The following is a 57,290-nucleotide window of genomic DNA, read 5'->3' on the forward strand; positions in this document are numbered from 1 at the left end:
CGGGCCTGTCAGACTGCGCGGTATGCGCGTCTACCTGGGATCCGATCACGCCGGCTTCGAGCTGAAGGTGCACCTCGCCAACCACCTGGCCAAGCAGGGGTACGAGGTGGTCGACGTCGGCCCGCACGTCTTCGACCCGGACGACGACTACCCGGCCTTCTGCCTGCACACCGGCACGCGCGTGGTCGACGACCCGGGCAGCCTCGGGGTCGTCATCGGCGGGTCCGGCAACGGCGAGCAGATCGCCGCCAACAAGATCGCCGGCGTCCGGGCGGCGCTCGCCTGGAACATCGACACCGCCCAGCTGGCCCGCGAGCACAACGACGCGAACATCATCGCGGTCGGTGCCCGGCAGCACACCCTGGACGAGGCCACCGCCCTGGTCGAGACGTTCCTCAGCACGGCCTTCTCCGGCAATCCGCGGCACGCCCGCCGGATCGCCCAGGTCGCCGACTACGAGCGGAGCCGGGAGCTTCCCGACCTGCCCGCCTGACGCATCGCCGACGGGGGTGGCCGCCGGGTCGCGCTCGTCACCGCCCGGCGCGGGGCAGTTCCTCGCGGGGCACCCAGTTGCGGCGGACGATCACCACGCGGGCCTCGGCCTCGGCCAGGTCCTCGTCGCTCGGCCGGGCGGCGTCCCGCGCCCGCAGCGCGGCGGTCACGCTCACCTGCGAGGAACCCGAGCCGACCAGGCCGCGCAGCCCCCGCTCGCCCTCCTCGCCGGTCGGGCCGGGCCGCCGGCCCCGGGGGTCCGACTCCGGCTCGGCGCGTCGGGCGCCGCGCGGCGCCCGGGAGCCGTCGTCCGGATCCGGCCCGGGGCGTGGGGCGCCGCGCTGCGGTCGGGGGTCGCCGTCGTGCACCCCGGCCGTGCTCGCGCTCGCGCCCTCGGCGTCCGGCGTCCCGCCGTCGCCGTGGTGCCGCAGCCGCCGCCGGCGCCGCTCCGCATCACCCATCACCCGACCGTACCGGGCGCAGCGCCGCGAGCGGCAGGTGCCGGGGAGTCAGAAGACCTCCATGGGCGCCGGGGCGCGGTGCCAGCCGAGCGCCGGGGCCGTCGCCGCCGCGGTCCCCGGTACCAGTTCCCGCACCCGGCCGGCGGCGGTGAGCGCGACCAGGCCGGCCCCGCCCAGGTAGAGCTCGCCGAGGGCGCGCACGTCGCAGGCCAGCCCGGCCGGCGCCGAGGTCGCCGTGCACTCCGCCCCGGAGGGGCCACCGACCAGCCGCCACCGGCCGCTGTTCTCCGGCAGCAGGTCGTCGGTGACCTCGACCACCACGTCGACGTCGGTGGCGTACCGGCGGGCGGCCAGCGCGGCCGGCACGTCCACGACGCGGACCCACAGGGCGTCGGCGAGCCGGGCACCGAGCTGCCGCGGCTCGTCCACCAGCCGGAACAGTGGCTCGTCCACGGCGGCGATCGAGAAGGACACCCGGCGGGTCAGGTCGATCGAGAGCAGCAGCCGCCACAGCGCCAGGTACGCCTCCGGCCGGGCGGCCACCACCTCGCCGACCCGGACCTCGGCGCGCGGCCCGGTGTCGGCCCACTCCTCCTTCGTCCGGTAGAGCGCGTACCCGTCGACGCCGTCCGGCCCCTCGTGCAGCAGCACCCGGCGTTCGGTGGCGCCGCCCCGCAGCCCCTTCACGTCGGCGAGCACGTACGCCCACCAGCTCTCGTCCCGCTGTGACCAGCCGGGCCGGTCGGCGCGTACCCGCTCGTACAGCCGGGCCAGCTCGGCCCGGTGCGGCGCCGGGCGGTCCAGGCGGAGGGTGCCCTCGGCGGGCGTGGGGTCCGGCAGGCGCAGCCCGGAGGTGTCGCCGGCCAGGACGAGCCGCTGCGCGGCCAGGCCGTAGCCGAACCGGGGATAGATCCGGCCCTCGCTGGCCCAGAGGACGGCGAGCGGCTCCCGGCCGGCGTCGTGGATCTCCCGGAGCTGCCGGCGCATCAGCCCGGTGAGCAGTCCGCGCCGGCGGTGGGTCGGCGCGACCGACACCATGGTCACGTGCGCGGCCGGCGCACTGGCCCCGGGCACGGCCAGCTCGCGGGTGAACGCGCCGGCGTGTGCGACGGCGGTCCCGCCGTCCCGGACCAGCAGCGACCGGTCCGGCTCGAAGACCCCGCGCTCGACCGCCAGCAGCTCAGGGTCGACATCGCCGTGGAAGGCCAGCGTCAGCAGTGCGGAGATCTCGTCGAAGTCCTCGGCCCGGGGGACCAGCGCGTCGGTCATCCGGTGTGTCTAACCCATCACCGTCGTGGTCGGCACCCTATTTGCCGGCTCGCTACCCTCGGAACCGTGGCCGGCGTCGGTCGAGGGGGAGGACACGAGATGGCGGACCAGACACAGCCGTGGGCCGAGCGGACGGTCGAGGTGCCGCCGCAGCCCGCCGTGGTGCCCCCGCAGCGGGACGCGTTCCGGCGCGGGGTGGCGGCGGTCGGCCAGTCCCGTACGCCCCGGACCGAGCCGTTCCCCGCCGTCGACCCGAGCGAGTGGACCGGCGAGCCGGCCCCCCGCCGGCCGGTGAGCTGGCACGTCGCCCAGCTCCGCAAGGGCGGGGAGTGGAGCGCGGCCGGCGCGCTGTTCGCCTTCGTCTGCTGGGGGATCTGGGCGATCTCCGGCCGGGGCGACCTGACCGCCCCGCTGCTCACCTTCGTGCTCAGCCTGCTCACCGCCGCCGGCCTGTTCGCCCTGGCCCGCCTGCTCGGCCGGCTGGTGCTGGAGCGGCAGCTCGGCCGGGTGCGGCGCAGCGCCCGCGGTGCGCACCTGGTGACCGCCCTCTTCCTGGTCGGCGTGGGGGTCGCCTACCTTCAGCAGACCGAGTGGGTGGTCTCCGCCTGGAACTGGGTGACCGGCAACTGACGGCCGTGGCGGCGGGCGGGGCGGCTTTCCGCCGCCCGCCCGCGCGCCCGGTCGCGGAACGCCGCGCCGCCGGTCGTCACTCCACCAGGACGGCGCTCGCATTACCCGGTCGGGCGGGGTTCATCCGTCGCCCGGTCGGTTGAGGGTCACTGACCCTCGGCGTCGGCCTTCGGGGAGGCGACCCGCGCCGCCGGGTCCTCGACGCCCGGCTCGCCGCCGCCCGGGGCCACCATTCCGTCGTAGTTGTAGACGGTGCTGCCGTCGTGCTGCTTTGTGGTGCGGATGTAGCGGTGGAACATGCCGTCGATCTCGATCTCCAACAGGGCCTGGTCACCCGCGTCCTGGCTGCTGCCGTCCCGGGGACCGCCCACCAGGTACGCCTTCGTGTTCGTCTCCATGTGCCAGCCGTACCCCTGGCGGACCGGGCGGAAACGGTGACCTCCACCGGCGGAGCCGGGCCGCTCACCGAGCCGGGGCGGGCTTCCGGCGCACCCGATGCGGTGGGCCGTTGCGCCGGCCCGGGGCCGGGGCCAGCATGACGGGATGGGCGCGTATCGATCAGCGTACGAGCGGAGCATCGCCGACCCGGCCGGCTTCTGGCGGGAGGCCGCGGCGGACATCGACTGGCACCGGGCGCCGGAGCGGATCCTCGACGACAGCGGCGCGCCGCTCTACCGATGGTTCCCCGACGGCGTGCTGAACACCTGCCACAACGCGCTGGACCGGCATGTGGCCGCCGGCCGGGGCGACCAGCCCGCGGTGATCCACGACAGCCCGGTCACCGGCATGGTCCGCACCCTCACCTATGCCGAGCTGCTCGCCGAGACCGCCCGGTTCGCCGGTGCGCTGCGCCGGCTCGGGGTCGGCCGGGGCGATCGGGTGCTGCTCTACCTGGCCATGGTGCCGGAGGCGGTGATCGCCATGCTGGCCTGCGCCCGGATCGGCGCGGTGCACTCGGTGGTCTTCGGCGGCTTCGCCGCGCACGAGCTGGCCGTCCGCATCGACGACGCCCGGCCGGCCGTGGTGGTGGCCACCTCCTGCGGCATCGAGGTCGACCGGGTGGTGCCCTACCACCCGATCCTCGCCGCCGCGCTGGACGAGGCGACCCACGCCCCGGCGCACTGCGTGATCGTGCAGCGCCCCCAGGAGCCCGCTCCGCTGCTCCCCGGCCGCGACCTGACCTGGGACGAGGTGATGGCCGACGCCGAGCCGGTGGAATGCGTGCCGGTCGCCGCCACCGACCCGCTCTACGTCCTCTACACCTCCGGCACCACCGGCCGGCCCAAGGGCGTGGTGCGGGACAACGGCGGGCACGCCGTGGCGCTGCGCTGGTCGATGCGGAACGTCTACGGCATCGAGCCGGGCGACGTCTTCTGGGCCGCCTCCGACGTGGGCTGGGTGGTCGGCCACTCCTACATCGTGTACGCGCCGCTGCTCACCGGCGCGACCACCGTGCTCTACGAGGGCAAGCCCGTCGGCACCCCGGACGCCGGGGCGTTCTGGCGGGTGGTCGCCCAGCACCGGGTGGCCGCCCTGTTCACCGCGCCCACCGCCATCCGGGCGATCCGCCGGCAGGACCCCGACGGCGCGCTCCTGGCCGGGCACGACCTGAGCAGCCTGCGCACCCTCTTCCTGGCCGGTGAGCGGCTCGACCCGGACACCTGGGCGTGGGCGGGGGAGCGGCTCGGCGTGCCCGTGGTGGACAACTGGTGGCAGACCGAGACCGGCTGGCCGGTGGCGGCCAACCCGCGCGGCCTGGAGCCGCTGCCGATCAAGCCGGGCTCCCCGTCGGTGCCCGTCCCCGGGTACGACGTGCGGGTGGTCGACGGCGGCGGCCGCGAGGTGCCGCCGGGCACCGACGGCTCCATCGTGATCCGGCTGCCCCTGCCGCCCGGCTGCCTGCCCACGCTGTGGGGCGACGACGAGCGCTACGTCCGCTCCTACCTGGCCGCCTTCCCGGGCTACTACCTGACCGGCGACGGCGGCCGGTTCGACTCCGACGGCTACCTGTACGTGATGGGCCGCACCGACGACGTGATCAACGTGGCCGGGCACCGGCTCTCCACCGGGGCGATGGAGGAGGTGCTCGCGGCGCACCCGGCGGTCGCCGAGTGCGCGGTGATCGGCGTGGCCGACCCGCTCAAGGGGCAGGTGCCCAGCGGCTACGTGGTGCTCAAGGCCGGCGCCGGGGCGGACCCGGACGCGCTCGCCGGTGAGCTGGTCGCCCTCGTCCGGCAGCGGATCGGGCCGGTGGCCGCGTTCCGCCGGGTGACCGTGGTGCCGGCACTGCCCAAGACCCGCTCCGGCAAGATCCTCCGCCGGACGATGCGCGGGCTGGTCGAGGGGCGGGACGAGCCGGTGCCGCCGACCATCGAGGACCCGGCGGCGCTGGCGGTCTTCCGCGACCTCGGCGCTACTCCTTGACGAAGGGGTGGAGCACGAAGTCCTTCTCGGAGCCGCAGGCGATGACCTGGGTGTTCCATGAGCAGGAGTCGCCCCGGACGTCCTTCAGCTCGCCGAGCTGGACCAGTTTGCCCGACTCGACGCCCACGCCGGCCACACTGCGGTCGTCCACCGAGCTGCCCAGCGCGTCGGCGAAGAGCAGCAGGTTGCCGGCGTCCACCCGCATGGCCACCCCTTCCTCGTCGTCGAGCACCCGCATCCCGTCCGCCGCGAAGAGCGTCACCGCCGGCTCCGGGTAGATCCGCCGGGCCAGCACCCGCTCGCCCACCGGCACCAGCTCGGTCATCCCCGGCGCCGCCCATCGCTTGACGCCCTGGCCCTCCCGCGCGGCGACCACCACGGCGGTCTGGTCCTCGGAACCGGTCACCTCCAGCAGGCAGGCGCGGTGCTCCCCGCAGGGCGCCAGCGCCTTGGCCCGCCGGTCGTCGTCCTCGGCGGTGTAGAGCACGCTCGGCTGCGCCTGCTTCCCCAGGTCGTACGCGAGCAGCCGCCCGTCGTCGCCCGCCACGTAGAGCCGGTCCTCGTGGGCGGCGACCAGGTCGTCCGGCTCGGCCACCGCCTTCCAGCGGCGGACCTCACCGCCGGAGCTGAGGTCGATCAGCCGGACCGACTTGTCCGCGCTCACCTGCACGAGCTGCTCGACCGGGCCCTGCTGAGGGTCGCGGGGCGAGCCGTCGCCGTACCCGGGGCCGGACACCGCCTCGTCGGTGGTCACCGGGTGCACACTGTTGCGGCTGTTGCCGTACTGGTCGGTCAGGTCTTTCAGCGACCACTTCTCGTCGCCGTTGCCCAGCTTGAGTCCGACCAGTCGCTTCCGCTCGCGGTCGGTGACCGCCACCACGTCCTTGCCGACGAACACCTCGTCGTCCCCGTGCACGGTGTGCCGCCAGCTCGGCTTGCCGGACCCGCCGTCGAGCACCTCCAGCTCGCGCGGGGTGCTGCTGCCCGACGCGTCCGCGAGCAGCGCCACCGCGCCGGGCAGCGCGAACACGCCGGCCCACTGGTCGGCGGTCGTGGCGCTCTCCTTGCGCCACAGCACCGTGCCGGTGCCCGCCTCGACGGCCACCACCGCCAGCCGGTCGTCCTCGCGCGGATAGGCCAGGTAGGCCCGGTCACCGGCGACCGCCGTGAACATCTCGACCGGGCGCTCGGCGGCACCCGCGACCCGGATGCCCTTGCCGAACGCCTGGAAGTCCAGCTCCGGGTGGCGGTCCCGGGTGAGGTAGAGGACGGTCGCGGCCACCACCCCGGCCAGGGCGGCCACCGCCCCGACCGAGATCCACAGGGCCCGCCGCCGCCGGCCCCCGCCGCGCGGCGCGGCCGGCGGTCCGCTCTGCGGTACGCCGGGCCAGCCCGGCCACGCGACCGGCTGGTGCGGAATTCCGGGAGCCTGCGGGGGTACGCCGGCCGCCGGCGAACCGTGCTGCGGCAGGCCGGGTGTGGGCGTACCCGGGGCGGGTGAGTGCGGGGCCACGGCCGTGCCGTTCGGTCCGGCGGCGAGCCGCGTGCCGTTCGGTCCGGCGGCGACGGTCGTGCCGTCCGGGGCCGGCGCGGCGCCGGCCGGGAGGACGGGCGTCTCCGGGTCGGCGGCGGACGGCATCCCGGCGGGCAGCGTGCCGGCCGGGCCCAGACCGGGCAGCGTGCCGGCCGGGCCGGCGTCCGGTGTCGCCGCGACCGGCGGACCGGCGGGGGTCCGGGTCGCGCCGACCGGGGCCAGTGGCAGCGGCGACGCGGTCGAGGGGTTCCGCCGCAGCGGCAGGTCGGTCAGCGCGCCCTCGGCCACCGGCAGCTCCGGCTGCTCCAGCACGGTCGGCGCGATGCCCAGCTCGGCGTGGAGCAGCCGCGCCACCAGCGGGATCCGGGACGAGCCGCCCACCAGGAACAACCCGGCGAGCCGCTCCGGGGTCAGCCCGGCCGCGGCGATCACCCGCCGGGTCTCGGCGACCGCCCGCCGCAGCAGCGGGGTGGCCACGCCCTCCAGCTCCGCGCGGGTCAGGGACACGGCGGCCGGGACCCCCGGCACCGCCACCGGCGCCGCCGTGGCGCGGGACAGCATCTCCTTCGCGCCCCGGACGTGCTCGACGAACTGCAGCCGCTCCCGCCACTGCGTGGTGTCGGCCGGCTCGCGGAGCCGCGCCCACTGCGCGGGATGCGTGGCGGCGACGCGCTCGCCGACCAGCGCGACCAGGGCGGCGTCGAGGTCCAGCCCGCCCAGGTCGTCGAGGCCGCCGCAGGAGATGACCGTGAAGCCGGAGTCACCCCACGGGTCCGCGCCTTCGTTGCGGACCACGGCGACGTCCAGGGTTCCGCCGCCGAAGTCGAAGACGGCCACCGACTCGCCGACCGGAACCGGCCGGCGCAGCACCTCCGTGTAGTAGCGCGCCGCCGCGACCGGCTCGCGCAGCAGCCGGGTGCCGGGCGGGGTGGGGCCGGAGAGGGTGTGCTCGGCCGCCGACGGCCAGCCGGCCAGGGCGAGCGCCTCGGCGAGCACGTGCCGCCGGCCGGCGTCCCAGGTGGCCGGGCAGGTGACCACGGCGGGCGGCAGGAACCCGAGCGCGCCCACGGCGGCCTCACCCACCGCGCGCAGCACCGCGCCGAGCAGTTCGGCCGGCGGGTGCCGGCGGTCGCCGAGCGGCACCTCGACCTCGTCGACGCGGCGCTTCGGGTTCGGCTCGTACCGGTCGGGGTCGGCGTGGGCCAGCCGCAGCGCGTCCCGCCCGACGTGCAGGCGCCCGTCGGTGTCGGCGTACACACCGGACGGCAGGATCGGTTCGCCCTCCACCAGCAACGGCCGGGTACGCCCGTCCGGCCAGCGCAGCACGGCCACGGTGTTCGAGGTGCCGAGGTCCACGCCGAGGGCGAAACCGTCCCGCTGGCCTGACATCCGTCGCTACCTCCACCCGACGAGGGGATGTCCGGCCCCGCATCGTACGCAGCCCCCGCCGCCCGTCGATCCCCGGCGCGGCCGGAAGCGGCGGCGCCGGCTTCCAGCCGGTGGCTACGGACGAAGCCCGACGTCGCCGTGCACCGGTCACCCGCCCGGGGACGGTGACGGGGCCGCCGGAGCGGTAGGGTCCGGCGCCGGGCCGGAGGGATCGGCCGCGGCACCGCGGAGATTTCTCCGGGGCCGTGTCGATCCGCGGGCCGCCCGTTCGACGTGTCGGTGCGAGGGTCGAGAGGCGGCCCCGCCGGATGAGGAGAACGCGATGCCGAAGTACATGCTGATCATGCGGGGCACCGACGAGACGAACGCGGCCATGATGGCGTCGATCGACGAGGCGATGGCCGCGACCCACCGGTTCATCGAGGAGATGATCAAGGCCGGGGTCCTCCTGGCGGCCGAGGGGCTGGACGATCCGAGCCGGGGTGTCGTGGTCGACTTCAGCGGCGAGACCCCGGTGGTCACCGACGGGCCGTACGGGGAGACCAAGGAACTGTTCGGGGGCTACTTCCTGCTCGACGTCGCCTCGAAGCAGGAGGCGATCGAGTGGGCCAAGCGGGTCCCGGCGGTCGCCGGGTCCAAGATCGAGGTCCGCCGGGTGGCCGGGAGCGACGAGGTCCCGCAGGGCAACGAGCGGAGCGTCGAGGAACGGGCCGGGCGCGAGAGCCGGATCTGATGGGTACGGCCGACGTCGAGGCCGTCTGGCGGATCGAGTCGGCGCGGATCGTCGCCGCGCTGACCCGGTTCACCGGCGACTTCGGGCTGGCCGAGGACGCGGCCCAGGAGGCGGTGGCCGAGGCGCTGGTGTCGTGGCCGGTCGCCGCTCCGGCCAATCCGGCCGGCTGGTTGATGGCGACGGCCCGGCGGCGGGCGATCGACGCGATCCGTCGCCGGACCGCCCTCCAGGACCGGTACGCCCTGCTGGCGGCCGACCCCGCTGTCGACGAGGGGTTCGATCCCGACCGGATCGACGACGACGTGCTGGCGCTGATGTTCGTCAGTTGCCACCCGGTGCTCTCCCCGGAGGCCCGGGTGGCGCTGACGCTGCGCGTGGTCGGCGGCCTGTCCAGCGAGGAGATCGCCCGCGCGTTCCTCGTACCCGTGCCGACCGTGCAGGCACGCATCACCCGAGGCAAGAAGACGATCGCGGCGGCCGGGGTGCCGTTCGAGCTCCCGGCGGCCGGCGAGCGCCGGGAACGGCTGGGCGATGTCCTCAGCGTCCTCTACGTGATCTTCACGGAGGGGTCGACGGCAACGTCCGGTGACCGGCTGCTGCGCCCCGACGTCGCGTACGAGGCGATCCGGCTGGCCCGCACGCTGGCCGCGCTGCAGCCGGACGAGCCGGAGGTGCACGGCCTGCTCGCGTTGTGCGAGCTGACGGCCGCCCGCTTCCCGGCCCGGACCGGCCCGGACGGCTCGCCGATCCTGCTCGCCGACCAGGACCGCCGCCGGTGGGACTTCTCGGCGATCCGCCGCGGGCTCGCCGCGCTCGCCAGGGCCTCGGCCCGCGGCCTCGGCCCCTACGGCCTGCAGGCCGCGATCGCCGCCACCCACGCGGCGGCGCCCTCCGTCGAGGCGACCGACTGGGACCGGATCGTGGTGCTCTACGAGGCGCTCGGCCGGGTCGCGCCCTCGCCGGTGGTCGAGCTCAACCGGGCCGTCGCCGTGGCCATGGCCTCGGGTCCGGCGCAGGCCCTGGCCATCGTGGACGAGCTGATCGCCGCGGACCGGCTCCCCGGTTCGCACCTGGTCCCGACCGTACGCGGCGAGCTGCTGGCCCGGCTGGGACGGCGACCGGAGGCGCGCGCCGAGCTGGAGCTGGCGGCCCGGCTCTGCGCCAACGAGCGCGAACGCTCGGTGGTGCTGCGCAAGGCGGCCGCGCTGGGCTGACGTCTCCAGCTCGGCCGGCCGGGATGCGGGACGTGCCGAGTTCGACCAGGCCCCATACGCCCTCAGCGGACCATGCGGTCCGCCTGGGCCTTCGTGGGTGGAGCGGGCGACGGGAATCGAACCCGCACCGTCAGTTTGGAAGACTGAAGCTCTGCCATTGAGCTACGCCCGCGACCGCCCCGCTCTCGCGGGACGCGCCCGACAGCCTACCGAATCCCGGAACCGGACGCGCGGCCCCGTACCGGGTGCCGCGGCGAACCACCGGCGACGCGCCCCCGGTGACCGTCCGGCGGGCCCGGACGGCATAGACTCTTCGTCGCCACGGGGTGTGGCGCAGCTTGGTAGCGCACTCGCTTTGGGAGCGAGGGGCCGTGGGTTCAAATCCCGCCACCCCGACTGTCGTTCGCGACCGGGTCGTCCGGGAACCGCCGATTTTTCCGAGCGGTACCCGGGCGCTGCCGATGCCGCAGGCCGGCTCGCCTACACTCGATGCGCGCAAACACGCCCAGACTCAACTGAGATCCGTCAAGGAGTACGCCTGTGAAGAGCACCGTCGAGACTCTGAGCCCGACGCGCGTGCGGCTCGCCATCGAGGTGCCGTTCGTCGAGCTCGAGCCGAGCCTCAGGAAGGCGTACCGGGAGATCGGCCAGCAGGTCCAGGTTCCCGGCTTCCGCCGGGGCAAGGTTCCCTCCGCCGTGATCGACCAGCGGGTGGGCCGGGGCACCGTCCTCAACGAGGCGGTGCAGGAGGCCATCCCGCAGAACATCCTGGCCGCGGTCCGGGAGCACGACCTGAAGACGCTCGGCCGTCCGGAGGTCGAGATCACCGAGTTCAACGACGGTGACTCGCTGAACTTCACCGCCGAGGTGGACGTCCGCCCGGAGATCACGCTGCCGGACCCGGCCACCATCGAGGTGACCGTCGACGAGGTCCAGATCGCCGACAGCGAGATCGACGAGCAGGTCAACAGCCTGCGGGAGCGGTTCGCCACGCTGAAGACCGTCGAGCGCGCCGCCCAGGAGGGCGACTACGTCCAGATCGACCTGAACGCGACCGTCGACGGCGAGGACGTGCCGGGCGGGCAGGCGAGCAACATCTCGCACGAGGTCGGCAGCAAGCAGCTCCTGCCGGGCCTGGACGAGGCGCTGGTCGGCCTCGCCGCCGGCGACAGCACCACCTTCTCCACCCAGCTGGTGGGCGGCGACTACGCCGGCCGGGACGCCGACGTGGCGGTGACCGTCCGCACGGTCAAGGAGAAGGAGCTGCCCGAGCTCGACGACGACTTCGCCCAGCTGGCCAGCGAGTTCGACACCATCGAGGAGCTGCGGAACGACCTCCGTGAGCGGGTCAGCCGCGGCAAGCAGGTCGAGCAGATCTACGCCGCCCGGGACAAGGCCCTCGAGCAGATGGTCGCGACCGCCGAGGTGCCGGCGCCGGAGGGCGTCGTCAAGGAGGAGGTCGAGAGCCGCAAGGCCGCGATGGTCGACCAGCTCGAGCGCATCGGCGCCTCCCTCGAGGAGTACCTGGCCGCGGAGGAGAAGACCGAGGAGCAGATCGACGCCGAGCTGACCGAGGCCGCGACCGAGGGCGTCAAGATCCAGCTCCTGCTGGACACCCTGGCCGACGCCGAGGACGTCCAGGTCTCCGACGACGAGTTCGGTCACGAGATCGTCCACCGCGCCCAGCGTGCCGGGATGGCCCCGCAGCAGTACTACGACCAGCTGGTCCGCTCCGGCGCCGCGCAGGCCGTCTTCGGCGACGTCCGCCGGGGCAAGGCGCTCGCCGCGGTGATGGAGAAGATCAAGATCAAGGACTCGGCGGGCAACGAGGTCACCCTCGACGCGCTGCGCGCCCAGAACGAGGCCGAGCACGACCACCAGCACTGATCGTCGGTTTCGGCCGCCGTCCCGCGCTGTGCGCCGGGCGGCGGCCGAAACCCTTTTCCGGGTACGCCCTGCGGGTGACTGCGCTGAGAGCGAACAGTGCCCCGACCGGGAGTACGCCCTCCGGCTGAGCGGTTAGTGTCGGGTAGGACGGTACGGAGAGCGAAGGGCTGCCATGACCGACATGCACATCCCCAAGAAGTCGCTCCGGGCGATCGAGGCCCGTGGTGGCGACTCCATTGGCAACCTCGACGACTCGGTCTACAACCGGTTGCTCAAGGAGCGGATCATCTTCCTGGGCAGCGAGGTGACCGACCAGGTCGCCAACCGCATCTGCGCGCAGCTCCTGCTGCTCGCCGCGGAGGACCCGGACCGCGACATCAACCTCTGGATCAACTCGCCGGGTGGCTCGGTCTACTCCGGCATGGCGATCTACGACACCATGCAGTTCATCGACAACGACGTGTCGACCGTGGCCATGGGCATGGCCGCGTCGATGGGCCAGCTCCTGCTCTGCGCGGGCACGAAGGGCAAGCGTTACGCCCTGCCGCACGCGCGGATCATGATGCACCAGCCGTCCGGTGGCCTCGGCGGCACCGCGTCGGACATCGCGATCCAGGCCGAGCAGATGCTCTACACGAAGCGGATGTTCCAGGAGCGGGTCGCCCACCACACCGGCCAGAGCCAGGCGCAGATCGAGGCGGATTCGGACCGGGACCGCTGGTTCACCGCCCAGGAGGCCATGGACTACGGCTTCATCGACAAGGTGATCATCGGGGCCGCGCAGGTTCCGGATGGCGCCGGGACCCTGAGCTGAGGAGCTGACGATGACCGACCTGAGCCTGCCGCCCCAGTTCGCGGCCGTGCACAACCGCTACGTGCTGCCGTCGTTCGTCGAGCGCACGTCGTACGGGATGAAGGAGTCCAACCCGTACAACAAGCTCTTCGAGGACCGGATCATCTTCCTCGGCGTCCAGGTGGACGACGCGTCGGCCAACGACGTGATGGCCCAGCTGCTGACGCTGGAGGGCACCGACCCGGACCGCGACATCATCATGTACATCAACTCGCCGGGTGGCTCGTTCACCGCGATGACGGCGATCTACGACACCATGCAGTACGTCCGCCCGGACATCCAGACCGTCTGCCTGGGCCAGGCGGCCAGCGCGGCGGCGGTGCTGCTTTCTGCGGGCACCCCGGGCAAGCGGATGGCGCTGCCCAACTCCCGGATCATCATCCACCAGCCGGCCACCGAGGGCGGCTACGGCCAGGGGTCGGACATCGAGATCCAGGCCCGGGAGATCCTGCGGATGCGGACGCAGCTGGAGGACATGCTGTCCCGGCACTGCAACCGCCCCATCGAGCAGGTTCGCAAGGACATCGACCGTGACAAGATCATGACGGCCGAGGAGTCCAAGGAGTACGGGCTGGTCGACACCATCCTGACCAGCCGCAAGAAGGGTCTGCTGGCGTCTCACGCCGCGGGCTGAGCAGTGTGCGGTCGGAGGTCGGCCGGGGCATCGTTCCTGGCCGACCTCTGACACACCCGTTTTGGGGGTCGGAGAAACCTCCGGCAGCGGGTAACGTCGGGTCTGTGCCGCTTCGTTGGGTCGGACCGGCGAGGTGGGACGACAGGACGGACGGGCGCGCGGCGCCCGCAGGTCAGGGGCCGGCGCACCGGCCGACGAGTGCAGGGAGAACGTAGGTGGCACGGATCGGTGACGGCGGCGACCTACTGAAGTGCTCCTTCTGTGGCAAGTCGCAGAAGCAGGTCAAGAAGCTCATTGCGGGCCCCGGGGTCTACATCTGCGACGAGTGCATCGATCTCTGCAACGAGATCATCGAAGAGGAGCTGGCCGAGTCCGGCGAGGTGAAGTGGGAAGAGCTTCCCAAGCCGATGGAGATCTGCCAGTTCCTCGACAACTACGTCGTCGGTCAGGAGCAGGCCAAGAAGGCGCTCGCCGTCGCGGTCTACAACCACTACAAGCGGATCCAGGCCGAGGCGGCCGGCGCCCCGGGTTCGGGCAGTGACGGCGTCGAGTTGGCCAAGTCCAACATCCTGCTGCTCGGCCCGACCGGGTGTGGCAAGACCCACCTGGCGCAGACCCTGGCCCGGATGCTGAACGTCCCGTTCGCGATCGCGGACGCGACGGCGCTCACCGAGGCGGGCTACGTCGGCGAGGACGTGGAGAACATCCTCCTCAAGCTGATCCAGGCCGCCGACTACGACATCAAGCGTGCCGAGACCGGGATCATCTACATCGACGAGGTCGACAAGATCGCCCGGAAGTCGGAGAACCCGTCGATCACCCGGGACGTCTCCGGTGAGGGCGTGCAGCAGGCGCTGCTGAAGATGCTGGAGGGCACGGTGGCCAACGTGCCGCCGCAGGGCGGGCGCAAGCACCCGCACCAGGAGTTCATCCAGATCGACACCACCAACGTGCTGTTCATCTGCGGTGGCGCCTTCGCCGGCCTCGACCAGATCATCGAGGCCCGCACGGGCTCCGGCGGCACCGGCTTCGGCGCCCGGCTCCGGTCGGTCTCCGAGCGGTCGACCGACGACATCTTCAGCCAGGTCATGCCGGAGGACATGCTCAAGTTCGGGCTGATCCCCGAGTTCATCGGCCGGCTCCCGGTGATCACCAACGTGCGCAGTCTCGACCGTAGCGCGCTGGTCCGCATCCTCACCGAGCCGCGCAACGCCCTGGTCCGGCAGTACCAGCGCCTCTTCGAGCTGGACGGCGTCGAGCTGGAGTTCGAGCAGCCGGCGCTGGAGGCCATCGCCGACCAGGCCATGCTCCGCGGCACCGGCGCCCGCGGCCTGCGGGCGATCATGGAAGAGGTCCTGCTCTCCGTGATGTACGAGGTGCCGAGCAACCCCGACGCCGCCCGGGTGCTGATCACCCGCGAGGTCGTCCTGGAGAACGTCAACCCGACGATCGTGCCCCGCGAGTTCACCGGCCGGCGTGCCCGCCGGGACCGCGAGGAGAAGTCGGCCTGACCGTTACCGCGACCGCGCCCGGGTCAGCTCGGGCGCGGTCCGCGTGACCGGGTCCGCCGGTCCCACTCGCCCGACGGGGTGACCGCCACCATCACCAGCCGCGCCGGTTCGTCGCCCGCCGTGCGGTAGCCGTGCTCCCGGTCGGCGTGGAACTCGACCGTCTCGCCGGCGCGTACCTCGTGGTCGACGCCCTCCACGGTGACCGTGACCGTCCCGGCCAGCACGTGCAGCACCTCCCGGGTGCCGCGCGGATGGTCGGGGGAGTGGTGCGCCTCGCCGGGCTCCAACCGCCAGTCCCAGAGCTCGACCAGGTCCGGCTCGCCGAGCCCGCTGAGCAGCCGGGCCGTGCCGCCGTGCTCGCCCCGCCACAGCACCGGCGCGTCGCCGGCCCGGGAGACCCGTACGGTGCTCTCCTCGGCCGGTTCGAGCAGCCGGGCGATGTTGACGCCGAATGCGTCGGCCACCCGGCAGAGGGTGCCCACGCTCGGGTTGGTCCGCGCCCCCTCGATCTGCACGAGCATGCCCTTGCTCACCCCGGAGCGGCCGGCCAGCTCCTCGAAGGACCAGCCACGGGCGGCCCGCAGCTCGCGTACCTGTCGGGCCACCGCGGACGTCACCGCGCCCACCCGCCCTCCGGCGTCGGTCATCACACTATCCTTCGCGGTCAATATTGTGGTACGACTGCCTGATGTTCCCCATTGTGCTCGCGGCGGTGTCCGCGGTCGCGTTCGGCACGGCCGACTTCTCCGGCGGCAAGGCGTCCCGGCACGCCGACCCGGTCGCGGTGACCGTGGTGTCGCAACTGCTCAGCGTCCCGCTGCTGCTCGCGCTCGTGCTCATCGTGCCGGGCACGCCCGGTCCGCTCGACCTGGCGTGGGGACTGCTCGCCGGCGTGGCGGGCGCGGCCGGTGTGGTGCTGCTCTACAAGGCCCTGGCCGGCGGCATGATGGCGGTCGTCGCCCCGATCACCGCGATCACCGCCGCGGTCGTGCCGATCGTCGCCGGGCTGGTCACCGCCCACTCGCCGGGGGCTGTGGCGCTGACCGGAGCCGGGCTCGCCGTCGTGGCCATCGCGCTGGTCAGCCTGGGGGAGGGTGGCGCCACCGGCCGGGTGTCCGGACGGCTGATCGGCATGGCGCTCGGCGCCGGGCTGCTCTTCGGGGTCTTCTTCGCGCTGCTCGGCCAGGCCGACGAGGACGCCGGCATGTGGCCGGTGGCCGCGGTACGGGTCAGCTCGATCGCCTTCGGCCTGGCGCTCGCCGTGCGCACCGGCGTACGCCTGCGGCTCCCGCCGCAAGTCCTCCGCTGGGCGGCGGCGGCGGGCCTGCTGGACTCGGCGGCCAACGCGCTGTTCCTCGCCGCCGCCGGCCGGGGGCACCTCAGCGTGGTGGCCGCCATCGCCGCGCTCTATCCGGCGAGCACCGTGCTGCTCGCGCTCGCGGTCGACCGGGAACGGCTGCGCCCGGTGCAACTGGCCGGGCTCGGCTTCGCCGCCGGCGCGCTCGTCCTGGCCAGCATCTGAGCCCTGTCGCCGCCCGCCGTCCGACCGTACGCTGAGGTTCATGCGCGTCGCCGTCTGTCAGCTGAACTCCCGTGCGGACCGCACCGCGAACCTCGCCGCCGCGGAGGCCCTGCTGGACAGGGCCGCGGCGGCCGGCGCGGATCTCGCCGTCCTCCCGGAGTACGTCGACTACCTCGGTCCCGCCGCCGGCATGCCGCCGGCCGAACCGGTCGACGGGGTGGTGGGCCGGTTCTTCGCCGACGCCGCCCGCCGGCTCGGCATGTGGGTGATCGCCGGCTCGTTCCACGAGGCCGGGCCGGACCCGGAGCACACCTGGAACACGTCGCTGGTCTTCGACCGCGACGGCGCGCTCGCCGCCGCCTACCGCAAGATCCATCTGTACGACGTGGAGATCCCCGGCCGCGTCTCCTACCACGAGTCCGCGACCGTGGCGCCGGGGGAGAAGCCCGTGGTGGTCGACGTCGAGAGCCTTCGGGTCGGCCTGTCGATCTGCTACGACCTCCGGTTCCCCGAGCTCTACCGGCAACTGGCGGTCGACGGTGGCGCGGAACTGCTGGTGGTGCCGGCCGCGTTCATGATGCACACCGGGCGCGACCACTGGGAGGTGCTGCTCCGGGCGCGGGCGATCGAGAACCAGTGCTTCGTGGCGGCCGCCGGCCAGACCGGCGACCACGAGCCGGGGCGGACCTGCTTCGGGCGCAGCATGGTGGTGGATCCGTGGGGGACGGTGCTCAGCCAGGTGGCCGACGGGCCGGGTGTGGCCGTCACCGACCTGGACATGGAGCGGTTGCGGACGATCCGCGTCGAGCTGCCGAGCCTCGCCAACCGGCGGCTCTGAACTCTCTCGCCGCCTTCGCAGCCCGCGTCAGCTCTCCAGGAGCACCCCGACGACCGTGAAACCGGCGATGGCCAGCGCGGTGACGAGCAGAGCCGTGGTCATCCGTGAGGGGCCCCGCCGGACGAGACGTCGCACCGACGCCAGGACGACGGCGAGCACGAAGGCGCCGATGACCAGCTGCCAGAACGGCAGCAGGAGCCCGAGCAGGGCCTCCTCGGCGAGCGTCTCCGCCGGGAACCGGGACACGTCCATGCCGAACACTCTGGCACGGATCTGCCCGCGGTGGTCCGGTCCGAGCCCGGCCGTCTGCCGGTCGGGCCCCGCGGCGCGTTGAAAACGACAGTGACGATCACTGATTTGCCTTCTCGGGGCCGTCCGCGTAACTTTCTCTCTGCACGCGGGAGGCCGGACAAACCGGCCGAGAACGGGCGCCAGGCTGGTGGCGGTAACGCCGAGCCAGACTGAGGATCCGGGCGGTGCGAGACACTCCGAGAAACACGGGGTTGCGATCGCGACGCCGGCCGGGTAGAGTTCGAAAGCCGGCAGGGAGCCGGGCGGGTGGCCGCGAAAGCGGCGACCGGCCGGTCCGCCGGAACCCACGACAGCAACGACCGCCGGACACGGCGTGCGTCAGCGTGGATCGGACCGAACCAAGTTGATCGCCTCAAACACGAGGTTGACAGCGGAAGTCGGGCCGGGTAAGTTAGAGAGGTTGCCCCGGACGGGGTCCTGCTGATGCGGGGTTCCGGATGGTGTGTGGTTGTTCTTTGAGAACTCAACAGGGTGCTTGATAAGCCAGTGCCAAATTGATTTATACCCCGGACTGGCAGGTCTTCTTTTGGAGGGCTTTGCTGGTTGGGATTCCTTTGGCAACACTTTTGTTGTCAGGATGATTGTTCAACAAAGATTTTTGTTGGAGAGTTTGATCCTGGCTCAGGACGAACGCTGGCGGCGTGCTTAACACATGCAAGTCGAGCGGAAAGGCCCTTCGGGGTACTCGAGCGGCGAACGGGTGAGTAACACGTGAGCAACCTGCCCTAGGCTTTGGGATAACCCCGGGAAACCGGGGCTAATACCGAATATGACCCTTCCTCGCATGAGGGAAGGTGGAAAGTTTTTCGGCCTGGGATGGGCTCGCGGCCTATCAGCTTGTTGGTGGGGTGATGGCCTACCAAGGCGACGACGGGTAGCCGGCCTGAGAGGGCGACCGGCCACACTGGGACTGAGACACGGCCCAGACTCCTACGGGAGGCAGCAGTGGGGAATATTGCACAATGGGCGGAAGCCTGATGCAGCGACGCCGCGTGAGGGATGACGGCCTTCGGGTTGTAAACCTCTTTCAGCAGGGACGAAGCGTAAGTGACGGTACCTGCAGAAGAAGCGCCGGCCAACTACGTGCCAGCAGCCGCGGTAAGACGTAGGGCGCGAGCGTTGTCCGGATTTATTGGGCGTAAAGAGCTCGTAGGCGGCTTGTCGCGTCGACTGTGAAAACCCGCAGCTCAACTGCGGGCCTGCAGTCGATACGGGCAGGCTAGAGTTCGGTAGGGGAGACTGGAATTCCTGGTGTAGCGGTGAAATGCGCAGATATCAGGAGGAACACCGGTGGCGAAGGCGGGTCTCTGGGCCGATACTGACGCTGAGGAGCGAAAGCGTGGGGAGCGAACAGGATTAGATACCCTGGTAGTCCACGCTGTAAACGTTGGGCGCTAGGTGTGGGGGGCCTCTCCGGTTCCCTGTGCCGCAGCTAACGCATTAAGCGCCCCGCCTGGGGAGTACGGCCGCAAGGCTAAAACTCAAAGGAATTGACGGGGGCCCGCACAAGCGGCGGAGCATGCGGATTAATTCGATGCAACGCGAAGAACCTTACCTGGGTTTGACATGGCCGCAAAACTCGCAGAGATGTGAGGTCCTTCGGGGGCGGTCACAGGTGGTGCATGGCTGTCGTCAGCTCGTGTCGTGAGATGTTGGGTTAAGTCCCGCAACGAGCGCAACCCTCGTTCGATGTTGCCAGCGCGTTATGGCGGGGACTCATCGAAGACTGCCGGGGTCAACTCGGAGGAAGGTGGGGATGACGTCAAGTCATCATGCCCCTTATGTCCAGGGCTTCACGCATGCTACAATGGCCGGTACAATGGGCTGCGATACCGCGAGGTGGAGCGAATCCCAAAAAGCCGGTCTCAGTTCGGATCGGGGTCTGCAACTCGACCCCGTGAAGTCGGAGTCGCTAGTAATCGCAGATCAGCAACGCTGCGGTGAATACGTTCCCGGGCCTTGTACACACCGCCCGTCACGTCACGAAAGTCGGCAACACCCGAAGCCGGTGGCCCAACCCTTGTGGAGGGAGCCGTCGAAGGTGGGGCTGGCGATTGGGACGAAGTCGTAACAAGGTAGCCGTACCGGAAGGTGCGGCTGGATCACCTCCTTTCTAAGGAGCACCTTCACCCGAAAGGGTGCAAGGAGCCCGCGGCCCGCGAATGTCGGGTCGGGGTGCTCAATGGCGGAGACACTGGCGAGCTCGGTGCCGGCAACGGCCAGGTTCCTTCTAGTACGGCCACTTCGGTGGTGTGGAACGGGGTCCTGGTGCGGCTGGCGGCGAGTGCAAAGCACCCTGTTGGGTCCTGAAGGAACAACCTCGGTTGTCTTTCAGAGCCGTGAGCGGAACCGAGAGTTCCGCCGGCGCCAGGCATGACCTGGCCTCGCATACCGGATCCCTGGTTAGGGGTTGCTGGTGTGGGGCGGATCGGGTTGTGGGTTGGTCGTTTGTTGAGAATTGCACAGTGGACGCGAGCATCTTTGTGGTCAAGTTGTCAAGGGCGAACGGTGGATGCCTTGGCACCAGGAGCCGATGAAGGACGTGGGAGGCCGCGATAGGCCTGGGGGAGCTGTCAACCAAGCTGTGATCCCAGGGTGTCCGAATGGGGAAACCCGGCACCAGTCATGTGGTGTCACCCGCACCTGAACACATAGGGTGTGTGGGGGAACGCGGGGAAGTGAAACATCTCAGTACCCGTAGGAAGAGAAAACAACGAGTGATTCCGTGAGTAGTGGCGAGCGAAAGCGGATTGAGGCTAAACCGGCTGCGTGTGATACCTGTCAGGGGTTGCGTGGTCGGGGTTGTGGGACCCTGCTGAACAAGCTGACACTTGTTCGAGAAGTTACAAAGTCAGTGGCTAGTCGAACAGTCTGGAAAGGCTGACCGTAGACGGTGATAGTCCGGTAGGTGAAAGTTGCTGACCTTCTGTGGGTGTTCCCGAGTAGCGGCGGACCCCTGAAATCTGCCGTGAATCTGCCAGGACCACCTGGTAAGCCTAAATACTTCCTGGTGACCGATAGCGGACGAGTACCGTGAGGGAATGGTGAAAAGTACCCCGGGAGGGGAGTGAAATAGTACCTGAAACCGTTCGCCTACAATCCGTCGGAGCCTTGCGGGGTGACGGCGTGCCTTTTGAAGAATGAGCCTGCGAGTTAGTGGCATGTGGCGAGGTTAACCCGTGTGGGGGAGCCGTAGCGAAAGCGAGTCTGAATAGGGCGCTCTTTAGTCGCATGCTCTAGACCCGAAGCGGAGTGATCTAGCCATGGGCAGGCTGAAGCGCGGGTAAGACCGCGTGGAGGGCCGAACCCACCAACGTTGAAAAGTTGGGGGATGACCTGTGGTTAGGGGTGAAAGGCCAATCAAACTCCGTGATAGCTGGTTCTCCCCGAAATGCATTTAGGTGCAGCGTCGCGTGTTTCTTGCCGGAGGTAGAGCACTGGATGGTCTAGGGGGCCCACAAGCTTACCGAAATCAGCCAAACTCCGAATGCCGGTAAGTGAGAGCGCGGCAGTGAGACTGCGGGGGATAAGCTTCGTAGTCGAGAGGGAAACAGCCCAGATCACCAGCTAAGGCCCCTAAGCGTGTGCTAAGTGGAAAAGGATGTGGGGTCGCATAGACAACCAGGAGGTTGGCTTAGAAGCAGCCACCCTTTAAAGAGTGCGTAATAGCTCACTGGTCAAGTGGTTCCGCGCCGACAATGTAGCGGGGCTCAAGCACACCGCCGAAGCTGTGGCATTCACATTTTAACCTCGCTTGGACTTGATTCCTTGTGCAGGTGTGTGGATGGGTAGGGGAGCGTCGTGCCGCGAGTGAAGCAACGGGGTGACCCAGTTGTGGACGCGGCACGAGTGAGAATGCAGGCATGAGTAGCGAAAGAAGGGTGAGAAACCCTTCCGCCGGATGACCAAGGGTTCCAGGGCCAGGCTAATCCGCCCTGGGTGAGTCGGGACCTAAGGCGAGGCCGAGAGGCGTAGTCGATGGACAACGGGTTGATATTCCCGTACCCGCGAAAGAGCGACCCTGACGAACCTCGTTGTGCTAACCACCCGAACCGCCGGCGACCTTCGGGTCAATGGTGGGGAGCGTGGGAACCTGGCGGGTAGTAGTCAAGCGATGGGGTGACGCAGGAAGGTAGCTGAGCCCGGCCGGTGGTTGTGCCGGGGTAAGCGTGTAGGCCGTGCCGTAGGCAAATCCGCGGCGCATTAAGGCTGAGACGTGATGCCGAGCCGATTCAGGTGAAGTCAGTGATCCTATGCTGCCGAGAAAAGCCTCTAGCGAGTTCTTAGCGGCCCGTACCCCAAACCGACACAGGTGGTCAGGTAGAGAATACCGAGGCGATCGGGCGAACTGTGGTTAAGGAACTCGGCAAATTGCCCCCGTAACTTAGGGAGAAGGGGGGCCGGAGACGTGAAGCCCCGCGCGGGTGGAGCGTTGTATGGCCGCAGAGAGCAGGGGGAAGCGACTGTTTACTAAAAACACAGGTCCATGCGAAGAAGTAATTCGATGTATATGGACTGACGCCTGCCCGGTGCTGGAACGTTAAGGGGACCTGTTAGCTCTTCGGGGCGAAGCGGAGAACTTAAGCGCCAGTAAACGGCGGTGGTAACTATAACCATCCTAAGGTAGCGAAATTCCTTGTCGGGTAAGTTCCGACCTGCACGAATGGCGTAACGACTTCCCCACTGTCTCAACCACAGGCCCGGCGAAATTGCACTACGAGTAAAGATGCTCGTTACGCGCGGCAGGACGGAAAGACCCCGGGACCTTTACTATAGCTTGACATTGGTACTTGAGTTAGCTTGTGTAGGATAGGTGGGAGCCGGTGAAGTCCATACGCCAGTATGGGTGGAGGCAATCTTGAAATACCACTCTGGTTGATTTGGGTATCTAACTTCGGACCGTTATCCGGTTCAGGGACAGTGTCTGGTGGGTAGTTTAACTGGGGCGGTTGCCTCCTAAAGGGTAACGGAGGCGCCCAAAGGTTCCCTCAGCCTGGTTGGCAATCAGGTGTTGAGTGCAAGTGCACAAGGGAGCTTGACTGTGAGACTGACAGGTCGAGCAGGGACGAAAGTCGGGACTAGTGATCCGGCACTGGCATGTGGAAGCGGTGTCGCTCAACGGATAAAAGGTACCCCGGGGATAACAGGCTGATCTTCCCCAAGAGTCCATATCGACGGGATGGTTTGGCACCTCGATGTCGGCTCGTCGCATCCTGGGGCTGTAGCAGGTCCCAAGGGTTGGGCTGTTCGCCCATTAAAGCGGTACGCGAGCTGGGTTTAGAACGTCGTGAGACAGTTCGGTCCCTATCCGCCGTGCGCGTAGGATACTTGAGAAGGGCTGTCCCTAGTACGAGAGGACCGGGACGGACGAACCTCTGGTGTGCCAGTTGTCCCGCCAGGGGCACGGCTGGTTAGCTACGTTCGGAAGGGATAACCGCTGAAAGCATCTAAGCGGGAAGCTCGCTTCAAGATGAGGTATCCCACCCACTTTGTGGGGTAAGGCCCCCAGCTAGACGACTGGGTTGATAGGCCGGAAATGTAAGCCCGGTAACGGGTTCAGTTGACCGGTACTAATAGGCCGAGGACTTGACTACCAAGCTGCTACGCGTCCACTGTGCAACTCTGAACGAGCGAACAACCCTGTGGTTGTTTTGACATGTTCATAGAGTTACGGCGGTCATGGCGGAGGGGAAACGCCCGGTCACATTCCGAACCCGGAAGCTAAGCCCTCCAGCGCCGATGGTACTGCACTCGGGAGGGTGTGGGAGAGTAGGACACCGCCGGACAATCTTCCAGTCAGGGCCACCCTTCGGGGTGGCCCTGACTGCGTTTCAGGCGCTTTTCGGCGCCCGAGGGGCGCCGGCGTTCAGCGGCTCTGGATGCCCTCGCGGAGCTGGCGGAACAGCGCCGCCGAATCGTTCACGGCCCGGCCCGGGAACATCCCCATCACGACGCTCCCGTGGTCCGCCCAGCCGCAGACCGCGAAGTCGCCGCCGTCGCCGCTGGTCGTGCCGCACTTCATCACACCGCCCAGGCCGCCGGCGTCCACCTCGCGCAGGCCGGTCACCTTGCCGGTCTCGTCGGCCATCAGGCCGAAGAGGCTGTCCAGGTCCCGCTCCGGCTGCCACAGCAGGGTGGTGCCGCCGAAGAGGAGCACCGACCGCTTGGCGTCCGCCGGATCGGCGTAGACGGCGCCGAAGCTGCGGTCCAGCTCGATGTCGGCGGCGAAACCGTCACGCAGGTAGTCGGCCGTGCCGCGGGCCCGCTCGCTGTCGTCCCGGGTCAGCCCGGCCACGGTGGCCGGAGTGCTCAGCTCGGTGTCCTTCTCCGCGAGCACCCGCCAGCCGCCGAGGCCGAGCGCCGCGGCGCCGGCCAGCCCGACCGCCAGCGCGGCCCCGAGAACGATCTTCCGCCGCCGGGAGGCGGGGCGTCGCTCGGGCTCCAGCGCGGGGTCGCGGCGGCTCAGCCGGATCGGCTCGTCGGTCAGGTCGACCGGCTCGGGACCGTCGTCCACCGGACGCTCGGTGAGGTGCGCGTCGGACATGTCCGCCACCGTACGCGAACTAACAGGTGGCGCACGTCGGGTCTCCGAAAGCGCTCCGTAGACTTTCAGGGTGACCGAGAGACTGGATGCCCGACGCCCCGACGCCCCGACCCTTGCCGGCCAGTACCAGCCCGGCGAGGTAGAGCAGCGACGGTACGAGCAGTGGGTAGCCGCCGGCCACTTCCGGGCGTCGGCGGACAGCGAGAAGCCGCCCTTCACCATCGTCATCCCGCCGCCGAACGTCACCGGCTCCCTGCACATGGGCCACGCCTTCGAGCACACCCTCATGGACGCGCTGAACCGGCGCAAGCGGATGCAGGGCTACGAGGCGCTCTGGCTGCCCGGCATGGACCACGCCGGCATCGCCACCCAGAACCTGGTCGAGCGGCAGCTCGCCGGCGAGGGGCTGTCCCGGCACGACCTGGGCCGCGAGAAGTTCGTGGAGCGGGTCTGGCAGTGGAAGGCCGAGTCCGGCGGCGCCATCCTGGGCCAGATGCGCCGCCTCGGCGACGCCGTCGACTGGGACCGTGAGCGCTTCACCATGGACGAGGGCCTGTCCCGGGCCGTCCAGACCATGTTCAAGAAGCTCTTCGACGACGGGCTCATCTACCGGGCCAACCGGATCATCAACTGGTGCCCGCGCTGCCTCACGGCGCTCTCCGACATCGAGGTCGAGCACACCGACGACGAGGGTGAGCTCATCTCGATCCGCTACAGCGACGAGGTGGTGGTGGCCACCACCCGGGCCGAGACCATGCTCGGCGACACGGCGGTCGCGGTGCACCCGGACGACGAGCGCTACCGGCACCTCATCGGCACCGAGGTGGACCTGCCGCTCACCGACCGGCGGATCCCGATCGTGGCCGACGAGCACGTCGACCCGAGCTTCGGCACCGGCATGGTGAAGGTGACCCCGGCGCACGACCCCAACGACTTCGAGATCGGCCAGCGGCACGACCTGCCGCAGCTCACGATCATGGACGAGCGCGGCATCATCACCGCACCGGGTCCGTTCGAGGGCCTGGACCGCTACGAGGCCCGCCCGGCCATCGTGGCGGCGCTGCGCGAGCAGGGCCTGATCGTCGCCGAGAAGCGGCCGTACGTGCACGCCGTGGGGCACTGCTCCCGGTGCAAGACCACGGTCGAGCCGCGGCTGTCGCTGCAGTGGTTCGTCAACACCGCCCCGCTGGCCAAGGCGGCCGGCGACGCGGTGCGTGACGGCCGGGTGAAGATCGAGCCGGCCGAGCTGGCCAAGCGCTACTTCGCCTGGGTCGACAACATGCACGACTGGTGCATCTCCCGGCAGCTCTGGTGGGGTCACCGCATCCCGGTCTGGTACGGCCCGGACGGCGAGATCGTCTGCGTCGGCCCCGACGAGGAGCCGCCGACCGGCGACGGCTGGCGGCAGGACGAGGACGTCCTGGACACCTGGTTCTCCAGCGGCCTGTGGCCGTTCTCCACCCTCGGCTGGCCGGAGCGCACCCCGGACCTGGCGAAGTTTTACCCGACCAGTGTGCTGGTCACCGGCTACGACATCCTCTTCTTCTGGGTCGCCCGGATGATGATGTTCGGCCTCTACGCCATGGACGGCGTGCAGCCGTTCGACGTGGTGGCGCTGCACGGCATGGTCCGCGACGAGCACGGCAAGAAGATGTCGAAGTCCTTCGGCAACGTGGTCGACCCGCTGGACTGGATCGACCGGTTCGGCGCCGACGCCACCCGGTTCACGCTGGCCCGGGGCGCCAACCCCGGTCAGGACGTGCCGGTCAGCGAGGAGTGGTGCCAGGGCTCCCGCAACTTCTGCAACAAGCTCTGGAACGCCACCCGGTTCGCGCTGCTGAACGGCGCGCACACCGACGGGCCGCTGCCGGCCGCGACCGAGCTGTCGACCGTCGACCGGTGGATCCTCTCCCGGCTGGCGCACGTCACCGCCGAGGTGGACGAGCAGTTCGAGGCGTACGAGTTCGCGAAGGTCTGCGACCTGCTCTACCACTTCGCGTGGGACGACGTCTGCGACTGGTACGTGGAGCTGAGCAAGCCGGTGCTCGCCGAGGGCGGGCCGGCCGCCGACGCCACCCGCCGGGTGCTCGGGCACGTGCTCGACCAGCTGCTGCGGCTGCTGCACCCGGTGATCCCGTTCGTCACCGACGAGCTGTGGACGGCGCTGACCGGGGGCGAGACGGTGATGACCGCCGCCTGGCCGGCGGCCGACCGTACCCTCGTCGACGACCCGGCGGAGGTCGAGGTCGGCACCCTGCAGCGGGTGGTGACCGAGATCCGGCGGTTCCGTTCCGACCAGGGGCTGCGCCCGACGCAGCGGGTGGCCGCCCGGCTCGACGGCCTGGCCGGCGCGGGCGTCGCGGCGCACGAGCCGCTGGTCCGGTCGCTGGTCCGGCTCGACGTGCCGGGCGACGACTTCCAGGCCAGCGCCACCCTCGCCATGCCGGGCGAGGTCAGCGTGGCGCTGGACACCCGGGGGTCGATCGACGTGGGCGCCGAGCGGGCCCGACTGACCAAGGACCGGGCGGCCGCCGAGAAGGAGGCCGCGCAGGCGCGGGCGAAGCTGGACAACCCGGCGTTCGTCGGCAAGGCCCCCGAGGCCGTGGTCGCCAAGATCCGCGAGCGGCTCGCGGTGGCCGAGGCGGACCTCATCCGGATCGACGCCGCGCTGGAGGCGCTTCCCTCGTGACCGACCGCACCGACCGCACCGAATTCGCCGAGGTGGAGGCCGCGCTGGACGCGCGCGGCTTCACCCGCATGCGCTTCGAGCTGGAGAAGATCGAGAGCCTGCTCGACCTGCTCGGCAGCCCGCAGCGGGCGTACCCGTCGATCCACCTGACCGGGACCAACGGCAAGACCTCGACGGCCCGGATGATCGACGCGCTGCTGCGGGCGTTCGGGCTGCACACCGGCCGCTACACGAGCCCGCACCTGGAGACCGTCCGGGAGCGGATCAGCCTGGACGGCGAGCCGGTGAGCGAGGACCGCTTCGTGGCCACCTACCGCGAGGTGGAGCCCCTCGCGGAGCTGGTCGACCAGCGCTCCGCCGAGCCGCTGACCTACTTCGACCTGACCACCGCGCTGGCCTTCGCCACCTTCGCCGACGCCCCGGTGGACGTCGCCGTGATCGAGGTGGGGCTCGGCGGCGCCGAGGACGCCACCAACGTGATCCAGGCCGGGGTCGCGGTGATCACCCCGATCGGGCTGGACCACACCGAGTGGCTCGGCGACACCATCGAGGACATCGCGCTGCACAAGGCGGGCATCATCCACGCCGGCGCCACCGTGATCGCGGCGGCCCAGGAGGAGGAGGCCGCCCGGCCCATCCTGGAGCGCTGCGCCGAGGTGGGCGCCACGGTCGCCCGGGAGGGCGCCGAGTTCGGCGTGCTGCGCCGCGCGGTCGCGGTCGGCGGTCAGGTGCTCACCATCCAGGGCCTGGGCGGGGTGTACGAGGAGATCTTCATCCCGCTGCACGGCGCGCACCAGGCGCAGAACGCCGCCGTGGCGCTCGCCGCGGTGGAGGCGTTCCTCGGCGCGGGCGCACGGCGGCAGCTCGACATCGAGGCGGTCCGGGAGGGCTTCGCAACGGCCAGCTCGCCGGGCCGGCTGGAGCGGGTCCGCACCGCCCCGACGATCCTGCTCGACGGCGCGCACAACCCGCACGGCATGGCCGCCACGGTCGCCGCGGTCCAGGAGGAGTTCGCGTTCAGCAAGCTGGTCGGCGTGCTCGCCGTGCTCGGCGACAAGGACGCGGCCAGCCTGCTGGAGTTGCTGGAACCGGTGCTCGACTCGATCGTGGTCACCGGGAACAGCTCGCCGCGGGCGATGCCCGTCGACGAGCTGGCCGAGCTGGCCCGGGAGGTCTTCGGGCCGGACCGGGTGGAGGTGACTGAGGCGATGCCGGACGCCATCGAGGCGGCCGTCGCCGAGGCCGAGGCCGATGTGCCGGGCGAGCTGGCCGGGGTGGGCGTGCTGATCACGGGATCGGTGGTGACCGTGGCCGACGCCCGCCGGCTGCTCAAGCGATGACCGGCCCGGTGGACGAGCGCCCGCCGGACGGGGTGGAGCAGCCGGAGCCGCGCCGCTCCGGGCTGCGCGACCCCGACAAGGCGGTCCGCGGTCTGGGCGCCGGCACCCTCGCACTGGAGGCGCTGGTGCTGCTGCTGGCCATCCAGCCGATCCGGGTGGTCGGCGGGGACCTCAGTGGCACGGCCGTCGCCGCGATCGTCGCGCTGGCGGTCGCCTGCGTGGTGGTGGCCGCCCGGATGAAGGCGGCGTGGGCCTGGAACGCCGGCACGGTCCTCCAGGGCCTGCTGCTGCTTTCCGGGCTGCTGCACTGGTCGCTGTTCGCGCTCGGCGTCATCTTCGCCCTGGTGTGGGCGTACGCGCTGCACGTGCGGCGGGTCATCCTCCGCTGAGCCGGCCCGGGGTCAGGCGTCGGCGAGGGTGCGCCACTGGGTGAGCGCCACGCCGTGCCCGTCCGGGTCACGGAAGGCGGCCGCCCACACCTCCAGCTTGGTGCCCCGGTTGACCACTCGCGGGGCGTACGTGAACCGGACGCCCGACTCACGCAGCCGCTCGTAGGCCGCCTGGATGTCGTCGACCTCGAGGTTGACGTGGACCAGCCGGCGGCTGATCGGGGCGGCCCCGGTCACCCGGCGCAGCACCAGGCGGGTCGGCCCGGAGGCGAGGACGGCGTTGCCCTCGCCCCGGTCCACCTCGGCGAAGCCGAGGTCCCGGTAGAAGGCCAGGGAGCGGTCCAGGTCGGCGACGAGCAGGGTGATGCCGACGCCGCTGATCGGGCTCGCCGGCTCCTCGTGGCCGGCGGGGCCGAAGATGGCCTCGTCCAGCTCCTCCGCGGTGGGCGGCGCCTCGCCGACCGGCTCGTCCAGCGGGACGTCGATCGGGTCCACCGGCACGGTGTCGAACCGCTCCTCGGCGGGCGGGCGGGGCGTCGGGGCCCGGCGGGGGAGCGGGCCGCCCGTGGTGGGCTCGACCAGCTGCCCCTCCAGCACGACCCCGCCGCCGGGGCGCTGATGCAGCACCACCGGCTCGCGCACCTCCGGCCGCCCGGTGAGGTCGTCGAGGAGCGGATCCGGCGCGGGCGGGAAGTCGTCGCGGAAGTCGTCGCGGAAGTCGTCTTCCGGGGCCCGGTCGGCCCACGGCGGAGCCTCCTGCCCGATCAGCACCTCGTCGACCGGGTCCGGGTCCGCGTACTCGGGCGGGAGATCGGCCACCGCGGCGGCCGTCTCGGCGTGGGTGGGCACCTCGTCCCAGAGGACGCGGACGTGCCGCTGGTCGTCGAGGGCCACCCGGACGGGCAGCGCCTGACCCAGCGACGGCCACTTGGCGACCGGGACCCGCGGCTCGATGATCTTCTTGGACCGGGGCGGCAGGCCGGGCGCGTCGATCACCAGTTGCAGCTCGCAGCGGCCGAAGGCGTACTGGGTGGGCGGCTCGGAGGCGCTGTGCACGTGGCCCAGCCCGACCACCCAGGTGCGGCCGCCGCCGCGGACCGTGGCCAGGGCGATCGCCAGCACCAGCAGGGCGACCCCGAGCGCCACGATCGCCCAGCTCGTCATGCCCAGCCCGAACAGGGTCACGAACGTGGCCACGGTGCCCAGCACCACGCCGATCAGCTTGCGTACCGGCGCGATGGGTCGGTTCCCGCCATTCGCCACAGTGGACCTCCCAGGGGTTCCAGGGCCAGGCTAGGCCGCCGCGGCGACCCAGGGAAGGAGCAGCCGCCGCGCCGGCGCCGGGACCGGGTCGCTACGCTGACCGTACCCAGCCCGACCCGGTTCCGCGCACAGGAGGAAACCAGCGTGTCCAGCAGCAGCCCGGACGAGCGCACGCTCGTACTGATCAAGCCCGACGCGGTCCGCCGCGGTCTGGTCGGGGAGATCCTCGGCCGTTTCGAGCGCAAGGGCCTGCGGATCGACGCGCTGGTGCTCCGCACCATGGACGGCGACTTCGCCGACCAGCACTACGCCGAGCACGTGGACAAGCCGTTCTACCCGCCGCTGAAGGCCTTCATGACCGGCGGCCCGCTGGCGGCCCTGGTGCTCTCCGGCGACCAGGTGATCGAGGTGGTCCGCGGGATGATCGGCAGCACCGACGGCCGCAAGGCCGCCGCCGGCACCATCCGCGGCGACCTCTCCCTCTCCAACCGGGAGAACCTGGTGCACGCCTCCGACTCGGTGGACAGCGCCAAGCGCGAGATCGCCCTCTGGTTCCCCGAGCTGGGCTGACCCGGCTTCCGACGGCCCCGGTTCCGCGCGTGCGGGCCGGGGCCGTCGCACGTGCTCAGCCCGGCACCCCGGCCAGTTTGTCCGGGTCGCCGATGAGGTAGAGGCCGGTGATCCGGCCGTCGGCGGCCGCCACGGAGAGCGTGTAGCGGGGGCCGGACGGCCAGCTCAGCACCAGCGCGGGCGCGCCGTTGAGCTCGACCGGGGTGCCCCGGACGTCGGGGTGGCGGCGGTGGTACAGGCCGGCGAAGAAGCGGGCGATCCGTTCCGCGCCGTGTACCGGGTTGCGGGCCGCGGAGACCCGGCCGCCGCCGTCGTTCCACGAGGTGGCGTCGGCCGCGACCAGGCCGGTCAGCCGCTCCAGGTCGCCGTCGCGCGCCGCGGCCAGGAAGGCGTCGAGCAGCCGGCGCTGCTCGGCCGGGCCCGCGGTGAACCGCCGCCGGCCCTCGGCGATCCGGGCCACGGCGCGATGGTGCAGTTGCCGGCAGTCCGCCGCGGACCGGTCCAGCAGGTCACCGATCTCGGCGTACGGCAGGGCGAAGGCGGTGTGCAGCACGTACACCGCCCGCTCCGGCGGGGTGAGCCGTTCCAGCAGGTGCAGCAGCGCGGTGGAGAGCGTCTCCCGCTGCTCGACCGTGTCCAGCGGGCCGAACGGGGACGGGTCGGTCGGCACCGGCTCGGGGAGCCACGGCCCGACGTACGTCTCCCGGGCGGTCTGCCGCGCCCGGAGCCGGTCCAGGGCCAGCCGGGTGACCACCCGGGACAGGTAGCGGCGCGGCTCGGCCACGCTGTCCCGGTCGACGTCCAGCCAGCGCAGGTACGCCTCCTGGAGCACGTCCTCGGCGTCGTGCAGGCTGCCCAGCAGCCGGTACGCCAGCCCGAGCAGCATCGGCCGGTGCGCGGTGAGCGCACCGGCCGCCTGCGCCGCCGCCGAGGGTGAGCTCACACCTCGACCGGCGGCTGGGTGCGGGTGCTCACCGAGATCCGGTTCCACACGTTGATTGTGGCGATCGCGACCAGCAGATCGGCCAGTTCCTTCTCCGACCAGACCTTCGCGGCGGCGTCCCAGACGTCGTCCGGCACGCCGTGCTCGCCGAGCTTGGTCACCGCGTCGGTCAGCGCCAGCGCGGCCCGCTCCCGCTCGTTGAAGAAGGGCGCCTCCCGCCACGCCGCGACGGCGAACAGCCGCCGGCTCGACTCGCCCGCCCCGAGCGCGTCCCGGCTGTGCATGTCCACGCAGAACGAGCAGCCGTTCAACATCGACGCCCGCAGCTTGACCAGCTCCAGCACGGTGTGGTCCACGTTCTGCTGGACGTACTTCTCCAGGCCGAGCACCGCCCGGTACGCCTCCGGCGCCACCGCCGCCGTGTCCATCCGGCTCATCGCCGCCTCCTTCGTCCGTGTCGCTTACGCCCACACGACGGATCGGGACCGGTCCGGTGTGACGGTGCGGCGCTGTGACGGTGGTCATGCGGAACCGGCGCCAAACGCCGGGGTGCCCACCCCGTCCTCGTCGGTCATGAGGTTGACGGCGATGTGGATCTCCACAGGTGCCGCCAACCTCATGATCAGCGGGGTGGGGTGGGGCTACATGGTGTCCAGGGAGGCGCGGCGGCGGGACTCGGCCTCGAAGACCCTGAGGAGGAGCGCGGCCAGGAGCGCGTACCCGAGTCCGACGGCGGCCTCGGCGGCGAGGGCCGGCGCGGCCGCCGCGAAGCCCTCGCCGGCCACCAGCCGGCGGGCTGCCCCGGCTGCGTGGGTGATCGGCATGCCCTCGCCCACCGCGCGCATCCAGCCGGGCAGCTCGGCGGCCGGCACGTTCACGCCGGTGAGCAGGAGCAGCAGCGCCACCGACACGTTGGAGACCACCCAGACGTCCCGGAACCGCAGGCCGAGGGCGCCGAGGGTGAGGCCGAAGAAACCGCAGGACAGCGCCGCCACGGCCAGGGTGGCCAGCAGCGCTGGCAGGGCCTCCGGCGGCACCCGCAGGCCGAGCAGGAGCGCGCCGACGGTCAGCGTGCTCACCGCGATGAGCAGGCCGTTCCCGGCGTACGGGAGGACCCGGCCGAGGAAGACCGCGGTGCGGCTGCGCGGGGAGAGCAGCACGTGCCCGAGGGTGCCGAAGCGCCGCTCGTTCGCGACCGCCATGGTGCCGCCGAAGACGCAGGAGAGCGAGGCGGCGAGCACCGCGTTGCCGACGATGTAGAAGCGGTCGTCGGCGACCCCGAGCTGCCGACCCAGGTACGCGAAGAAGAGCAGCTGGAAGATCGGCCCCACCAGCAGCGAGCCGATGAACATCGCCGGTGTGGTCCAGTTGAACAGGGCCCGGTAGGCGATCACGCCGCCCGTGCCGATCAGCCGGAAGAGTGCCATCGTCGTTCTCCTCAGGCCAGCGCGAGGGTCGCCGCGGCGCGGGCCCGTCGCTCGACGTACGTCATCATCAGGGCGCCGGAGGCCAGGCAGCCGAGGCTGATCGCCAGGCAGATGCCCAGCGACGGCCAGACCGGGCCACCGCTGGCCGCCTCGTGCACCGCCCGGGCGCCCCAGGTGGTGGGCAGCGCGGCGGCGATCGGGCCGGTCCAGCCGGGCAGCACCGTGAGCGGCACCAGCATCCCGGAGACCAGCCAGATCGGGTACTCCAGCGTGTTGGCCAACGCGTTGGCGTTGCGCATCAGCACGAACGTGCTGGCGAGCAGCAGGCCGAACATGCCCAGGCCGAGCACGCAGCCGGGTGCCGCGACCAGGAAGAGCAGCGGGTGCGCGAAGGTCAGCGGCACGCCGTAGAGCAGCCGGCCCCAGAGCAGGGTGGCGAGCATGGCGTAGGTGCCGGTGACCGCCGTGGACAGGGTGATCGGGAAGATCACCAGCGCGGGCGGGCGCGGTGCCAGCATGAGCATCTCCAGGGTGCCCTGCCAGCGCTGGTTCTGGATGGCGCCGCCGGACCCGAAGAGCACCGACGACCAGACCCCCATCAGCCCGGCGCCGACCGCGGCCTCCAGCAGCCGGCCCGGCTCGCCGCCGGCCCGGAAGAGGTGGACCGCCAGGGTCGCCTGCACCACCGGCACGATCAGCGCGGTCGCGATCTCGAACGGCGAGCGGCTGAGCTGCTTGGTGTGCAGCAGCGCACCCACCCCGATCATGCGCAGCAGACTCACGCGGCCACCCTCTCGGCCGGGCGGGTGGGGGTGTCGACCCGGTTGACGATCGCCACGTACGCGTCCTCGAGGGTGGGCTGGCGGGCGGCGACCCGCCCCAGCCGTACGCCGTCCAGCTCGCGCAGCACGTCGGCCTGCACGTCCACCCCCGCGTCGGACTGCACGGTCAGCACCTGCGCCGCGCCGGTGACCGTCACACTCGCCTCGCGCACACCGGGCAGGGCGTGGACGGCGGCGAGCTGGGCGTCGGTCACCCCGTACGCCTCGACCTCCAGCACCTGCCGGCCGTCGGCGTGCCGCCGCAGCTCGGCCGGCGTGCCGAGGGCCTGGATGGTGCCGTTGGCGATCACCGCGATCCGGTCGCAGAGTTCGTCCGCCTCGGCCATGTAGTGGGTGGTCAGCAGCACCGTGGTGCCGGTGGCGGCCAGATCGGCGACGGTCTGCCGCAGCTCCCGGGCGGCCACCGGGTCCACCCCGATCGACGGCTCGTCGAGGAAGAGCACCCGCGGCCGGTGCAGCAGACCCCGGGCGATGTGCAGGCGCTGCCGCATGCCCCGGGAGTAGCCCTCCACCCGCTCGCGCTCCCGGCCGGTCAGCCGGACCAGCGCCAGCACCTCGGCGATGCGTCGTTGCTGATCCCGCCCCGGCACGCCGTACAGCTCGGCGAAGTAGCGCAGGTTGTCCAGGGCGGACAGCCGTTCGTACAGGCCCCGGTCGCCACCGAAGACGTACCCGATGCGGCGGCGTACCTCCCGGGTCTCCCTGACCACGTCGTGGCCGCAGATCCGCGCGCTGCCGGCGGTCGGGATCAGCAGCGTGTTCAGCAGCTTGATGGTAGTGGTCTTGCCCGCGCCGTTCGGTCCGAGCAGGCCGAACAGCTCCCCGTTGCCGACCGTCAGGTCGACGTCGCGGACCGCTTCCACCTCCCGGCGCTGGGGTCGTAACCATCCCGTCCGGGTGCGGTAGGTGCGCCGCAGGCCGGCCGCCTCGATCGCGTAATCGCTCATGCCGGCCCTCCGCTTCGCTCCGGGCCGTCATGAGGCTCCACCGCACTGAGCCGGATGATTCGCTCGCTTCGTTCGCTCATGGCGGCGAATCTAGGGACGGCGGCGATCCCGCGGAACGGATTCGGCAGTCGCCGAATCCTCAGGCGGAGGCGGTGGCCGGGTCCGCACCGATCAGGGTGACCAGGGCCAGGCCGGCCGGTTCCAGGCCGTACAGGACCCGGCGGCCCACCCGCCGGCGATGCGCCACCCCGGCGGTGAGCAGTGCGGCGAGGTGCTCGGAGACGGTGCTCGGCGCCAGGCCGAGGGTGGCGGCCAGCCCGGCGGTGGTGGCCGGCCGGGTCAGCGCCCGCAGCACCTGGGCCCGGCCCCGGCCGACGAGCACCGCCAGCCGGTCGGGCCCCACGGTGGCCGGCGGGGCGGCGCCGGCCGGCCGGTCCGCCAGCAGGACCGCGCCGCGGGCCTGGTAGGAGACCGCGATGACCTCGGGGTGGTCGGTGGAGTGGGTGAGCGCGCCCCGGGAGAAGATCAGCGGGATCAGCAGCAGCCGCTGGTCGACCGCCTTGAAGCTCCGCTCCGAGGGCTTGACCAGGCTGAGCACCGGCCGTTCCCAGCGGACGCGCTCGTGCAGGTCGGCGAGGAGCGCGTCCGGGCCGTCGGCGGCCAGCGACCGCGCCCGGTGCAGCACCTCCTCGTCCAGGGCTGCCCGCATGGCCGGCCACCAGGGTGCGACCGCCGCGTCCCAGTACGCCTGGATGCCGTCGGCGAGGCGGTCCAGCGCCGCCTGCCGGTCGGTGACGAACGGGCGCAGCCAGTCCGGCAGGTCGTCCGGGTCGTGGTAGCGGGGGATCTGCTCGGCGATCACCTCGGCGGGGGTGGCCCGCAGCGCGGCCAGCTCCTCCTCGAGGGTCGGGCTGGCGCTGGGCGGCACCGGACCGAGGAAGTCCGGGTACCACGGGCCGGTCCGGGTGTAGAGCCGCACCGGGGCGGTCGCGGGCCGTTCGGCGAGCAGCCGCCAGGCGTGCCGGGCCCAGCCGGTGTACGGCCAGGGCGCCTCGTCCCGGTAGCGCTCCAGAAGGTAGAGGCTGCACTTGGCCTCCCAGAGCGGGCTGGTGGCGATCCGGGTACGGGCCAGCGTGGGCTCGTCCAACTCGATCCGGATCACCCGGGCAGCCTAGCTCCGCCGGCGGGGTCGACCCGGGCCGATACTCGGCGGCGGGCCACCCGCCCGGTCGAGTACGCTTGACGGACCAGGCGACGACCCGGCCATCACCGGTGAGCCTCCGGAAGAACGGCCGGGTGACCGGCTCAGTAGAACCGGACGGGACGGCCCGTCACAGCCGGCCAACGAGCGGGCGGTCGCACCTTGACCGCCAAGCGGGGTGGTACCGCGGGCCCAGCCCCGGGCACGCCGACACGGCGTACCGGAGAAGGGCTCGTCCTCGCAGACCCACACGGACATGTGAGCTGCTGAGGAGAGCGACCCCCGATGGCCTATCCGTTGCACGACCCGACCGCCGCCGGCGTCCCGGCGAGCCCGGACCTGCCCGCGGTCGAGCGCCGGGTCCTGGAGCACTGGACGGCCGACAAGACCTTCGAGGCCAGCGTCGAGGCCCGGCCGGCCGGCGAGGACGGGAAGAACGAGTTCGTCTTCTACGACGGCCCGCCCTTCGCCAACGGCCTGCCGCACTACGGCCACCTCTTCACCGGGTACGTGAAGGACGTGGTGCCGCGCTACCAGACCATGCGCGGCCGGCACGTCGAGCGCCGGTTCGGCTGGGACTGCCACGGCCTGCCGGCCGAGGTGGTCGCCGAGAAGCAGCTCGGCATCACCACCAAGGCGGAGATCCTCGACCTCGGCGTGGCCCGGTTCAACGAGGCCTGCCGCACGTCGGTGCTGGAGTTCACCCAGGACTGGGAGCGGTACGTCACCCGGCAGGCCCGCTGGGTCGACTTCGCCAACGACTACAAGACGCTCGACCTGGACTACATGGAGAGCGTCATGTGGGCCTTCAAGACCCTGCACGACAAGGGTCTGGTCTACGAGGGCTTCCGGGTGCTGGCGTACTGCTGGCGGTGCGAGACCCCGCTGTCGAACACCGAGACGCGGATGGACGACGTCTACAAGGACCGGCACGACCCGACGCTGACCGTCTGGTTCGAGCTGACCGCCGACGACTCGGCCCCCGAGCCGGTGCGCGGCCCGGTGCGGCTCGGCGTCTGGACCACCACGCCGTGGACCCTGCCGTCGAACCTGGCGCTCGCCGTCGGCCCCGACATCGAGTACGCCGTGCTGGAGCGCGACGGTGACCGCTACCTGGTCGGCACGGCGCGGCTCGGCGCGTACGCCAAGGAGCTGGAGGGGTACGAGCAGGTCGGCACCGTGCACGGCCGGGACCTGGTCGGGCGCCGCTACACCCCGCTCTACGACTTCCTCGCCGAGCAGGCCGGCGAGAACGCCTACCAGGTGCTCGGCGCGGACTTCGTCACCACCGAGGACGGCACCGGGATCGTCCACCTGGCCCCGGCCTTCGGCGAGGACGACCAGAACACCTGCAACGCGGCGGGCATCCCGACCATCGTCACGGTGGACGACCACACCCGGTTCACCGGGCTGGTCCCCCCGTACCAGGGCGAGCAGGTCTTCGACGTCAACAAGCCGGTGATCCGGGAGCTGAAGGAGCGGGGGGTGGTGCTCCGGCAGGACACCTACACCCACTCCTACCCGCACTGCTGGCGCTGCGACACCCCGCTCGTCTACAAGGCGGTCTCGTCCTGGTTCGTCGCGGTCACCCGGGTCAAGGACCGGATGGTCGAGCTGAACCAGCAGATCAACTGGACGCCGGCGCACATCAAGGACGGCTCGTTCGGCAAGTGGCTGGCCAACGCCCGCGACTGGTCGATCAGCCGGAACCGGTTCTGGGGCTCGCCGATCCCGGTGTGGAAGTCCGACGACCCGAACTACCCGCGGGTCGACGTGTACGGCTCGCTGGCCGACATGGAGCGGGACTTCGGCGTGCGCCTGACCGACCTGCACCGGCCGGCGGTGGACGACCTGGTCCGCCCCAACCCGGACGACCCGACCGGGAAGTCGATGATGCGCCGGGTGCCGGAGGTGCTGGACTGCTGGTTCGAGTCCGGCTCGATGCCGTTCGCCCAGGTGCACTACCCGTTCGAGAACCGCGAGTGGTTCGAGCACCACTATCCGGGCGACTTCATCGTCGAGTACATCGGGCAGACCCGCGGCTGGTTCTACACCATGCACGTGCTGGCCACCGCGCTGTTCGACCGGCCGGCGTTCCGCAACTGCCTCAGCCACGGCATCCTGCTCGGCTCCGACGGGCGCAAGATGTCCAAGAGCCTGCGCAACTACCCGGACGTCTACCACATCTTCGACGCGTACGGGTCGGACGCGATGCGCTGGATGCTGATGTCCTCGCCGGTGCTGCGCGGCGGGGACATGGCGGTCACCGAGACGCTCATCCGGGACGCGGTGCGCCAGGTGCTGCTGCCGCTGTGGAACGTCTGGTACTTCTTCTCGCTCTACGCCAACGCCGACGGCTACACGGCGAAGCGGCGCACCGATTCGACGCACCTGCTCGACCGGTATGTGCTGGCGAAGACGAACGAGCTGGTGTCGACGGTCCAGGGTCAGCTCGACGCGTACGACATCTCGGGCGCCTGCGCGACCGTCCGGTCCTACCTGGACGCGCTGACCAACTGGTACGTGCGCCGCTCGCGGGACCGGTTCTGGGCGGGCGACGCCGACGCGTTCGACACGCTGTGGACGGTGCTGGAGACGCTCTGCCGGGTGGTGGCGCCGCTGGCGCCGCTGACCGCGGAGGAGATCTGGCGCGGGCTCACCGGCGAGCGGTCGGTGCACCTCACCGACTTCCCGTCGGCGGAGGAGTTCCCGGCCGACCACGAGCTGGTGGCCGCCATGGACAACGTGCGGGCGGTCGCCTCGGCGGCGCTGTCGCTGCGCAAGGCCAAGGGCCTGCGGGTCCGGCTGCCGCTGTCGAAGCTGACCGTGGCCTCCCCGGTCGCGGCCCAGCTGCGGCCCTTCGCCGACCTGGTCGCCGACGAGGTCAACGTGAAGGCGGTGGAGTTCACCGACGAGGTGTCCGCGTACTGCCAGCAGGTGCTGACCGTGGTGCCCCGGGCGCTCGGCCCGCGGGTCGGCAAGGCGGTCCAGCAGGTGATCAAGGCGGTCAAGGCGGGGGAGTGGGAGCTCCGCGACGGCGCCCCGGTCGCCGCCGGGGTCACCCTCGCCGAGGGCGAGTACGAGCTGCGCCTGGTCGCCGCCGACGCCGAGCACTCCGCGCCGCTGCCCGGCGGTGAGGGCGTCGTCGTGCTGGACACCGAGGTCACCCCGGAGCTGGCCGCCGAGGGGCTGGCCCGGGACGTGGTCCGGGTGGTCCAGCAGGCCCGCCGGGACGCCGACCTGGACGTCTCGGACCGGATCGTGGTGGCCGTCTCCGCCTCGGAGGAGGTCCGCGCGGCGGTCGCCGCGTACACCGAGTTCGTGGCCCGGGAGGTGCTGGCCGACACGGTCGACTTCGCCGAGGGCGTCGACGGCTTCGCCGGCGAGGTCGGCGAGGGCGAGCGGGTGACGGTGGCGGTCCGGCGGGTATGAGGTCGTGACCGTGGGTCCGGCGGCGTCTGCGCGCCGCCGGGCCCCCCGCAGACGGCTGACCACCCGATCCGCCGGATGCGCACCCGTCCGCTACCGTGACAGCGCCTGTTCACGTACGACCGCCGGAGGACCCGTGCCCCTGCTCTACACCATCGGCAAGCTCACCGTGGCGCCCGCGCTCCGGTTGGCCTTCCGTCCGCACGTGGAGGGGTTGGAGCACATTCCGGCGACCGGCGGGGCGATCTTCGCGGGCAACCATCTCTCCGTCGCCGACGAGCTGCTGCTCGGCACGGTGGTGCCCCGGCACCTGGCCTTCTGGGCCAAGTCGGAGTACTTCAAGGGCACCGGGGTGAAGGGCGTCTTCTCGAAGTTCGTGCTCACCGGGCTGGGCGCCATCCCGGTCGAACGGGCCGGCGGCCGGGCGGCGCTGTCCGCGTTCGACGCCGCGATCCCGGTGCTCAAGGCCGGCGACCTCGTGGCCGTCTACCCGGAGGGCACCCGCTCGCCCGACGGCCGGCTCTACCGGGGGCGGACCGGCGCGGCCCGGCTGGCGGTGGCGGCCGGCGTGCCGATCATCCCGGTGGGCGTGACCGGCACCGACAAGGCGCAGCCCATCGGCACGCGGGTGCCCCGGCCGGGCCGGGCCGAGATCACCATCCGGTTCGGCAAGCCGCTGGACTTCACCGGCCGGTCCGACGACCGCACCTCGCTGCGGGAGATGACCGACGAGATGATGGCCGAGATCCAGAAGCTCACCGGTCAGGAGTACGTGCCGCGGTACGCGCCCAAGCGCGCCGAGCCCCCCGCCGAACCGACCGCCTGACACGTCACGGCGGGTCGCTGCCGCGCCGCGCCTCCTGGGCGACCACCGCGTCCAGGTCGCCGAGGAGTGCCAGCTGCTTCATGGCCCGCGCCATCCGGGCGTTCGCCGGGATGCGGTCGCGGTTACCGGCCAGGAACGCCCAGTAGCCGGCGGTGAACGGGCAGGCGTCCGCGCCGAGCCGCTGGCGGGGATCGTAGCGGCAGCCGCCGCAGTAGTCGCTCATCCGGTTGATGTACGCGCCGCCGGCGACGTACGGCTTGGTGGTCATCCGGCCCAGGTCGGCGTACTGGCTCAGGCCCACCACGTTGCCGGTCATCGCCCAGTCGTAGCCGTCCACGAACCGCGTGTGGAACCACTCGACCAGCTCCGACGGGCGCCAGCCGCGCTGCAGGGCGTAGTTGCCGAGCACCATGAGCCGGGGGCTGTGGTGCACCCAGCCCCGGTCGCGGACGCCGGCGAGCGCGTCGCGCAGGCAGCGCGCGTCGACCGACTCGGCGTCCAGGTCGCGCCACCAGTCCGGCAGCGAGCGGCGGGCGCCCAGCTCGTTGCTGTCCCGCCAGCCCCGCTCGAAGTACCAGTAGGTGTGCCAGATGTAGTCCCGCCAGCCCAGCATCTGCCGGACGAAGCCCTCCACGGCGGCCAGCGGCGCCTCCCGCCTCCGGTACGCCCGCTCGGCGCCCCGGACCGCCGCCATCGGGTCCAGCAACCCGAGGTTGAACGAGGACGACAGCGTGCTGTGCGCCAGCCACGGGTCGGTGGAGAGCATGGCGTCCTCGTACCGGCCGAACGCCGTGAGCCGGTGCCGGAGGAAGTGCCGCAGCCGCGACCTCGCCTCGCCGGTGGTGGCCGGGAAGCGGCGCGGCCCGTCCCGCCCGGTGAACCGGATGCCCTCCCGCGCCCAGCGGTCCAGGTCGGCCCGGACCTCCGCGTCGATGTCGTCCTCCGCCGGCATCGCCGGGGCCGGGACGTCGAGCCGGCCGTCCTTCGGCGGCGGGTCCCGGTTCTCGGTCTCGAAGCTCCACCGGCCGCCGGCCGGCCCTGGGCCGTCCATGAGCACCCGGTGGTGCTCCCGGGCGAACCGGTAGAACGCCTCCATCCGCAGCGCGCCCCGCCGGCCGTCGGCCCAGTCCGCGAAGTCGGCCAGGCTGGTCACATATCCCCGGGCCGGCAGCACGGTGACCGTGTCCAGCCCCCGGACGAACTCCAGCGCCCGCCGCGAGGTCGGGTGGCACACCTCCAGCGGCTCGCCGACCTGCCGCAGCGCCTGACCGTACGTCTCACCGCGCACGAAGATCGCCTGGTCGCCCAGCTCGGCCGCGCGGTGCCGGAGCGCGGAGAGGATCAGGTGCGCCTTCTGCCGGTGGAAGACATGCCGCCGGAAGACCGCCTTGGACTCGACGAGGAGAACCGGCTGCGTCCGCTCGTCGAGGAAGTGCGGCCCCAGCTGGTCAGCGAAGAGCCAACGCCGCGGCATGTCCAGATTGTCACCCCTCGGACCGATCCGGCCCGGGAGGAAGACGGAACCTTTACGTGTTCGATACGTTGCGAACGGTGACGGTCGCTCAGGACTGCTCGGGAGTGACCACCTTCTGGCGCAGGTCGTCCAGCAGCCGGCCGCTGTCCTCCACGGACAGTCGGGTGAAGACACCGGTGGCCAGGCTGCCGTGGTCGACCGAGGTGCACACCACCACGGTGTCGCCGTCGGCCCGGCCCACCGCGCACCGCTCGTACCGGCCGCGGACGCCGGTCTCCACCGGCACCGAGGGCGCGAGGTCGTACCGGTCGGTGAGGCGGGCCAGCTCGGCCTGCGCGTCCGACTCCGGGCTCAGCCGGAACCCGGTGCCGCCGAAGAGGGTGACCCGCTTGCCGTCGTTCGTGGTGTAGATGCCGGCGAAGGTGTCCTCGGCGAGCAGGTGCGCCTGGCGTACCTGCGACTTCAGCTCGGCGGCGTCGGCCTGGCTGCGCTCGTCCTGGCGCAGCCGCAGCGAACCGAGCTGGTCGGGCAGGCTCGCGCTCGCCGGGTACTGGCTGGAGAGCGGCTGGGCCCACCAGAGCGGCACGCCGCAGCAGCAGGCCACGCTGAGCAGCAGCACCCAGGGCCAGCGGCGCCGGCGGCGGACCGGCACGGCCACGTACCCCTTGGGTGGCCGCCACCCGGGCGGCGTGGCCACCGGCGGCGGGGTCTTCCCGCGGCGCTGCTTCGGCACCGCGGGCGGGGCCATCGGCGGCGGGGCAACCGGCCGGGCGACCGGCGGCGGGACCGGGACGGCCGGCGGGCTGACCGGCGGCGCCGCGGCCACCGGCGGGGCGGGGTGGGCCGGTGGGTGCGGCGCCGGGTAGGGGGCCGTGTAGGGGAGGGTCGGCGGCAGCGCCGGGAAGTCGGCGGAGTGCAGGTCCCAGCCGGTGGTGTCCACGCCCGCCCACGGGTCGACCGGGACCTGGTGCTCCGGCGAGTCGACCGGCGGCGGGGTGGGCTCGGCCGACTCGCCCCAGGCGCGCTTGCGCGGCGGCGGGGGCGGGACCGCGGCGGACCCGCTCCAGCGGGGGGCGGGGGGCTTGGGCGGCGTCTCGACCCAGGTGGGGTCCGGCCGCTGCTCCACCCGGGTGGCGTCGGGACGGGGTGCGACCGAGGCGGAGCCGGCGGCGCGGGCGGAACCGGGCACGGCGGCGGACCCGCGGGCGGGAGAGGCCGGCGAGACCGGGGTGGGGTCGGGGTCCGGCGCGGCCGGGGGCGGGGACTCCAACCCGGCTCCGGCGTCCGGCGCCGCCTGCGCGTCGGGGTTGGCCTGCGCGTCGGGGTTGGCCTGCGCGTCGGGGTTGGCCTGCGCGTCGGGGTCGGCCTGCGCGTCGGGGTTGGCCTGCACGTCGGGGTCGACTTGCGCGGCGGGTTCCGACTGCGCGGCCGCTTCGGGGTGCGCGGTGGGCTCGCCCTCCGGCGCAGGCTCGGCCGATGCGGCGGGCTGCGGGTCCGGTGCGGTGGGCCGGGCCTGGGCGTCCGGCGCGGACTCCGCCGGCGCGGACTCCGGCGGAGACGACGCGTCCGTCGTGGGCGGGAGCGCGGCGTCGGCCTGCGGTGGAAGGTCGGCCGGAGGCCCGATGACCACCGGATCCTCGGTCCGGCCGGTGGCCGGGGTGCCCCCGTCGGCCGGCCGGTCCGCCCCCGGCTGCGGCTGCGACATCGCGGCAATCTCCTCTCGCGCCGTTGCGAGGTTAGTACCGCCCCGCCACCCCCGACGAATCCCCGACCCACCCCCCCGCCCGTCCCGCTCGTCGATCAAGAGGTTTGCGTCGGGATCCGCGCCGATCTCGACGCAAACCTCTTGATCAACGCGGCAGGGGGCGGGGTGGGGAGGCTGCGGGGCGGGTGGGGTGGGTGGCGATGCGGCGTGGGCGGTGGCCGGGGACCGCGTACCCTTGGGCATCATGAGTGCCCCGTCGACGACGCCGCGCCCGACCGCGGCCAATTCCGTGTGGCCGCGGCTGGAGCCGCTGCTGCCCCAGGTGACCAAGCCCATCCAGTACGTGGGTGGCGAGCTGGGCGCGGTGGTCAAGGACTGGGACACCGCGACCGTCCGGTGGGCGCTCATGTACCCCGACGCGTACGAGGTGGGCCTGCCCAACCAGGGTGTGCAGATCCTCTACGAGGTGCTCAACGAGCTGCCCGACGTGCTCGCCGAGCGGACGTACGCGGTCTGGCCGGACCTGGAGAAGCTGATGCGCGCCCACGGCGTGCCGCAGTTCACCGTCGACGCCCACCGCGCGGTGCGCGACTTCGACGTGTTCGGCGTCTCCTTCTCCACCGAGCTGGGCTACACCAACCTGCTCACCGCGATCGACCTGGCCGGCATCCCGCTGCTGGCCGCCGACCGCACCGAGGCCGACCCGGTGATCGTGGCCGGCGGCCACGCCGCGTTCAACCCGGAGCCGATCGCCGACTTCGTCGACGCCGCCGTGCTCGGCGACGGCGAGGAGGCGGTGCTGGAGATCACCGCGATCGTGCGGGACTGGAAGGCCGAGGGCTGCCCGGGCGGCCGGGACGAGCTGCTGCTGCGGCTGGCCCGCACCGAGAGCATCTACGTGCCGCGTTTCTACGACGTGGACTACCTGCCGGACGGCCGGATCCAGCGGGTCGTGCCGAACCGCCCCGACGTGCCGTTCCGGGTGCACAAGCGCACGACCATGGACCTGGACGCCTGGCCGTACCCGAAGAAGCCGCTCGTGCCGCTGGCCGAGACGGTCCACGAGCGGTACGCGGTGGAGATCTTCCGCGGCTGCACCCGGGGCTGCCGGTTCTGCCAGGCGGGCATGATCACCCGCCCGGTGCGCGAGCGCTCGATCACCACGGTCGGCCAGATGGTGCAGCAGGGGCTGGAGTTCTCCGGCTTCCACGAGGTGGGCCTGCTGTCGCTGTCGTCGGCCGACCACTCCGAGATCGGCGACATGTGCTCCGGCCTCGCCGAGCAGTACGCGGGCACCAACGTCTCGCTCTCGCTGCCGTCGACCCGGGTGGACGCCTTCAACATCGACCTGGCGCAGGAGCTGTCCCGCAACGGCCGGCGGACCGGCCTGACCTTCGCCCCCGAGGGCGGGTCGGAGCGGATCCGCAAGGTCATCAACAAGATGGTGTCGAAGGACGACCTCATCCGCACCGTGGTGACCGCGTACACCAACGGGTGGCGGCAGGTGAAGCTCTACTTCATGTGCGGCCTGCCGACCGAGACCGACGCCGACGTCCTCGAGATCGCCGACATGGCGCACGAGGTCATCCGGGCCGGCCGGGCGGCCACCGGGTCCAAGGACATCCGCTGCACCGTCTCGATCGGTGGCTTCGTGCCGAAGCCGCACACCCCGTTCCAGTGGGCCGCCATGGAGCGCCCGGAGGTCATCGACCACCGGCTCAAGCTGCTCAAGCAGGCGATCAACAGCGACCGCTCGCTGGGCCGCGCCATCGGCTACCGCTACCACGACGGTGAGCCGTCGCTCATCGAGGGCCTGCTGTCCCGGGGCGACCGCCGGGTCGGCGCGGTGATCCGCAAGGTCTGGGAGAACGGCGGCCGGTTCGACGGCTGGAGCGAGCACTTCTCCTACCAGCGCTGGGTGGACGCGGCGGCCGAGGTGCTGCCGGCGTACGGGGTGGACCTGGACTGGTTCACCACCCGGGAGCGCGACGAGCTGGAGGTCCTGCCCTGGGACCACCTCGACTCGGGCCTGGACAAGGACTGGCTCTGGCAGGACTGGCAGGACTCGCTCGCCGAGTACGAGCAGGACGACTGCCGCTGGACGCCCTGCTTCGACTGCGGCGTCTGCCCCTCCATGGACACCGAGATCCAGATCGGCCCGACCGGCCGGAAGCTGCTGCCGTTGACCCCGGTCAACGGTCTGAAGCTGCCCGCCGGCGCCCAGCAGTAGCACCGCCGACGCACACCGGAGCGCGGGATCCCTCGGGGTCCCGCGCTCCGTCACATTCCGGGACGCGTCGCCCGTCGATGTCCCGTGACGCGGGGTGGGGGTGCCCCGACTGGCTGTCTCTCGATACGCTGCGTCCGTATTGGACCGGCCGGAGGCCGGCAGCGGGGAGGGCAGCAGCATGGGCGACATCAGGCCGCCGGACACCGGCGATCTGCACGTCAGCGTCGAGGACCTGGACGCCGCGGCGGACTACGTCGAGCGCCTCAAGCAGTATGTCGACGACACCATCAGCTACGAGATGGAACGCATCAAGGAGCGGATGAAGGGCGACAGCAACAACGCGCAGACGGTGCCCAACGGCACGCCGTTCGGCGCGTACGAGGACGCACGCATGCAGTGGCAGGCGCTGACGAAGTCGACGGCGAACATGGAGGCCCACCTCAAGGCGCTCTCCACCAAGCTCGCCAACCTGAAGCAGGGCACCGAGGACATCGCGAAGGCGTTCCGCGACACCGAGGCCCGCAATGCCGCCAACGGCAAGGAGATCGAGCGGATGCTGGAATCCGCCGCCCCGCCGCCGGCGACGGGCGAGCAGCCCACCTACCCGTACACGGCCTGAGGGGGAGAGGGTCATGGCTGGAGGAACCTGGGAGCGGTGCGTCCGCGAGGTGACGCTGTCGGCGGACCCGGAGACGGTCGGCTCGGTCGGGATGGGGTGGAGCAACCTCTCCACCGGCCTGGGCTACCTGCGGGACTCGCTCGTCGGTCGGTCCTTCGTCGGCCCGATCGCGCCCGGCAAGGAGCGCCCGCACAGCGGCGGCCTGCCCGGCCTGCTCAGCGGCTGGAAGGGCAGCGGCGGCGACGCGTACCGCGAGCACCTGGGCGAGATCGGCAAGGAGATCGAGGACCTCATCACCCACGCGAGCAACGTCAGCGGCGCGCTGTCGCGGATCGAGGGTGACATCCGCAAGTCGGTGGCGAGCATCCCGATCCCGCTGATGGACGACTTCGGCTGGAACGAGTGGAGCCTGCCCAACGGCACCGAGCTCGACGACGCCCGCGACGGCGAGAGCGCCTCGGGCTTCCTGGCCGCGCTGCGCAAGGACTACCAGAGCAACCCGGCCTCGTACGCCGACGGCGCGTTCCGCGACAAGGCCGACGACCTCGAGGCGACCATGAAGGTCGACGGCAACGCCAGCGACAACAAGCGTGGCGGCTGGTGGGACACCAAGTCGCACCTGGACAACTGGTACCGGGACAACCAGCAGGCGGCCAACTCGGCGATGTCGCCGCTGCCCGCCGCGGTGGAGACGGAGCGGCCCAAGCTGGTCGTGCCGAACCCGAAGGGCAGCATCGACGACTACCGCCCCGACGACCGCAAGCCGCCGTCCGGCCTGCCGGGCGGTGGTGGTGGTGGCGTCGGTGGCGGTGGCGCGGGCGGCGGCTTCGGTGGCGGCGCGCCCTCCCTCGGCAGCACCGGCGTCGGCGGTGGCGGCGGCGGGGGCTCCTTCGACGGCGGCTCCCTGACGCCCCCGCCCACCACCGGCGGTCCGGACTTCGGCGGCGGTAGCGGCGGCGGTGCCGGCAGCTACACCCCGCCGTCCACCGGCGCGGGCTACCCGGGCACCGGGACGGGTGACCACGACTACGGCACCGGCCTGGCCGGCGCCGGCGGGCCGAGCAGCATCGGCGGTGGCTACGGCGGCACCGGCGGTCTCGGTGGCGGCGTCAACTCCGCCGGGCTCGGTGGCGCCGGTGGCGGCTTCGGTGGCGGTGGCGCGGGCCTCGGCTCGGCCGGCGGCATCGGTGGCGGTGGTGTCGGCGCGGCCGGCGGGATCGGCATGGGCGGCATCCCCGGCATGGTCGGCGGCGGCAACGGCAAGGTGCCCCCGATGACCAGCGCGGCCAGCGCGCTGCGCAACGCGGCGGGCGCCGGCGCGGGCGCGGGCGGCGCGCGCGGTGCCGGCATGATGGGCGGCGGCATGATGGGCGGCGGGCACGGCGGCGCCGGGCACGGCGGCAGCGGCAGCGAGCACTCGTCGTGGTTGACTGAGGACGACGATCCGTGGGGCAGCGGTGACGCCGCGTCCCCCGGCATCCTGCGCTGAGGACGGACGGATGAGGTTGCACGTGGGCGCGCTCCGCCCGGTCGCGGCCGGCCTGGTGGCCGGGCTCATGGTGCTGGGGGCCGCCCAACCGGCGGCCGCCGCGCCGCGACGGGCCGAGCAGTGGTATCTGGACGAGCTGCGCATCGACCAGGCGCACCGGCTCTCCACCGGGCGCGGGGTGACGGTCGCCGTGGTGGACAGCGGCGTCGACGCCACCCACCCGGAGCTGGCCGGCCAGGTGCTCGCCGGTGGCCGCAGCTACGGCGCCCCCGGTGACGGACGCGCCGACGCGGAGGGCCACGGCACCCATATGGCCGGCATCATCGCGGCGCGCAACGCCGGTTCGGACGGGGTGACCGGCATCGCGCCGGGCGCGCGGATCCTGCCGATCAAGACCAAGCCGGGCAAGGGGGAGATCAGCGAGGCGGCGTCGGCCCAGGGCATCCGGATGGCCGTCGACGGCGGCGCCAAGGTCGTCAACCTGTCCTACGGCAGCATGGGCGCGGCGTCCGCCGACGAGGAGGCGGCGATCCGGTACGCCCTCGACCGGGACGTGGTCGTGGTGGCCGGCGCCGGCAACACCGCCCGAGGGGACAGCGAGGTGATCAGCCCGGCCAACGTCTCCGGGGTGATCGCGGTGACCGGCACGACCCGGGGCGGGCGCTTCTGGTCCGGCTCGGTCCAGGGGCCCGAGGCCGTGGTGGCCGCCCCCGCCGACGGCATCTACAACGCGGGCCGGGACCACGGCTACGGCTGGGGTGACGGCACCTCGGACGCCACGGCGATCGTCTCGGGCATCGCGGCGCTCATCCGCGCGAAATACCCGGACCTCTCCGCGCCCAACGTGATCAACCGGATCATCCGCACCGCCCGGGACGCCGGCCCGCCCGGCCGCGACCCGCAGTACGGCTTCGGTCGGGTGGACCCGGTGGCGGCGCTCACCGCCAAGGTGCCGGCGGTCTCGGCGAATCCGCTTCTCGGCGGGCCCGCGGCCAGCCCGGCCCCGCCGCAGGCCGCCGAGGACGACGACTTCGACGTGACGAAGTACGGCGACCGGGGCGGCCCCACCGACCAGCAGGTCATGGTCATCGGCATCGGCATCGCCGTGGTGCTCCTGGTGCTGGTGGCGCTGGTGGTCTTCCTGATCTGGAACCGGCGCCGCTACCGCCGGGAGGCGGCCCGGGCGGCCGCCGTGCCGGACCATCTGCTCGACCAGGGCGCCGGGGGTGGCTACGGCACCCCGCCCGTCCCGGCCGGCTACCACGCCCCGCCGGGCGCGCCGGGTGTCCCGGCCCCGCCGGGCGCCAACCCCTACGCCCCGCCGCCCGGCCACGTTCCGCCGCCGCCGGGGACGTACCCGCCGCCGGGCGGGAACCGGTCCTGACACTGCGGTGGCCGGCCAGGTGACCTGTGTGTCGCCGGCCGGCCACCGTCGTCTCCGGGCAGCGGGCCATCCCCTCGTTGACCGGTTCGAGCCGGTTCGTCCGGCCGCTTCCGCCGCCCCGGCTGCGGGCCACGCCGGCCGCTGCGCCAGGATGGGACCGACACGCAGGCACAGCCGAGGAGCTCACGATCGCCAGAAAGCCTCAACCCGAGGGCGGCCAGGCGCCGGTCGTCCAGCGGGTCCGGATCCGGTACGCCAAGCGTGGACCGCTGCGGTTCACCTCGCACCGGGACTTCGCCCGGGCCTTCGAGCGCGCGTTGCGCCGGGCCGGCGTACCGATCGCCTTCTCCCAGGGTTTCACCCCGCACCCGAAGATCTCGTACGCCTCGGCCGCGCCGACCGGCGTGGCCAGCGAGGCCGAGTACCTGGAGATCGGCCTGCGCGAGCCGGTCGACCCGGAGCAGCTGCGGGCGGCGCTGGACGCCGCCCTGTCGCCCGGGCTCGACGTGCTGGACGCGGTGGAGGCCGCCGGCGGCAGCCTGGCCGACCGGATCGAGGCCTCCCGCTGGCGGATCGAGCTGCCCGAGGTCGACCCGGCCGCGCTGGAGCGGGCCGTGAGCGCGTTCACCGCCGCCGAGGAGATCCAGGTCGAGCGGATGACCAAGCAGGGGCGGCGCACCTTCGACGCCCGCGCGGCCGTCATGGCCATCGATGCGCTGCCGCCGTCCGAGACGCCTTCCGGGGCGACGGCCGTACCGTGTGCGATACTCGAACTGGTCGTACGGCAGGTCACCCCCTCCGTTCGACCCGATGACGTCCTTTCCGGCCTCCGCGTGGTGGCCGACCTGGAGCCGCCGGTCTCACCGAGTGTGATTCGGCTGGCGCAGGGCACGTTGACCGCGCAGGGCGAGATCGTCGATCCGTTGGACGCGGATCGCGACGGGGCAGCCATCGGAGAACGCTGACCGACGGTCAGTGTTCTGGCAGGCAGACTTCGGCGGCCGCGCACCTGCGCGACCGGCGGAAACACCTTTTGCGGCGACCCTGCGTGGCAGCGCTCACCCGCGCCCGGGGCAGCCAGAACTGGAGAACGTCCATGCTCGAGAACGAGCCCGAGGGCGGCGAACGGACCGGCGCAGAGCCGGCCGAGGCAACCGCCACCAGCCGCACCGACAGCACCGCCGAGGTCAAGCCGCCGGCCCGCAAGCGGGCCAGCCGCCGCAAGGCCGCTCCGCTGAACCAGCCGGAGCAGACCGACGCGCCGGTCGAGGCGCACACCCCGGCGACCGGGACCGGTGAGACGCCGCAGGCCGAGGTGTTCGCCCCGGTGGCCGGGGACCTGGAGGCCGCGCCGAAGACCCGGCGGCGGCGCAAGGCGACCCCCGCCAAGGCGACCGAGGAGCCGATGGTCGCGGCCGGGGCGGAGGCCGCCTCGGCCGAGGTGGTGCCACCGGTCAAGGTCACCCGCACCCGCCGCCGCAAGGCCACCCCGCCGCCGGCCGAGGCCGTCGCGGACGAGCCGCCGACCGGTGCGCCCGCCGAGACCGCCGGGCCCGCGGTCGAGCCGCACGCGGTCGCCGAGCCGCAGGCCGACACCGAGCCGCCCGCCGCCCCGGAGCCCCCGGCGCCCGCCCAGGGCGAGCCGGAGAACGAGGACGAGGACGCGGTCGGCGAGGACGCCGAGGACGAGCCGGCCCCCGGCGACCGGGACGCCGACGAGGCCGCCCTGGCCCGCGCCGGCGGTCCGGAGGACCGGACCGGGGAGGTGTCGCCGGGCGCCGCGGTGCCGGGTCCCGTCGAGGAGCCGGCCGAGGAGCCCGCACCGACCGGCCGTCGCCGCCGCGCCGCGCTCTCCGCGCCGACCGTCCTGTTCATGCCTCCGCAGCCCGAGGAGGCCCCGGTCGTCCGGGTCACCTACCCGGTCGCCGAGGAGCCGGTCGAGGAGCCGGCGGAGACCGGCCGGCGCCGCCGCCGGGGTCGTCGCGAGGCCGAGCCGGCCGAGGTCGAGGCCGAGGTCGAGGAGGAGCCGACCGCCGAGGCCGAGGAGATCGCCGAGGCGGAGGAGGACGAGGACGAGGCGGCCCTGCGTCGTCGCCGTCGTCGTGGCCGCCGGGGCCGCGGTCGCGGTCGGGGCGCCGAGGAGGCGGAGGACGAGGAGGCCGAGGAGGCCGTTCGCGCCGAGTCCGCCGAGGCCGAGGCCGAGGAGACCGAGGACGAGGAGGAGGCCGAGGGCGAGGGGCTGACCCGCCGCCGCCGTCGGCGCCGCCGCCGGGGCGCGGGTGAGGCGGAGACCGCCGCCGAGGACGGCGTGCCGACCGTCGTCAAGATCCGCGAGCCGCGCAAGGCCGTCGACGAGGTGCAGGGCGTTTCCGGCTCGACGCGGCTGGAGGCCAAGCGGCAGCGCCGCCGGGACGGCCGCGAGCAGCGGCGTACCCGCCCGCCGATCCTCAGCGAGTCGGAGTTCCTGGCCCGCCGCGAGGCGGTCGACCGGGTGATGGCGGTCCGCCAGCGGGGCGACCGGACGCAGATCGCCGTCCTCGAGGACGGTGTGCTGGTCGAGCACTACGTGACCCGCAACTCGTCCGGCACCATGGCCGGCAACGTGTACCTGGGCAAGGTGCAGAACGTCCTGCCCAGCATGGAGGCGGCCTTCGTCGACATCGGGCGCGGCCGCAACGCCGTGCTCTACGCCGGTGAGGTCAACTGGGACACCAGCGGCCTGGAGGGCCGGGCCCGTTCGATCGAGCAGGCGCTCCGGTCCGGCGACTCGGTGCTGGTGCAGGTCACCAAGGACCCGATCGGGCACAAGGGCGCCCGGCTGACCAGCCACATCGCGCTCTCCGGCCGGCACCTGGTGTACGTGCCGAACGGCAACGCCTCCGGCATCAGCCGGAAGCTGCCGGACACCGAGCGCAAGCGGCTGCGGGACATCCTCAAGAAGCTGGTGCCGGACGGCGCCGGGGTGATCGTCCGGACGGCCGCCGAGGGCGCCAGCGAGGACGAGCTGGCCCGGGACGTCAAGCGGCTCCAGGCGCAGTGGGAGGAGATCCAGGCCAAGGCGGCCGAGGGTGGCGCCCCGGTGCTGCTCTACGAGGAGCCCGACCTGGTCATCCGGGTGGTCCGGGACCTGTTCAACGAGGACTTCCGCGAGCTGGTCATCGAGGGCGAGCCGGCGTACGACCTGGTCGAGTCCTACCTGTCGCACGTCTCGCCCGACCTGGTGGCCCGGCTGCGCCGGCACGCCGGCACCACCGACGTCTTCGCCGAGTACCGGATCGACGAGCAGATCCTCAAGGGGCTGGACCGGAAGGTCTTCCTCCCGTCCGGCGGCTCGCTCGTGATCGACCGGACCGAGGCGATGACCGTCATCGACGTCAACACCGGCAAGTACACCGGCTCCGGGGGGAACCTGGAGGAGACGGTCACCCGGAACAACCTGGAGGCGGCCGAGGAGATCGTGCGCCAGCTCCGGCTGCGCGACCTCGGCGGCATCGTGGTGATCGACTTCATCGACATGGTGCTGGAGTCGAACCGGGAGCTGGTGCTGCGCCGGCTCACCGAGTGCCTCGGCCGGGACCGCACCAAGCACCAGGTCACCGAGATCACCTCGCTCGGCCTGGTGCAGATGACCCGCAAGCGGATCGGCGCGGGCCTGCTGGAGGCGTTCAGCGAGACCTGCGAGTGCTGCAAGGGCCGGGGCGTCATCATCCACACCGAGCCGGTGCCGGAGAAGCCGCGCGGCGGCGCGGGGGAGAGGGTCAAGGCGGTGGCCTCGGCCGTCACCAGCCCCGCCACCGAGGAGAAGGGGCGCCGCCGGGGTCGCAAGGCCGCCGCGGAGAAGCCCGCGGCGGAGGCCGCGGAGCAGCCCACCCCGGCGGCGCCGGAGAAGGCCGTCGCCGAGGTGGTCGACGGCTCGGACGACGACTACTACGACACCCAGGGCTACGACCTGTCCCGGTTCGAGACGGAGACGGCGGCCGCCCCGGCGGTGGCGGACAGCCAGCAGGGCGACTCGGCCCGGCTGGCCGCCGCGGACGACCCGGACGCCATCGGCGACGGGGACGAGGACGGCGCCGAGAGCGGCACCGCCCGCCGGCGTTCCCGGCGCGGCGGCGCCCGGCGGCGTACCCGGCCGTGAGCCGCTGACCTGCACGGCGTTTGACAGGGCCCCTGCACCGGCAACAGAGTCCGGGGCAGGGGCCCTGCCGTGTCCGTCGACCCCCGGTCGGAACGGCCGGCCCCGGAGGGAGGAGACATGCGTCGCGTGTTCGCGGTCACCGCGCTGACCGGGATCCTGCTGGCCGGCGCGGGCTGCGCCGACCGGGGCGAGGATCCCTTCGCCGTGGGCTTCGCCTCACCGGCCCCACCGCCCACGGCGGCCACACCGGCGCCGACGGTCACCGGCGACCCGGGTGTCTGCGCCCGCGCCAAGCAGGCCGGCTCCGCGGCCGTGCAGACGTACGTGTTCAAGCTGGCCGAGATGCTGCGCGCCACCGGCCGCGGCGACCGCACGGCCGCGGACGCCGCCCGGCGGGACGCGGAGACGGCCCTCACCGGCTGGCGGGACGCGCTGCGGGAGCAGTCCGGGCAGGCCGCCGACCCGCGGCTGCGTACCCTGCTGGCGGACCTCGCCAGCGAGGTCGCCGGGCTCGGCACGGACGTGCAGGCGATCGACGAGACGGAGTTCGACCGGCTCCAGGGGCGGCTCGACGAGCTCTGTCCGGCCTGACCCGGCGGCCCGGTTTGGGCGGCGGGCCGGTCATGGCGTACGCTTGCCTGCGGCGCACTTTTGGTGTGCTGAGTTCCCGCGTGCCCGCGCTGCCGGTGTCACGGCTCCCGGCGAGACGCCGTGGGAACGACTGGCCGGTAACGGTGGGAAAAGACGCTAGCAGCCTCAACGACAGGGAGTCCGCCTCCGATGTACGCGATCGTCAAGACCGGCGGCAAGCAGTACAAGGTCGCCGAGGGCGACGTGATCGAGGTCGAGAAGCTCGCCGGTGCCCCCGGCGACGCGGTGAAGCTCACCGCGGTGCTCCTCGTCGACGGTGACGACCTGGTGACCGACGCTACGAAGCTTGCCAAGGTTGCGGTGTCCGGCGAGATCGCCGCGCACACCAAGGGCCCGAAGATCCGGATCCACAAGTTCAAGAACAAGACCGGCTACCACAAGCGCCAGGGTCACCGCCAGCCGCTGACCCAGGTCAAGGTGACCGGCATCTCCAGCGGGAAGTAGGTCGTCCTCCAATGGCTCACAAAAAGGGTGCGTCCAGCTCGCGTAACGGTCGCGATTCCGCGGCCCAGCGGCTCGGCGTGAAGCGCTTCGGTGGTCAGGTCGTCAGCGCGGGTGAGATCCTCATCCGTCAGCGTGGCACCAAGTTCCACCCCGGTGACCTGGTCGGCCGTGGCGGCGACGACACGCTGTTCGCGCTGGCCGCCGGCTCGGTCCAGTTCGGCACCAAGCGTGGTCGCAAGACCGTCAGCATCGTGCCGCAGCAGTAATCTTCCGGCGAAGCGGGCCGCGGACCTCGTGTCCCGGCCCGCTTCGTCTTTTCTCACGCGGGGGTGTGCCCCGCTGGAAGGATTGGCGTCGTGACGACGTTCGTTGACCGGGTCGTCCTGCACATGCAGGCCGGCGACGGCGGGCACGGCTGTGTCTCCATCCACCGGGAGAAGTTCAAGCCCTTCGGCGGGCCCGACGGCGGCAACGGTGGGCACGGCGGCAGCGTGTCGCTGGTCGTCGACCCGCAGGTGACCACGCTGCTGGACTTCCACTTCCGCCCGCACATGAAGGCCGAGAACGGCAAGGGCGGGGCGGGTTCGAACCGGGACGGCGCCAACGGCCACGACCTGATCATCAAGGTGCCCAACGGCACGGTGGTGCAGACCCTCGACGGCGAGGTGCTGGCCGACCTGGTCGGCGTGGGCACCACCTTCGAGGCGGCCCGGGGCGGGCGCGGCGGCCGGGGCAACGCCTCGCTGGCGAACGCCCGGCGCAAGGCCCCCGGCTTCGCCGAGCTGGGCGAGCCCGGGGACCGGCTCGACGTGGTGCTGGAGCTGAAGAGCGTCGCCGACGTGGGCCTGGTGGGTTTCCCGTCCGCCGGCAAGTCCTCGCTGATCTCGGTGATCTCCGCGGCCAAGCCGAAGATCGCCGACTACCCGTTCACCACCCTCGTGCCCAACCTGGGCGTCGTGCGGGTGGACAACCACACCTTCACGGTCGCCGACGTGCCGGGGCTGATCCCGGGCGCGGCCACGGGCCGGGGGCTGGGCCTGGAGTTCCTCCGCCACGTCGAGCGCTGCGCCGTGCTGGTGCACGTGGTCGACACGGCGACGCTGGAGCCGGGCCGGGACCCGCTGGCCGACATCGACGCCATCGAGTCCGAGCTGACCCAGTACGGCGGTCTGGCCGACCGGCCCCGCCTCGTGGCGCTCAACAAGATCGACGTGCCGGACGGGCGGGACCTCGCCGACATCGTCCGGCCCGACCTGGAGGCCCGCGGCTTCCGGGTGTTCGACGTCTCCACCGCCACCCGGGAAGGGCTGCGGGAGCTGATGTACGCGATGGCCGAGCTGGTCGACCAGTCGCGCCGCGCCGCGCCGCCGGCCGAGCCGACCCGGATCGTGATCCGCCCGAAGGCGGTCGACGACGCCGGCTTCACCATCGAGGCCGAGGACGACGGGTCCTTCACCGTCCGGGGCAGCCGCCCGGAGCGCTGGGTCAAGCAGACGAACTTCGACAACGACGAGGCGGTGGGCTTCCTGGCCGACCGGCTGGCCCGCCTCGGCGTGGAGGAGAAGCTGGCCAAGGCCGGCGCCCAGGCGGGCGACCTGGTCCGGATCGGCGACCGGGAGTTCGACTGGCAGCCCACCCTCTACGCCGGCGTCGACTTCGTCCCGGGCAACCGGGGCACCGACGTCCGGCTGGAGGACAAGACGACCCGGGCGTCCGCCGCGGAGCGGCTGGCCGCCCGCAAGGCGCGCCGGGTGCGCCCGGAGGACGAGGTGGCGGCCGCACCGCAGGACGACGCCGACGACGAGGACTGGGAGTAGTTCCGCCCCGTCCGCGTGCGGGACGGTGACCGGAAACCTCCGCGAAATCCGGTCGACCTACCGTGACGGGATGCTGATCGAATCCCGTCCCGCCACCGATCCGGAGATCGCCGCTCTGGTCGCCGCGCAGCAGCGGGAGCTGCGCGAGGCCGACGGCGGCCTGGACGGGCAGGCGACGGTCACCCACGACGACATCCGCTACCTCGCGGTGGTCGAGGGCGGCCGGGCGGTCGCCTGCGGCGGCCTCCAGGCCCTCGACGCCCACACCGGCGAGCTGAAGCGGATGTACGTCCGGCCGGCGTACCGGGGGCGGGGGATCGCCCGGCAGTTGCTGGCCGCGCTGGAGGAACTGGCCTTCCGGCAGGGGCACACCACCGTGTGCCTGGAGACCGGCAGCTATCTGCCGGCCGCCATCGGCCTCTACCGGTCCTGCGGCTACCGGCCCGTCCCGGTGTACGGCGAGTACGTCGACAACCCGTACAGCGTCTGCTTCGCCAAGCGGTTCCCGGTCGCCGCCTGACGGCGGACCCTACGCGCCGGTCTCGGCGTGGGCCGCGGTGACCGGCTTGGACTCGGGGCTGGCGTGCTGCCGGAGCACGATGCTGAGCAGGATGAGCGCGCCCACGGCGAGGAACTCGCTCTGCCAGTTCTGCATCGACTGGAACCAGAAGTCGCTGGTGCCGAGGAACTGCCAGGCGCTGACGGGAGCGGCCCCGCTCTGCAGCGCCTGCTCCTCGTTGTAGGCGGCCACCCCGCCGAACAGGTGCCCGAGGAACGAGCCCGCGAAGATCATGAACAGCGCGATCGAGAGGCTGTTCCGGTAGACCACCAGCGGCAGGCCGCCGGCCCGCACCGGCCACGGGGAGTCCGGGGTCCCGTGCCTCGGGTCGTCGTCGGGCCGGTCCGTCTGGCCCTCCGGCTTCGACTCGGCCGAGCCCTTCTGCACCAGGTACGCGGTGAGCAGCACGTAGCCGCCCATCTGGAGGAACTCGGACTCCCAGTTCTCGAAGACCGCCTCGGCGAAGTGCCCGGTGCCCAGGTACGCCCACCAGCTCAACGGCGCGGCGCCGTACTCGGCCAGCTCCTCGTTGTGCACCTGCCAGCCGAACACGCTCTGCAACAGCAGGAAGATCACGAACGCGCCGAGCATGGCGACCGTGAGCGCGTTGTCGCGTAGAAACCGTGGCATCGCCGGACCTCCTCGTCCCGCCGGGGTCACTCCCCGT

At 72.1% G+C, this 57,290-nt stretch carries 45 protein-coding genes, 2 tRNA genes and 3 rRNA genes; 32 read left to right on the plus strand and 18 right to left on the minus strand.

Translation table 11 applies throughout. The features are described 5' to 3' along the window. Positions 1-22: 22 nt before the first annotated feature. The gene (locus tag RMN56_RS18060; RefSeq protein WP_313718625.1) at positions 23-493 is read left to right on the plus strand and encodes a ribose-5-phosphate isomerase; all 471 of its coding nucleotides are present in this window, start codon (positions 23-25) and stop codon (positions 491-493) included. Between the two features lie 37 nt (positions 494-530). Here RMN56_RS18060 and RMN56_RS18065 read toward each other — a convergent pair whose 3' ends face one another. Then, positions 531-953 carry a hypothetical protein gene (locus RMN56_RS18065; RefSeq protein ID WP_313718626.1) on the minus strand — a complete coding sequence of 141 codons (423 nt, stop codon included), beginning with the start codon at positions 951-953 and terminating at the stop codon, positions 531-533. A gap of 48 nt (positions 954-1,001) precedes the next feature. Continuing rightward, entirely contained in the window at positions 1,002-2,222 is a 1,221-nt protein-coding gene (locus tag RMN56_RS18070) for a GNAT family N-acetyltransferase (protein ID WP_313718627.1), read from the minus strand. Between the two features lie 99 nt (positions 2,223-2,321). Between RMN56_RS18070 and RMN56_RS18075 the strand changes: the two genes are divergently transcribed. After that, positions 2,322-2,852 (plus strand): hypothetical protein, encoded by a 531-nt coding sequence (locus RMN56_RS18075; RefSeq protein WP_313718628.1) that lies wholly within the window; start codon positions 2,322-2,324, stop codon positions 2,850-2,852. A 146-nt stretch (positions 2,853-2,998) separates the two neighbouring features. Here RMN56_RS18075 and RMN56_RS18080 read toward each other — a convergent pair whose 3' ends face one another. Continuing rightward, the gene (locus RMN56_RS18080; RefSeq protein WP_313718629.1) at positions 2,999-3,250 is read right to left on the minus strand and encodes a hypothetical protein; all 252 of its coding nucleotides are present in this window, start codon (positions 3,248-3,250) and stop codon (positions 2,999-3,001) included. A gap of 145 nt (positions 3,251-3,395) precedes the next feature. Here RMN56_RS18080 and RMN56_RS18085 point away from each other — a divergent pair, with 145 nt between their 5' ends. Then, positions 3,396-5,276 carry a propionyl-CoA synthetase gene (locus tag RMN56_RS18085; protein ID WP_313718630.1) on the plus strand — a complete coding sequence of 627 codons (1,881 nt, stop codon included), beginning with the start codon at positions 3,396-3,398 and terminating at the stop codon, positions 5,274-5,276. On the opposite strand, the gene RMN56_RS18090 is transcribed toward RMN56_RS18085, so the two are convergent. Next, entirely contained in the window at positions 5,266-8,199 is a 2,934-nt protein-coding gene (locus tag RMN56_RS18090) for an Hsp70 family protein (protein WP_313718631.1), read from the minus strand. The two genes, RMN56_RS18085 and RMN56_RS18090, sit on opposite strands and share 11 nt — an antisense overlap. Before the next feature lie 322 nt (positions 8,200-8,521). On the opposite strand from RMN56_RS18090, the gene RMN56_RS18095 reads away from it, so the two are divergent. Together RMN56_RS18095 and RMN56_RS18100 are read left to right on the plus strand one after the other, a co-directional pair. Then, positions 8,522-8,932: a YciI family protein gene (locus RMN56_RS18095; RefSeq protein WP_313718632.1), complete on the plus strand. Its 411-nt coding sequence runs from the start codon at positions 8,522-8,524 to the stop codon at positions 8,930-8,932. Then, a complete protein-coding gene (locus RMN56_RS18100) occupies positions 8,932-10,146 on the plus strand; it encodes an RNA polymerase sigma factor (protein ID WP_313718633.1) in 1,215 nt (404 codons plus the stop codon). Before RMN56_RS18095 ends, RMN56_RS18100 begins: the two co-directional genes overlap by 1 nt. Before the next feature lie 98 nt (positions 10,147-10,244). On the opposite strand, the gene RMN56_RS18105 is transcribed toward RMN56_RS18100, so the two are convergent. Further along, positions 10,245-10,318 (minus strand) — tRNA-Gly (locus RMN56_RS18105). Positions 10,319-10,468: 150 nt separating this feature from the next. Here RMN56_RS18105 and RMN56_RS18110 point away from each other — a divergent pair. From RMN56_RS18110 to clpX, 5 genes are all read left to right on the plus strand, one after another. Continuing rightward, positions 10,469-10,542, plus strand: a tRNA-Pro gene (locus tag RMN56_RS18110). A 144-nt stretch (positions 10,543-10,686) separates the two neighbouring features. After that, positions 10,687-12,033 carry a trigger factor gene (gene tig / locus RMN56_RS18115; protein WP_313718634.1) on the plus strand — a complete coding sequence of 449 codons (1,347 nt, stop codon included), beginning with the start codon at positions 10,687-10,689 and terminating at the stop codon, positions 12,031-12,033. Positions 12,034-12,205: 172 nt separating this feature from the next. Next, the gene (locus tag RMN56_RS18120; RefSeq protein WP_088960728.1) at positions 12,206-12,847 is read left to right on the plus strand and encodes an ATP-dependent Clp protease proteolytic subunit; all 642 of its coding nucleotides are present in this window, start codon (positions 12,206-12,208) and stop codon (positions 12,845-12,847) included. 10 nt (positions 12,848-12,857) lie between these two features. Then, on the plus strand, positions 12,858-13,520 hold the full coding sequence (locus tag RMN56_RS18125; protein ID WP_013288034.1) for an ATP-dependent Clp protease proteolytic subunit: 663 nt from the start codon (positions 12,858-12,860) through the stop codon (positions 13,518-13,520). Between the two features lie 215 nt (positions 13,521-13,735). Then, entirely contained in the window at positions 13,736-15,031 is a 1,296-nt protein-coding gene (gene clpX, locus RMN56_RS18130; protein WP_091319119.1) for an ATP-dependent Clp protease ATP-binding subunit ClpX, read from the plus strand. 23 nt (positions 15,032-15,054) lie between these two features. Here clpX and RMN56_RS18135 read toward each other — a convergent pair whose 3' ends face one another. Continuing rightward, entirely contained in the window at positions 15,055-15,678 is a 624-nt protein-coding gene (locus RMN56_RS18135) for a helix-turn-helix domain-containing protein (RefSeq protein WP_313718635.1), read from the minus strand. Between the two features lie 41 nt (positions 15,679-15,719). Between RMN56_RS18135 and RMN56_RS18140 the strand changes: the two genes are divergently transcribed. Both RMN56_RS18140 and RMN56_RS18145 read left to right on the plus strand, forming a co-directional pair. After that, a complete protein-coding gene (locus RMN56_RS18140; RefSeq protein WP_313718636.1) occupies positions 15,720-16,553 on the plus strand; it encodes an EamA family transporter in 834 nt (277 codons plus the stop codon). Between the two features lie 40 nt (positions 16,554-16,593). Continuing rightward, entirely contained in the window at positions 16,594-17,391 is a 798-nt protein-coding gene (locus RMN56_RS18145) for a carbon-nitrogen hydrolase family protein (RefSeq protein WP_313718637.1), read from the plus strand. Between the two features lie 27 nt (positions 17,392-17,418). On the opposite strand, the gene RMN56_RS18150 is transcribed toward RMN56_RS18145, so the two are convergent. Next, on the minus strand, positions 17,419-17,643 hold the full coding sequence (locus RMN56_RS18150; RefSeq protein WP_313718638.1) for a hypothetical protein: 225 nt from the start codon (positions 17,641-17,643) through the stop codon (positions 17,419-17,421). A gap of 658 nt (positions 17,644-18,301) precedes the next feature. Here RMN56_RS18150 and RMN56_RS18155 point away from each other — a divergent pair. From RMN56_RS18155 to rrf, 3 genes are all read left to right on the plus strand, one after another. After that, a 16S ribosomal RNA gene (locus RMN56_RS18155) occupies positions 18,302-19,816 on the plus strand. 372 nt (positions 19,817-20,188) lie between these two features. Beyond that, a 23S ribosomal RNA gene (locus RMN56_RS18160) occupies positions 20,189-23,297 on the plus strand. 75 nt (positions 23,298-23,372) lie between these two features. Then, positions 23,373-23,489 (plus strand): 5S ribosomal RNA (gene rrf, locus RMN56_RS18165). Together the 16S, 23S and 5S rRNA genes form the textbook arrangement of a ribosomal RNA operon. A gap of 80 nt (positions 23,490-23,569) precedes the next feature. Here rrf and RMN56_RS18170 read toward each other — a convergent pair. Continuing rightward, a complete protein-coding gene (locus RMN56_RS18170) occupies positions 23,570-24,247 on the minus strand; it encodes a hypothetical protein (RefSeq protein ID WP_313718639.1) in 678 nt (225 codons plus the stop codon). Between the two features lie 70 nt (positions 24,248-24,317). On the opposite strand from RMN56_RS18170, the gene RMN56_RS18175 reads away from it, so the two are divergent. The 3 genes from RMN56_RS18175 to RMN56_RS18185 all read left to right on the plus strand — a co-directional run bounded on the left by RMN56_RS18175 (position 24,318) and on the right by RMN56_RS18185 (position 28,665). Further along, a complete protein-coding gene (locus RMN56_RS18175) occupies positions 24,318-26,936 on the plus strand; it encodes a valine--tRNA ligase (protein WP_313718640.1) in 2,619 nt (872 codons plus the stop codon). A 68-nt stretch (positions 26,937-27,004) separates the two neighbouring features. Beyond that, entirely contained in the window at positions 27,005-28,276 is a 1,272-nt protein-coding gene (locus RMN56_RS18180) for a bifunctional folylpolyglutamate synthase/dihydrofolate synthase (RefSeq protein WP_313724780.1), read from the plus strand. Then, positions 28,273-28,665 carry a DUF4233 domain-containing protein gene (locus RMN56_RS18185; RefSeq protein WP_313718641.1) on the plus strand — a complete coding sequence of 131 codons (393 nt, stop codon included), beginning with the start codon at positions 28,273-28,275 and terminating at the stop codon, positions 28,663-28,665. Before RMN56_RS18180 ends, RMN56_RS18185 begins: the two co-directional genes overlap by 4 nt. A gap of 12 nt (positions 28,666-28,677) precedes the next feature. Here RMN56_RS18185 and RMN56_RS18190 read toward each other — a convergent pair whose 3' ends face one another. Next, entirely contained in the window at positions 28,678-29,928 is a 1,251-nt protein-coding gene (locus tag RMN56_RS18190; RefSeq protein ID WP_313718642.1) for a VOC family protein, read from the minus strand. A 144-nt stretch (positions 29,929-30,072) separates the two neighbouring features. Between RMN56_RS18190 and ndk the strand changes: the two genes are divergently transcribed. After that, on the plus strand, positions 30,073-30,498 hold the full coding sequence (gene ndk / locus RMN56_RS18195) for a nucleoside-diphosphate kinase (RefSeq protein ID WP_313718643.1): 426 nt from the start codon (positions 30,073-30,075) through the stop codon (positions 30,496-30,498). Between the two features lie 55 nt (positions 30,499-30,553). Here ndk and sigJ read toward each other — a convergent pair whose 3' ends face one another. The 6 genes from sigJ to RMN56_RS18225 all read right to left on the minus strand — a co-directional run bounded on the left by sigJ (position 30,554) and on the right by RMN56_RS18225 (position 35,819). Continuing rightward, a complete protein-coding gene (gene sigJ, locus RMN56_RS18200) occupies positions 30,554-31,441 on the minus strand; it encodes an RNA polymerase sigma factor SigJ (protein ID WP_313718644.1) in 888 nt (295 codons plus the stop codon). After that, on the minus strand, positions 31,438-31,878 hold the full coding sequence (locus RMN56_RS18205) for a carboxymuconolactone decarboxylase family protein (RefSeq protein WP_313718645.1): 441 nt from the start codon (positions 31,876-31,878) through the stop codon (positions 31,438-31,440). Before RMN56_RS18205 ends, sigJ begins: the two co-directional genes overlap by 4 nt. Positions 31,879-32,082: 204 nt before the next feature. Then, the gene (locus tag RMN56_RS18210) at positions 32,083-32,868 is read right to left on the minus strand and encodes an ABC transporter permease (RefSeq protein WP_313718646.1); all 786 of its coding nucleotides are present in this window, start codon (positions 32,866-32,868) and stop codon (positions 32,083-32,085) included. A gap of 11 nt (positions 32,869-32,879) precedes the next feature. Continuing rightward, a complete protein-coding gene (locus RMN56_RS18215) occupies positions 32,880-33,650 on the minus strand; it encodes an ABC transporter permease (RefSeq protein WP_313718647.1) in 771 nt (256 codons plus the stop codon). Next, entirely contained in the window at positions 33,647-34,657 is a 1,011-nt protein-coding gene (locus RMN56_RS18220) for an ABC transporter ATP-binding protein (protein WP_313718648.1), read from the minus strand. The genes RMN56_RS18215 and RMN56_RS18220 overlap by 4 nt, the downstream gene beginning before the upstream one ends. 139 nt (positions 34,658-34,796) lie before the next feature. Further along, the gene (locus RMN56_RS18225) at positions 34,797-35,819 is read right to left on the minus strand and encodes an ArsR family transcriptional regulator (RefSeq protein ID WP_313718649.1); all 1,023 of its coding nucleotides are present in this window, start codon (positions 35,817-35,819) and stop codon (positions 34,797-34,799) included. 324 nt (positions 35,820-36,143) lie between these two features. On the opposite strand from RMN56_RS18225, the gene ileS reads away from it, so the two are divergent. Together ileS and RMN56_RS18235 are read left to right on the plus strand one after the other, a co-directional pair. Next, on the plus strand, positions 36,144-39,290 hold the full coding sequence (ileS, locus tag RMN56_RS18230; RefSeq protein ID WP_313718650.1) for an isoleucine--tRNA ligase: 3,147 nt from the start codon (positions 36,144-36,146) through the stop codon (positions 39,288-39,290). 133 nt (positions 39,291-39,423) lie between these two features. Beyond that, positions 39,424-40,113 carry a lysophospholipid acyltransferase family protein gene (locus tag RMN56_RS18235; protein WP_313718651.1) on the plus strand — a complete coding sequence of 230 codons (690 nt, stop codon included), beginning with the start codon at positions 39,424-39,426 and terminating at the stop codon, positions 40,111-40,113. Between the two features lie 4 nt (positions 40,114-40,117). Here the strand turns inward: RMN56_RS18235 and RMN56_RS18240 are convergent, their stop codons facing one another. Together RMN56_RS18240 and RMN56_RS18245 are read right to left on the minus strand one after the other, a co-directional pair. Continuing rightward, on the minus strand, positions 40,118-41,587 hold the full coding sequence (locus tag RMN56_RS18240) for a cryptochrome/photolyase family protein (protein ID WP_313718652.1): 1,470 nt from the start codon (positions 41,585-41,587) through the stop codon (positions 40,118-40,120). An 88-nt stretch (positions 41,588-41,675) separates the two neighbouring features. Continuing rightward, positions 41,676-43,292, minus strand: a complete 1,617-nt coding sequence (locus tag RMN56_RS18245; protein ID WP_313718654.1) for a hypothetical protein — start codon at positions 43,290-43,292, stop codon at positions 41,676-41,678. Between the two features lie 244 nt (positions 43,293-43,536). On the opposite strand from RMN56_RS18245, the gene RMN56_RS18250 reads away from it, so the two are divergent. From RMN56_RS18250 to RMN56_RS18300, 11 genes are all read left to right on the plus strand, one after another. Then, positions 43,537-45,522, plus strand: a complete 1,986-nt coding sequence (locus RMN56_RS18250) for a TIGR03960 family B12-binding radical SAM protein (protein WP_313718655.1) — start codon at positions 43,537-43,539, stop codon at positions 45,520-45,522. Between the two features lie 178 nt (positions 45,523-45,700). Next, on the plus strand, positions 45,701-46,141 hold the full coding sequence (locus RMN56_RS18255) for a hypothetical protein (protein WP_313718656.1): 441 nt from the start codon (positions 45,701-45,703) through the stop codon (positions 46,139-46,141). A 13-nt stretch (positions 46,142-46,154) separates the two neighbouring features. Beyond that, positions 46,155-47,630: a hypothetical protein gene (locus RMN56_RS18260; RefSeq protein ID WP_313718657.1), complete on the plus strand. Its 1,476-nt coding sequence runs from the start codon at positions 46,155-46,157 to the stop codon at positions 47,628-47,630. Between the two features lie 10 nt (positions 47,631-47,640). Then, positions 47,641-49,014, plus strand: coding sequence for a type VII secretion-associated serine protease mycosin (gene mycP, locus RMN56_RS18265; protein WP_313718658.1), 1,374 nt, complete (start codon positions 47,641-47,643; stop codon positions 49,012-49,014). A 245-nt stretch (positions 49,015-49,259) separates the two neighbouring features. Next, the gene (locus RMN56_RS18270; RefSeq protein WP_313724781.1) at positions 49,260-49,979 is read left to right on the plus strand and encodes a TIGR03936 family radical SAM-associated protein; all 720 of its coding nucleotides are present in this window, start codon (positions 49,260-49,262) and stop codon (positions 49,977-49,979) included. Between the two features lie 131 nt (positions 49,980-50,110). Continuing rightward, complete coding sequence (locus tag RMN56_RS18275; RefSeq protein WP_313718659.1) at positions 50,111-53,152, plus strand: Rne/Rng family ribonuclease; 3,042 nt, start codon at positions 50,111-50,113, stop codon at positions 53,150-53,152. Positions 53,153-53,269: 117 nt separating this feature from the next. After that, the gene (locus RMN56_RS18280) at positions 53,270-53,743 is read left to right on the plus strand and encodes a hypothetical protein (protein WP_313718660.1); all 474 of its coding nucleotides are present in this window, start codon (positions 53,270-53,272) and stop codon (positions 53,741-53,743) included. A gap of 189 nt (positions 53,744-53,932) precedes the next feature. After that, entirely contained in the window at positions 53,933-54,247 is a 315-nt protein-coding gene (rplU, locus tag RMN56_RS18285; RefSeq protein WP_151462559.1) for a 50S ribosomal protein L21, read from the plus strand. Positions 54,248-54,258: 11 nt separating this feature from the next. After that, positions 54,259-54,513, plus strand: coding sequence for a 50S ribosomal protein L27 (rpmA, locus tag RMN56_RS18290; RefSeq protein WP_013288010.1), 255 nt, complete (start codon positions 54,259-54,261; stop codon positions 54,511-54,513). 90 nt (positions 54,514-54,603) lie between these two features. Continuing rightward, the gene (gene obgE / locus RMN56_RS18295; RefSeq protein WP_313718661.1) at positions 54,604-56,064 is read left to right on the plus strand and encodes a GTPase ObgE; all 1,461 of its coding nucleotides are present in this window, start codon (positions 54,604-54,606) and stop codon (positions 56,062-56,064) included. A 70-nt stretch (positions 56,065-56,134) separates the two neighbouring features. Next, complete coding sequence (locus tag RMN56_RS18300) at positions 56,135-56,584, plus strand: GNAT family N-acetyltransferase (RefSeq protein WP_313718662.1); 450 nt, start codon at positions 56,135-56,137, stop codon at positions 56,582-56,584. Between the two features lie 9 nt (positions 56,585-56,593). Here the strand turns inward: RMN56_RS18300 and RMN56_RS18305 are convergent, their stop codons facing one another. Continuing rightward, a complete protein-coding gene (locus RMN56_RS18305) occupies positions 56,594-57,253 on the minus strand; it encodes a DUF6766 family protein (protein WP_313718664.1) in 660 nt (219 codons plus the stop codon). Between the last annotated feature and the right edge of the window lie 37 nt (positions 57,254-57,290).

This window comes from Micromonospora halotolerans (genome assembly GCF_032108445.1).
Classification (GTDB): domain Bacteria; phylum Actinomycetota; class Actinomycetes; order Mycobacteriales; family Micromonosporaceae; genus Micromonospora; species Micromonospora halotolerans.

What these genes read in the sequence shown, in the direction of transcription:
- RMN56_RS18305 (WP_313718664.1), bottom strand. Translation starts at nt 57,253, where the DNA reads ATGCCACGGTTTCTACGCGACAACGCGCTCACGGTCGCCATGCTCGGC.
- RMN56_RS18280 (WP_313718660.1), top strand. Translation starts at nt 53,270, where the DNA reads ATGCGTCGCGTGTTCGCGGTCACCGCGCTGACCGGGATCCTGCTGGCC.
- RMN56_RS18120 (WP_088960728.1), top strand. Translation starts at nt 12,206, where the DNA reads ATGACCGACATGCACATCCCCAAGAAGTCGCTCCGGGCGATCGAGGCC.
- RMN56_RS18275 (WP_313718659.1), top strand. Translation starts at nt 50,111, where the DNA reads ATGCTCGAGAACGAGCCCGAGGGCGGCGAACGGACCGGCGCAGAGCCG.
- RMN56_RS18245 (WP_313718654.1), bottom strand. Translation starts at nt 43,292, where the DNA reads ATGTCGCAGCCGCAGCCGGGGGCGGACCGGCCGGCCGACGGGGGCACC.
- RMN56_RS18260 (WP_313718657.1), top strand. Translation starts at nt 46,155, where the DNA reads ATGGCTGGAGGAACCTGGGAGCGGTGCGTCCGCGAGGTGACGCTGTCG.
- RMN56_RS18170 (WP_313718639.1), bottom strand. Translation starts at nt 24,247, where the DNA reads ATGTCCGACGCGCACCTCACCGAGCGTCCGGTGGACGACGGTCCCGAG.
- RMN56_RS18080 (WP_313718629.1), bottom strand. Translation starts at nt 3,250, where the DNA reads ATGGAGACGAACACGAAGGCGTACCTGGTGGGCGGTCCCCGGGACGGC.
- RMN56_RS18085 (WP_313718630.1), top strand. Translation starts at nt 3,396, where the DNA reads ATGGGCGCGTATCGATCAGCGTACGAGCGGAGCATCGCCGACCCGGCC.
- RMN56_RS18255 (WP_313718656.1), top strand. Translation starts at nt 45,701, where the DNA reads ATGGGCGACATCAGGCCGCCGGACACCGGCGATCTGCACGTCAGCGTC.
- RMN56_RS18070 (WP_313718627.1), bottom strand. Translation starts at nt 2,222, where the DNA reads ATGACCGACGCGCTGGTCCCCCGGGCCGAGGACTTCGACGAGATCTCC.
- RMN56_RS18180 (WP_313724780.1), top strand. Translation starts at nt 27,005, where the DNA reads ATGCGCTTCGAGCTGGAGAAGATCGAGAGCCTGCTCGACCTGCTCGGC.
- RMN56_RS18220 (WP_313718648.1), bottom strand. Translation starts at nt 34,657, where the DNA reads ATGAGCGATTACGCGATCGAGGCGGCCGGCCTGCGGCGCACCTACCGC.
- RMN56_RS18240 (WP_313718652.1), bottom strand. Translation starts at nt 41,587, where the DNA reads ATGCCGCGGCGTTGGCTCTTCGCTGACCAGCTGGGGCCGCACTTCCTC.
- RMN56_RS18060 (WP_313718625.1), top strand. Translation starts at nt 23, where the DNA reads ATGCGCGTCTACCTGGGATCCGATCACGCCGGCTTCGAGCTGAAGGTG.
- RMN56_RS18250 (WP_313718655.1), top strand. Translation starts at nt 43,537, where the DNA reads ATGAGTGCCCCGTCGACGACGCCGCGCCCGACCGCGGCCAATTCCGTG.
- RMN56_RS18300 (WP_313718662.1), top strand. Translation starts at nt 56,135, where the DNA reads ATGCTGATCGAATCCCGTCCCGCCACCGATCCGGAGATCGCCGCTCTG.
- ileS (WP_313718650.1), top strand. Translation starts at nt 36,144, where the DNA reads ATGGCCTATCCGTTGCACGACCCGACCGCCGCCGGCGTCCCGGCGAGC.
- RMN56_RS18210 (WP_313718646.1), bottom strand. Translation starts at nt 32,868, where the DNA reads ATGGCACTCTTCCGGCTGATCGGCACGGGCGGCGTGATCGCCTACCGG.
- RMN56_RS18135 (WP_313718635.1), bottom strand. Translation starts at nt 15,678, where the DNA reads ATGACCGACGCCGGAGGGCGGGTGGGCGCGGTGACGTCCGCGGTGGCC.
- RMN56_RS18090 (WP_313718631.1), bottom strand. Translation starts at nt 8,199, where the DNA reads ATGTCAGGCCAGCGGGACGGTTTCGCCCTCGGCGTGGACCTCGGCACC.
- RMN56_RS18095 (WP_313718632.1), top strand. Translation starts at nt 8,522, where the DNA reads ATGCCGAAGTACATGCTGATCATGCGGGGCACCGACGAGACGAACGCG.
- RMN56_RS18150 (WP_313718638.1), bottom strand. Translation starts at nt 17,643, where the DNA reads ATGGACGTGTCCCGGTTCCCGGCGGAGACGCTCGCCGAGGAGGCCCTG.
- RMN56_RS18185 (WP_313718641.1), top strand. Translation starts at nt 28,273, where the DNA reads ATGACCGGCCCGGTGGACGAGCGCCCGCCGGACGGGGTGGAGCAGCCG.
- RMN56_RS18100 (WP_313718633.1), top strand. Translation starts at nt 8,932, where the DNA reads ATGGGTACGGCCGACGTCGAGGCCGTCTGGCGGATCGAGTCGGCGCGG.
- RMN56_RS18075 (WP_313718628.1), top strand. Translation starts at nt 2,322, where the DNA reads ATGGCGGACCAGACACAGCCGTGGGCCGAGCGGACGGTCGAGGTGCCG.
- RMN56_RS18205 (WP_313718645.1), bottom strand. Translation starts at nt 31,878, where the DNA reads ATGAGCCGGATGGACACGGCGGCGGTGGCGCCGGAGGCGTACCGGGCG.
- rpmA (WP_013288010.1), top strand. Translation starts at nt 54,259, where the DNA reads ATGGCTCACAAAAAGGGTGCGTCCAGCTCGCGTAACGGTCGCGATTCC.
- rplU (WP_151462559.1), top strand. Translation starts at nt 53,933, where the DNA reads ATGTACGCGATCGTCAAGACCGGCGGCAAGCAGTACAAGGTCGCCGAG.
- RMN56_RS18065 (WP_313718626.1), bottom strand. Translation starts at nt 953, where the DNA reads ATGGGTGATGCGGAGCGGCGCCGGCGGCGGCTGCGGCACCACGGCGAC.
- mycP (WP_313718658.1), top strand. Translation starts at nt 47,641, where the DNA reads ATGAGGTTGCACGTGGGCGCGCTCCGCCCGGTCGCGGCCGGCCTGGTG.
- RMN56_RS18140 (WP_313718636.1), top strand. Translation starts at nt 15,720, where the DNA reads ATGTTCCCCATTGTGCTCGCGGCGGTGTCCGCGGTCGCGTTCGGCACG.
- RMN56_RS18125 (WP_013288034.1), top strand. Translation starts at nt 12,858, where the DNA reads ATGACCGACCTGAGCCTGCCGCCCCAGTTCGCGGCCGTGCACAACCGC.
- RMN56_RS18145 (WP_313718637.1), top strand. Translation starts at nt 16,594, where the DNA reads ATGCGCGTCGCCGTCTGTCAGCTGAACTCCCGTGCGGACCGCACCGCG.